This window comes from Hymenobacter bucti, from assembly GCF_042681145.1.
Classification (GTDB): Bacteria; Bacteroidota; Bacteroidia; order Cytophagales; family Hymenobacteraceae; genus Hymenobacter; species Hymenobacter bucti.
Genome location: NZ_JBHUFD010000006.1, coordinates 308,221 through 365,891 on the forward strand (window position 1 = coordinate 308,221; position 57,671 = coordinate 365,891).

Annotated in this window: 46 protein-coding genes and 1 CRISPR repeat array (2 of these 47 only partly in view); of the genes, 29 read left to right on the forward strand and 17 right to left on the reverse strand. The window is 54.1% G+C overall.

Annotated features, from left to right (window positions below; genetic code table 11):
• The 5 genes from ACFSDX_RS17700 to ACFSDX_RS17720 all read left to right on the forward strand — a co-directional run.
• Nucleotides 1-1,115 carry the 3' portion of a site-specific integrase gene (locus ACFSDX_RS17700; RefSeq protein WP_382315946.1) on the forward strand. 112 nt of this gene lie to the left of the window's left edge, so 1,115 of the gene's 1,227 nt are visible here — the last part of the coding sequence; the start codon falls outside the window, past its left edge; it ends in the stop codon at nt 1,113-1,115.
• A gap of 37 nt (nt 1,116-1,152) precedes the next feature.
• On the forward strand, nt 1,153-1,953 hold the full coding sequence (locus tag ACFSDX_RS17705) for a hypothetical protein (RefSeq protein WP_382315947.1): 801 nt from the start codon (nt 1,153-1,155) through the stop codon (nt 1,951-1,953).
• Between the two features lie 69 nt (nt 1,954-2,022).
• On the forward strand, nt 2,023-2,379 hold the full coding sequence (locus tag ACFSDX_RS17710) for a helix-turn-helix domain-containing protein (protein WP_382315949.1): 357 nt from the start codon (nt 2,023-2,025) through the stop codon (nt 2,377-2,379).
• Between the two features lie 47 nt (nt 2,380-2,426).
• On the forward strand, nt 2,427-3,221 hold the full coding sequence (locus ACFSDX_RS17715) for a hypothetical protein (RefSeq protein ID WP_382315951.1): 795 nt from the start codon (nt 2,427-2,429) through the stop codon (nt 3,219-3,221).
• Nucleotides 3,218-4,594, forward strand: coding sequence for a replicative DNA helicase (locus tag ACFSDX_RS17720; RefSeq protein WP_382315953.1), 1,377 nt, complete (start codon nt 3,218-3,220; stop codon nt 4,592-4,594). The genes ACFSDX_RS17715 and ACFSDX_RS17720 overlap by 4 nt, the downstream gene beginning before the upstream one ends.
• A 26-nt stretch (nt 4,595-4,620) precedes the next feature.
• On the opposite strand, the gene ACFSDX_RS17725 is transcribed toward ACFSDX_RS17720, so the two are convergent.
• Both ACFSDX_RS17725 and ACFSDX_RS17730 read right to left on the reverse strand, forming a co-directional pair.
• Entirely contained in the window at nt 4,621-5,667 is a 1,047-nt protein-coding gene (locus tag ACFSDX_RS17725) for a hypothetical protein (RefSeq protein ID WP_382315955.1), read from the reverse strand.
• A gap of 214 nt (nt 5,668-5,881) precedes the next feature.
• The gene (locus tag ACFSDX_RS17730) at nt 5,882-6,220 is read right to left on the reverse strand and encodes a hypothetical protein (protein ID WP_382315956.1); all 339 of its coding nucleotides are present in this window, start codon (nt 6,218-6,220) and stop codon (nt 5,882-5,884) included.
• A 106-nt stretch (nt 6,221-6,326) separates the two neighbouring features.
• Between ACFSDX_RS17730 and ACFSDX_RS17735 the strand changes: the two genes are divergently transcribed.
• The 15 genes from ACFSDX_RS17735 to ACFSDX_RS17805 all read left to right on the forward strand — a co-directional run bounded on the left by ACFSDX_RS17735 (nt 6,327) and on the right by ACFSDX_RS17805 (nt 24,071).
• The gene (locus ACFSDX_RS17735; RefSeq protein WP_382315958.1) at nt 6,327-6,563 is read left to right on the forward strand and encodes a helix-turn-helix domain-containing protein; all 237 of its coding nucleotides are present in this window, start codon (nt 6,327-6,329) and stop codon (nt 6,561-6,563) included.
• Nucleotides 6,564-7,040: 477 nt separating this feature from the next.
• A complete protein-coding gene (locus tag ACFSDX_RS17740; protein ID WP_382316169.1) occupies nt 7,041-7,535 on the forward strand; it encodes a type IV toxin-antitoxin system AbiEi family antitoxin in 495 nt (164 codons plus the stop codon).
• 521 nt (nt 7,536-8,056) lie between these two features.
• The gene (locus tag ACFSDX_RS17745) at nt 8,057-9,961 is read left to right on the forward strand and encodes a hypothetical protein (protein WP_382315960.1); all 1,905 of its coding nucleotides are present in this window, start codon (nt 8,057-8,059) and stop codon (nt 9,959-9,961) included.
• 210 nt (nt 9,962-10,171) lie between these two features.
• The gene (locus ACFSDX_RS17750; protein WP_382315962.1) at nt 10,172-12,904 is read left to right on the forward strand and encodes an N-acetylmuramoyl-L-alanine amidase; all 2,733 of its coding nucleotides are present in this window, start codon (nt 10,172-10,174) and stop codon (nt 12,902-12,904) included.
• Between the two features lie 205 nt (nt 12,905-13,109).
• Nucleotides 13,110-13,652, forward strand: a complete 543-nt coding sequence (locus ACFSDX_RS17755; protein WP_382315964.1) for a hypothetical protein — start codon at nt 13,110-13,112, stop codon at nt 13,650-13,652.
• A 492-nt stretch (nt 13,653-14,144) separates the two neighbouring features.
• Complete coding sequence (locus ACFSDX_RS17760; protein ID WP_382315965.1) at nt 14,145-15,008, forward strand: ion transporter; 864 nt, start codon at nt 14,145-14,147, stop codon at nt 15,006-15,008.
• A 121-nt stretch (nt 15,009-15,129) separates the two neighbouring features.
• The gene (locus tag ACFSDX_RS17765) at nt 15,130-15,609 is read left to right on the forward strand and encodes a hypothetical protein (protein WP_382315967.1); all 480 of its coding nucleotides are present in this window, start codon (nt 15,130-15,132) and stop codon (nt 15,607-15,609) included.
• A gap of 359 nt (nt 15,610-15,968) precedes the next feature.
• Nucleotides 15,969-16,169, forward strand: a complete 201-nt coding sequence (locus tag ACFSDX_RS17770; RefSeq protein WP_382315969.1) for a hypothetical protein — start codon at nt 15,969-15,971, stop codon at nt 16,167-16,169.
• Between the two features lie 199 nt (nt 16,170-16,368).
• Nucleotides 16,369-16,956, forward strand: coding sequence for a DUF4468 domain-containing protein (locus tag ACFSDX_RS17775; protein ID WP_382315971.1), 588 nt, complete (start codon nt 16,369-16,371; stop codon nt 16,954-16,956).
• 410 nt (nt 16,957-17,366) lie between these two features.
• A complete protein-coding gene (locus ACFSDX_RS17780) occupies nt 17,367-21,368 on the forward strand; it encodes a beta strand repeat-containing protein (protein WP_382315973.1) in 4,002 nt (1,333 codons plus the stop codon).
• Between the two features lie 123 nt (nt 21,369-21,491).
• A complete protein-coding gene (locus ACFSDX_RS17785) occupies nt 21,492-21,683 on the forward strand; it encodes a hypothetical protein (protein WP_382315975.1) in 192 nt (63 codons plus the stop codon).
• Between the two features lie 10 nt (nt 21,684-21,693).
• Nucleotides 21,694-22,005, forward strand: a complete 312-nt coding sequence (locus ACFSDX_RS17790; RefSeq protein ID WP_382315976.1) for a hypothetical protein — start codon at nt 21,694-21,696, stop codon at nt 22,003-22,005.
• A gap of 631 nt (nt 22,006-22,636) precedes the next feature.
• A complete protein-coding gene (locus ACFSDX_RS17795) occupies nt 22,637-23,164 on the forward strand; it encodes a hypothetical protein (protein WP_382315978.1) in 528 nt (175 codons plus the stop codon).
• Nucleotides 23,165-23,302: 138 nt separating this feature from the next.
• A complete protein-coding gene (locus ACFSDX_RS17800; protein ID WP_382315980.1) occupies nt 23,303-23,689 on the forward strand; it encodes a hypothetical protein in 387 nt (128 codons plus the stop codon).
• A 76-nt stretch (nt 23,690-23,765) separates the two neighbouring features.
• Nucleotides 23,766-24,071, forward strand: coding sequence for a porin family protein (locus ACFSDX_RS17805; RefSeq protein ID WP_382315982.1), 306 nt, complete (start codon nt 23,766-23,768; stop codon nt 24,069-24,071).
• 550 nt (nt 24,072-24,621) lie between these two features.
• Here ACFSDX_RS17805 and ACFSDX_RS17810 read toward each other — a convergent pair.
• Nucleotides 24,622-25,170, reverse strand: coding sequence for a hypothetical protein (locus ACFSDX_RS17810; protein ID WP_382315984.1), 549 nt, complete (start codon nt 25,168-25,170; stop codon nt 24,622-24,624).
• A gap of 1,278 nt (nt 25,171-26,448) precedes the next feature.
• Nucleotides 26,449-26,799, reverse strand: coding sequence for a hypothetical protein (locus ACFSDX_RS17815; RefSeq protein WP_382315986.1), 351 nt, complete (start codon nt 26,797-26,799; stop codon nt 26,449-26,451).
• Between the two features lie 255 nt (nt 26,800-27,054).
• On the opposite strand from ACFSDX_RS17815, the gene ACFSDX_RS17820 reads away from it, so the two are divergent.
• A complete protein-coding gene (locus ACFSDX_RS17820) occupies nt 27,055-28,020 on the forward strand; it encodes a hypothetical protein (RefSeq protein ID WP_382315988.1) in 966 nt (321 codons plus the stop codon).
• A gap of 158 nt (nt 28,021-28,178) precedes the next feature.
• On the opposite strand, the gene ACFSDX_RS17825 is transcribed toward ACFSDX_RS17820, so the two are convergent.
• On the reverse strand, nt 28,179-28,610 hold the full coding sequence (locus tag ACFSDX_RS17825) for a hypothetical protein (RefSeq protein WP_382315990.1): 432 nt from the start codon (nt 28,608-28,610) through the stop codon (nt 28,179-28,181).
• A gap of 1,045 nt (nt 28,611-29,655) precedes the next feature.
• Here ACFSDX_RS17825 and ACFSDX_RS17830 point away from each other — a divergent pair.
• Complete coding sequence (locus ACFSDX_RS17830) at nt 29,656-29,973, forward strand: hypothetical protein (protein ID WP_382315992.1); 318 nt, start codon at nt 29,656-29,658, stop codon at nt 29,971-29,973.
• Nucleotides 29,974-30,649: 676 nt separating this feature from the next.
• Nucleotides 30,650-38,929: direct repeats of the CRISPR family, unit length 29 nt; unit sequence ATTTCAATTCCAGCTAGTCCGATTGAGGG.
• A gap of 193 nt (nt 38,930-39,122) precedes the next feature.
• Here the strand turns inward: ACFSDX_RS17830 and cas2 are convergent.
• The 7 genes from cas2 to cas8a1 form a co-directional block, all read right to left on the reverse strand.
• Entirely contained in the window at nt 39,123-39,386 is a 264-nt protein-coding gene (gene cas2, locus ACFSDX_RS17835; protein WP_382315994.1) for a CRISPR-associated endonuclease Cas2, read from the reverse strand.
• Complete coding sequence (gene cas1b / locus ACFSDX_RS17840; protein ID WP_382315996.1) at nt 39,386-40,396, reverse strand: type I-B CRISPR-associated endonuclease Cas1b; 1,011 nt, start codon at nt 40,394-40,396, stop codon at nt 39,386-39,388. Before cas1b ends, cas2 begins: the two co-directional genes overlap by 1 nt.
• Nucleotides 40,397-40,474: 78 nt before the next feature.
• Nucleotides 40,475-40,984, reverse strand: coding sequence for a CRISPR-associated protein Cas4 (gene cas4 / locus ACFSDX_RS17845; protein ID WP_382315998.1), 510 nt, complete (start codon nt 40,982-40,984; stop codon nt 40,475-40,477).
• A gap of 11 nt (nt 40,985-40,995) precedes the next feature.
• Nucleotides 40,996-43,365: a CRISPR-associated helicase Cas3' gene (cas3, locus tag ACFSDX_RS17850; protein ID WP_382316000.1), complete on the reverse strand. Its 2,370-nt coding sequence runs from the start codon at nt 43,363-43,365 to the stop codon at nt 40,996-40,998.
• Nucleotides 43,349-44,134, reverse strand: a complete 786-nt coding sequence (gene cas5b / locus ACFSDX_RS17855) for a type I-B CRISPR-associated protein Cas5b (RefSeq protein WP_382316002.1) — start codon at nt 44,132-44,134, stop codon at nt 43,349-43,351. Before cas5b ends, cas3 begins: the two co-directional genes overlap by 17 nt.
• On the reverse strand, nt 44,122-45,210 hold the full coding sequence (gene cas7i, locus ACFSDX_RS17860) for a type I-B CRISPR-associated protein Cas7/Cst2/DevR (RefSeq protein WP_382316004.1): 1,089 nt from the start codon (nt 45,208-45,210) through the stop codon (nt 44,122-44,124). Before cas7i ends, cas5b begins: the two co-directional genes overlap by 13 nt.
• A gap of 26 nt (nt 45,211-45,236) precedes the next feature.
• Entirely contained in the window at nt 45,237-46,646 is a 1,410-nt protein-coding gene (cas8a1, locus tag ACFSDX_RS17865) for a type I-B CRISPR-associated protein Cas8b1/Cst1 (protein WP_382316006.1), read from the reverse strand.
• Nucleotides 46,647-46,935: 289 nt separating this feature from the next.
• Here cas8a1 and ACFSDX_RS17870 point away from each other — a divergent pair, with 289 nt between their 5' ends.
• Nucleotides 46,936-47,253: a hypothetical protein gene (locus ACFSDX_RS17870; protein ID WP_382316008.1), complete on the forward strand. Its 318-nt coding sequence runs from the start codon at nt 46,936-46,938 to the stop codon at nt 47,251-47,253.
• A 3-nt stretch (nt 47,254-47,256) separates the two neighbouring features.
• Here the strand turns inward: ACFSDX_RS17870 and cas6 are convergent, their stop codons facing one another.
• The 3 genes from cas6 to ACFSDX_RS17885 all read right to left on the reverse strand — a co-directional run bounded on the left by cas6 (nt 47,257) and on the right by ACFSDX_RS17885 (nt 48,855).
• Nucleotides 47,257-47,925 carry a CRISPR-associated endoribonuclease Cas6 gene (gene cas6, locus ACFSDX_RS17875; RefSeq protein WP_382316010.1) on the reverse strand — a complete coding sequence of 223 codons (669 nt, stop codon included), beginning with the start codon at nt 47,923-47,925 and terminating at the stop codon, nt 47,257-47,259.
• Nucleotides 47,926-48,168: 243 nt separating this feature from the next.
• Nucleotides 48,169-48,516, reverse strand: a complete 348-nt coding sequence (locus ACFSDX_RS17880; protein WP_382316012.1) for a hypothetical protein — start codon at nt 48,514-48,516, stop codon at nt 48,169-48,171.
• Between the two features lie 180 nt (nt 48,517-48,696).
• Nucleotides 48,697-48,855, reverse strand: coding sequence for a plasmid mobilization protein (locus tag ACFSDX_RS17885; RefSeq protein ID WP_382316013.1), 159 nt, complete (start codon nt 48,853-48,855; stop codon nt 48,697-48,699).
• A 1,017-nt stretch (nt 48,856-49,872) separates the two neighbouring features.
• On the opposite strand from ACFSDX_RS17885, the gene ACFSDX_RS17890 reads away from it, so the two are divergent.
• From ACFSDX_RS17890 to ACFSDX_RS17915, 6 genes are all read left to right on the forward strand, one after another.
• Entirely contained in the window at nt 49,873-50,163 is a 291-nt protein-coding gene (locus ACFSDX_RS17890; RefSeq protein ID WP_382316015.1) for a hypothetical protein, read from the forward strand.
• A complete protein-coding gene (locus tag ACFSDX_RS17895; protein WP_382316018.1) occupies nt 50,160-50,519 on the forward strand; it encodes a GIY-YIG nuclease family protein in 360 nt (119 codons plus the stop codon). Before ACFSDX_RS17890 ends, ACFSDX_RS17895 begins: the two co-directional genes overlap by 4 nt.
• 331 nt (nt 50,520-50,850) lie before the next feature.
• Complete coding sequence (locus tag ACFSDX_RS17900; protein ID WP_382316020.1) at nt 50,851-50,982, forward strand: hypothetical protein; 132 nt, start codon at nt 50,851-50,853, stop codon at nt 50,980-50,982.
• Between the two features lie 3 nt (nt 50,983-50,985).
• Entirely contained in the window at nt 50,986-52,068 is a 1,083-nt protein-coding gene (locus ACFSDX_RS17905) for a hypothetical protein (RefSeq protein ID WP_382316022.1), read from the forward strand.
• Nucleotides 52,061-52,798 (forward strand): gliding motility-associated C-terminal domain-containing protein, encoded by a 738-nt coding sequence (locus ACFSDX_RS17910; protein ID WP_382316024.1) that lies wholly within the window; start codon nt 52,061-52,063, stop codon nt 52,796-52,798. Before ACFSDX_RS17905 ends, ACFSDX_RS17910 begins: the two co-directional genes overlap by 8 nt.
• Before the next feature lie 192 nt (nt 52,799-52,990).
• Nucleotides 52,991-53,266, forward strand: coding sequence for a GIY-YIG nuclease family protein (locus ACFSDX_RS17915; protein ID WP_382316026.1), 276 nt, complete (start codon nt 52,991-52,993; stop codon nt 53,264-53,266).
• 214 nt (nt 53,267-53,480) lie between these two features.
• Here the strand turns inward: ACFSDX_RS17915 and brxL are convergent, their stop codons facing one another.
• Nucleotides 53,481-55,490, reverse strand: coding sequence for a BREX system Lon protease-like protein BrxL (brxL, locus tag ACFSDX_RS17920; protein WP_382316028.1), 2,010 nt, complete (start codon nt 55,488-55,490; stop codon nt 53,481-53,483).
• A 3-nt stretch (nt 55,491-55,493) separates the two neighbouring features.
• Nucleotides 55,494-57,671, reverse strand: partial view of a BREX-1 system phosphatase PglZ type A gene (gene pglZ / locus ACFSDX_RS17925; RefSeq protein WP_382316030.1) — the 3' portion only. The gene runs 315 nt beyond the window's last position; only the last 2,178 of its 2,493 coding nucleotides appear in the window; its start codon lies beyond the right edge, outside the window; it ends in the stop codon at nt 55,494-55,496.

The window sequence follows — 57,671 nt, forward strand, 5'->3', positions numbered from 1 at the left end:
TTCTTCCTAGTAAGTGGCTGAAAGCCGACCAGCGGGCCCAAGTACGCGGCCGGGGCAATGAGTTGAATGGGAATATAAATGACGCGCTCGAGGTCGCCGAAGCGGCGCTACTGGCCTGCTACAGCCAGCACCGCGCGACTGGCATGCTACCTACTGCCGCCCACCTCAAGGAAGCCATAACCCCTGCCCCACTCGAGCCGGAGGTTATCCCCACTACCACCAAGCTTGACTTTCTCGGCATCTTCACCGAGTGGATAGCTGGCCGCGCCCTGACGCATACGCCGAACACGCTACGCACCTACCGCACCACGCTACGGCACCTGCGCGACTTCCAAACCCTGAGTAAACAGCCCGTCGCCTTCGACACGGTAGGCAGTGCCTTCTCCCAGCGCTTGGCGGAATACCTCCTCACCAAGCGCCAGCTGCGTGACACTGCAGTACGCAAAAACCTGGTTATCCTGAAGTGCTTTCTTGCCTGGGCGTTGGAGCAGGGCCATCCCGTACGGCCCGACTTCAAGAAGATAAGCTGGCAGCGCCGGGAGCCCGATATCTTAACCCTCACCCGCGGCGAGGTCCATGCGCTTGCTTCACTCGACCTAAGCCAACGAAACACGCTTGATAATGCGCGCGCCTTATTCATGCTAGGAGTGTATACCGGCCTACGCTTTTCAGATGTGGCTGCTTTACGACCGGAGCACATCCAAGCCGACCGTCTGCGCCTTACCACGCAAAAAACGCGTGATACGCTTACCCTACCCATCCGGCCTGAAGCTCGTCCGCTGCTGGCTCGGGTGACGGCTGGCACATTACGACCTCTACCTAATCAGACCTTGAATCGCTACTTAAAGGAGCTAGCCGCCCTAGCAGGCATTGATACGCTCACCGAACGTACGCACTATGCCGGCGGCAAACGCCATACCCAGACGGCCCCGAAGTACGAGTTTGTAACGACGCACACAGCTCGGCGCACTTTTGTCACCTTAGCCCTAGAGGACGGGCTACGGCCAGAATTGCTCATGAAAATAACTGGCCACAAGGATTTGAAAACATTTAGCCGCTACGTCAACGTAACGGAGGATACCGTTCTTAATGAATTTGCGCGGGTCTACCAATAAACTCACGGTAATTTAGAAAAGTAATCCTTTCCTAAGTATGCAAGAAAAACAACGCAATCTTATTTATTTAGAACGCTGTGAGGAAGCGCTCCTACAAGTCGCTCGTAAGGTGGCGCGGGCAATGGGCATTCAAAGCGATGTTCATGCCATGAGCACGCAATCGATTCATTGTGCTTTGTTAGATAAGAGTACTGCGCTTTTTGAGCAGGGTGGGGATGACACTAAATTTCAGCAGCGTCTGGCAGAACGCAATCATCACTATGGAAGCTTAACTCCTTATCATCCTGATTTCTCAGAAGCATTACGAGCGCAGGTCTTGCAATGTCCACTACAAGAGGTGGGACTTTACATGAACGAATTGCTCAAAGTCAATCCGCCACTACGAGATGCATTTGGACTGAATTATCTACTAGATACTCTGCAAGACACTACGCAACTCTCTAAGAGGCTAGAAAGAGCTATTTTCTGGCTCAGTAAGCAGAAAGCGGAAGAGATAACTCACGTGGCCGATTTACCCATAATTGAGCTTCAGCCCTATGAGTTTTCCATTTCAGAGGAAACACTAAGCAAAATAGATATTCTCGCAGAGAATATGGGATTGATTAGCGAGGGAGCATTCATATTAGGAGAACGCAAGAAATCCGCGCTAGTGGGCTTTCACCAAGCGCTCAAAGAGGCTGGATGGATAGGAGGTACTTATGATGAAAGGAATGCTTTTTTTGGCAACCGATATAGTATCTCGCTTATACAAAATACTTATAGAGGCACTAAGACTGGTGAAGCCTATCATCGAAAAACGAACAAAATACTCAAACAGACGAGTAGCGTCACATTATAGCCAGTTTTATCGCCAGTATAGCCAATTTTTGATACAAGCAATCAAAACTGGTTATAATTTTTCTCAGGTTTGCATCGCTCCACCAAATCAGGGAGCATGCAAGCCATGCAACAACTTATTCTCTCGGGTGTACCATACGCCCAACTGCTCGACGATCTACGCGCTCTTATTCGCAGCGAAGTCCAGCAGACGCCTGCTGGCGTCGCTCCTTTAGCCACAGAGCAGGACCAACTCCTGAGCGTCCGAGAGGCCGCGCAGCTGCTTGATGTGTGTCCACAAACCATCCACGAATGGAAACGACGTGGGCTACTCAAATTTCACAAGCTTTCTGGGCGTACCTACTTAAAGCGCACCGACGTGCTGGAGGCCTTACAAGGGCAGCAACGCACTATTAAAACGGGAAAAAGAGCTAAGATGAGTTCGTAGCCATGGCCTACAGTTCATTTTCACTCCCACCTTCTCATTACCGTTTTATGGATTACTTCAAATTGATGAGCCGCTTCTGGCAGCTTAATACCCAGGTGCACTTTACCCCTTCTGAGACAACTCTCTACCACTTTTTACTGGCTGAATGCAATAGACTAGGCTGGAAGAATCCTTTTGGCTATACCAATGGAGCTCTCTGCGCCGGCATTGGCATTTCCGAGAAAACGCTCATCTCGGCCCGAACGAAGTTGCAGCAGCATGGCCTCTTATTTTTCAAGTCTGGCCACAAAAATTGCCCAACTGTATACCAGCTTACGCCACATGATGAGCTTACTACTACCCTGAACAATACAGCCTCTACTTTCCAGCCTATTGTAAAGCCAATGGAGCAATCTAAGTCAAATAGCCTGGAAAATGTTCGCTCATCGTTACACAGTACTAGAGTAGCTATACCACAAGAAACAAGAAGACCGTACGAACGAACGATGGCTGAAGCATGGACTGGCCAAACTAGTCAGCAGCTACCTGGAGCAAGTCCACCTACTAGTCTGACGGAGTATAATGCCGACCAGAGCCCACTAGTTGATAAAGAAGCGTTCGCTCAAATTTTACGGACGAATAATTATGGCCACGTGGATATTGAGACATATCGCCAGCAGATGCTAGACACCGCTCGCACTAGGCAAGTAAGACGTTCATTACCTGCTTGGTCCAAATGGATTACCACCTACCTCAACAACGATAACAAACGGGGGGCTTTACTACTACCACAAGCCTTATCAACCCCCACATCACAGGGAAATCTGCGTGCAAAGGCCAACACGCATTCTTATATTCTATGAGCGCAAACTCAACCCTTGCCCCAGATCTAAAATCGCGGAAGTTAGAAGCCGCTATCCTCGGGGCAGCACTACAAGAGTCATCTGCCTTGCGCGTGTTAATGGATACCTTGGGTACGAACCCAGATATTTTTCATAACCCCACGCATCAAATTGTCTACCACGCCATGTGCGCCCTAAGTCAGGAGGGCCATGCCGTAGACATGCTAACAGTTATTGAGAAACTTGATGCAATCGGCAAGCTCCAGACGGCTGGCGGCCAAGGTGCCGTATGTGCTTTAACACAAGATATTAGCGGGGCGGCACATATAATAACTCACTGCAGGTTCTTACAAGAGCAGTACGTGCGCCGAAGAGCTCTGGCAACTTTTCAGCAAGGTCTAGTACGAGCTGCTGATAAGCAGAGCGATGTATTTGACCTCGTCGCAGCGTTGCAGCAAGCAGCGGATAGTCTACAACGCGTTCTACAGGAAAAGCGTCCGCGTTACGTAGGTCATTACTTAGATGCTGAAGTGCAGGCAATCATTAAAGCCGCTGCAACTCCTCAAGGCCTCACCGGCGTAGCTACTGGCTTAACAGCACTAGATAAAGTCACGGGTGGCTGGCAAAAATCAGATTTGATTATTGTCGCCGGACGCCCAGGCATGGGTAAAACCAGCTTTTTATTAGCCGTGGGTAAACACGCTGCATGCACCGGAAAAAAGGGCGCCATTTTCACATTGGAAGTCAGTTCCCGACAATTAATTACCAAATTGATCGCTACCGAAGCTGGTTACAGTACCTCCCAGCTGAAACGTGGCTTATTTGATGGCAAACTCGATGAGGCATATGCCATTGCTGAGAAAGTCGAATCTTTACGGACGCTGGGGCTCTTATTGGATGACCCCACTGAATTAACTATCAGTGCCCTACGCGCAAAGGCTATTCAACTTAAGGCCGAAGAAAATATTGAGTGGCTGGCAGTAGACTATCTCCAGCTTATGAAAGGAGATAAGATAAGCAGCAAAGCCGCTATTCGTGAGCAAGAAATTAGCTCCATTAGCCGAGGCTTAAAGCAATTAGCTAAGGAGTTAGAAATCCCTATTATTGCCTTATCACAGCTATCTCGGGAAGTAGAAAAGCGTGATAAGACGAAACGCCCTCAACTCTCCGACCTACGTGAGTCAGGCGCACTGGAGCAGGATGCCGACATTGTCATTTTCCTCTATCGTCCCGAATACTATCATATTATGAACGACGAAGAGGGCAACTCGACCATCGATGTCACAGAAGTTCTCATTGCGAAGCACCGAAACGGCAGTACCGCAGATGTTGCCGTGCGTTCCGTAATGAAATACGGTCGCTATGAGGACCTAACAACTCCGCAGTGGGAATGAGCTGAGCCGTTCTCTACTACCCCTTGCTAACTACTACTTAGTGCTTCTCTCACTTCAGCCAGTGCCTTATTAGCATTTGTCTTTCTCTGCTGCTCCACTGCTGACTCCCATGCCTGCAATTCATGCCATAAACTAGCTACCAATCCCTTCTCTTCTACTTCTAACTTGCTAGCCAGTTGCTTTATCTCTGCGAGAGTTAACTCCCACGGATGGCGCTCAAGCTGTAAAAGCTTTTCTAACGTCCAACCTAGTCCTTGCGTCAGCTGCCAACGAGAAGGTTTTGCTGCATCAATAATTTCCTTAAGCGTTGGAATACGCTCGGTTAAAGGGGCTTCCATTTCGGCCACTTCAAAAGAAAGTAGTTGTCGGGTGAAGGGGAGACTCGGATAAGGAACTGCCTTATTTTGCCACAGGGTGGTTCCATACTCGAAGGATATGTACTTTTCACCCAGTTGGTCCCATACTGGCTCCCGACCGGGCCAGCTTACTCCATAGCCCCACATAGCAGTCATTGTCCTACTTTTTTGCACCTGCCAATTGCTTTCGGGTAGACACTGAAAAACTCCTAGAGCCTCCTCAGCCATCGGATGCAGACTCAACCAGTGCATGAAACCTGGTTCAGCAGGATATATCCAGACGCCGTAATATAATTGATTGCAGGTGACAGCTACTTGCTGACCTAATTCGGCTAGAACTTCGCTCGCCAAGCTAATATCCGTCACATACCAGCCAGGCCAAGTTCCTTCCAGTCCTATTTCTTGCCCATGAAGTAGCAGCCCTGCCCGGGCTCGCAGAACGGCGAATATTTGTTCTTCAGCGGCAGCATCTAACTGGTAATACGTAGTTCCTGTAAGCCAGCAGGTGTACGGAATAAATGGGACCTCATCTGCTTGTAAAGGGACTAGAGGTGGAGCTGTCACCGTATACCCATGCGTATTATTTTCCCAACGCAGGCAGAGAGACGCGTACGTAGGATGAGAAAAAATTTGCCCAGGATGAGCTGCACTCCAGTTCATAATGGCTGTTATATCCAACCCAGCGGCTTGCACCGCATTAGGATTGAGATAGGGCACAAGTAAGGGAATGGCCAACTCGCGATAGATATGTAAGGAGCCCTCATAGCCTGCTCCTCCGCTATAAGTGCGGTTGCCACTTCCTACGTAGCGGCGCTGTACCAAAAAACCGCCGTGCCGCCTAGCTTGCGGTACATACCATATCGCTCCGGTAGGAGCTTGCACCTGAGCCAAGAGCGGGATGGCTGATACTGGTGGTTGTGGCATCATCTTCTTATTTCCGCAAAATGCACGTTCCCTCCATCCCCATATTCCCTTGATTACTAATCACCCCCAGCCCATCAATTGTGAAGTAGAACTGACTCGGCTGGCTGCCCACGTAAATTCGGCCGTCTTCCACGGCATACTCGGAAGCTAGCGCGCCGGCGCCGGGCAGGTGCAGGATGAACCGGTCTCGGGTAATCTCAATTTGCTGCAAGCCGGGAGTTGGCTCCCCTGTTCGGTAGTAGGTGCCTTGCAGGCGAATACGCGGTACTTGCTGATAGGCTACCACTACGCCACCTACCAACACCACGCAGATAAGAATCAGCAACCAGCGTTTTTGGTTTGTCATGTTGTAAAAGGGGCCGGGTTTTGCCCCTCAACAAAGATAATCGGACACCCCAATTTATATCGTATCCGATAGGATAAGTTTTTGTCTTTGCCACCTCCTTGCCAGGGTGAAAAACCCGGCCCTTTTGCTTTCTTTCGGCGCGCACCTGCGCACCTTGCGTAAGCAACGAGGACTTAGCCAACAGGCGCTGGCCGACGAGGCTGACCTGAGCTGGCCTACCATCCAACGCGTGGAAGCCGGTAATCAAAGTGCTACACTAGAAGTTCTGGCCGCTCTGGCCGAAGCCCTGGGCCTATCATTATCTGACTTACTGCGCTTTACTGCGGCGGAAGACCAGAAGTAAAGAGCTCCCCGCTGCCCTGTTGCGGCTCTCTCATCGCCCCTACCAGCCTGCTGTTCAGCGGGCTAACTGCGTCCTCATTTCGTGAACACTTCTCACCTACTCGCCAGTCAGACAGCGGCATTGTCCGCGCGCACTTGCCTCCCCATCACCTGGCTTGGTAATGGCCATCTCCGTATCGACTCACACACGTTCGCCACTTGTGAGTGCTTGCCTACTTCGCCAACTACTATTCTCCTCACGCCCTACCTACCTCCTGCGCAAGCTCTAGCACTCCGGCAGCGGGGTATCAACTACTTAGATACGGCCGGCAATGCCTTTATCCGGGCAACAGGCCTTTACCTATGCATCGAGGGCCAAACCCCGGTGCCCGCCTCCCCGACCTATCCGCCCCCCGTTGGGCTACGCCTGCTGTATCACCTACTCAGCGAGCCTCAGCTGCTGCAGGCTCCCTATCGCACCCTAGGCGAGCGAGCCGGCGTGGCGCTGGGCTCCGTTAGCACTTTTTTCGCTGAGCTACGCCAGCAAGGGCTTGTAAGGGAAGAGCAAAACGGCCGCGTACTAGATACCGAAGGCTTGCTGGCCCGCTGGGTTCAAGAGTATGGCCAGGCGCTACGCCCCCAGCGCTACCGCTGGGCTACCCCGCCCGGTATCCGGTGGCGGCAGTTGCCGATGGTAACGGGCGCCTACTGGAGCGGTGAGCCAGCGGCCCGGCTGCTGCTACAGGAAAAGCGCTCCTCCCCCACCTCCTTTACCCTCTACAGTCCTTGCCTACCTGACTGGGGATTGATACCCGACCCGGTAACCGGTTTGGTGATAATTTTAGCTCCACCCTTTCTACTTCATAAAATAGCGAGCACGAGTGGGTTAGCGTCACCTTTACTAGTGTACACCGATTTGCTGCTCTCCGGCCGGGACGTAGACCAGGGACTGGCCCAGCAGATACGGAATAGGTATTTAGCTCATCTGCTGTAGCAGTCCTAAATAGATTGCTAAGTAGTACTCGCTAAGTAGCAACTTGAACTTGTTAACACGAGGGTTTACGCGCGGCGTTTTGGGCTACGACTTTGCTATTTCCGCGCACCCTGTTCTAGTTTTTAGCGTGTTTTCGCAGGCACTTGCTTCACATGGACCTAGAAGCGGGAAAGCAAGAGAAACTACTGCTACAAGAGCTTGGCAACTCAAGGGGTGTGGTGAGTTCTGCGAGCAAGTCGGAAGCAATCAGCGGTACTCACACAACTGCGCTTGAGTTGGCCGCCTGAGGCAGCACCCATTTGGTATACTCACTTATACTCTAACATAGCTTCGCCTACCTAATTATACCCACTATTAGGTATTTTATTAGTTCGGTAGAAGTCCCAATTTTGACTTCTCATTCCGCAAAGACTTCCCTGAAGAAATCCCCCACTCCCAAGCAAGCTTCCCCACTTAGTAAGGCATCTAGTCATTGTAAGCTTACAACCGATAATTACCAGCATATCCTGTCCACCGCTCCCATGATTAGCCATCGTATGAGTTTTGAGCAGGTTTGTCACCTGCAGCCGGGCGACGCATTGCTGGAGATAGAGGGTCAGCTGTCCGCAACGGGCGCGGTAACATCTGCTCCCGTCGTTACGATCGACGAGACGACTAGCGAGCGCTGCGTCACGTTTGAAGCGCTGATGCAGCGCAGCACCGAGGAATTGCCCGAGCAAGTTGACTACCGGCTCTGCGAGTGGGCCATCGCATACGGCCCGCGGCTGTTTTGTCCCCCGGCCGAGCCCACTGCCCCCTCACCTCCGTCGGTGCCCGCAGAGCCGCCTCGACCAACCTTAGGGGAACTTGATATTCCGTCTAATCTGGACGCGCTCTTTTTGCTAGGCGAGTTACTCGCCACCCTTAATCATAGCGAGTGCTTGGCTTGGCCAGGCTTTTACGGCGACGTCGTCCTGCACCCACGCACGGGAAAATGGGTAGTGGTCAACGCGGGGGGACTCGCGTTTGGGTCGTTCACTTCTACTCAGGCGGCTGCGCAATTTGATGACTTTACCGGCGACTCGCTGCGGGCCGTACTCGCCGGCTACGCGCGCAAGGCCCGGCAAGTACTCGAACCTGTCTATCCCAGTTTTGTCGACACGCTGCTGGCAGAGTTATTACCCACTCCCGTACCACAGGCACCACAGCTGCGCCCTTTCTTCTTCGATCTACCCCGTGTGCTGCAGGCCTACGGGACGAGCTTAGAACTAGTGGGCTCTACGCGACAGCTGGGTTGGGTAGCCCCAGCGCCCCCGCCCAACCCGCCCACTGATAAAGAATTGCTATTGGCTTGCGTAACCGTATTTGTTGCCCGCCTCAACCTAACGGAGTGGCTTACGCACGTGGCCGCTTGTGAGCCCACCCGCGAGCTCACGCAAATACTAGGAGCGTTAGCCCGCGGTGACTTGTTCGAGCCCACGTGGGGTGGATTCATTCCCAAGTTGCTAGGTCACTATCGACCGCAGCGTGCGTTGCGACTGCGGGTGCTGACCAATCTGAAGATGGGCGATGGGCTCCTGCTCTTGATTGCCAATTTGTACGATGTCCCCCACCGGCTGGCAGAGTTAGTTGATAAACACGCCGTCTTCGCTTTCCTGCGCCGCACCTTGGCCGAAACAGTAGTCATCAGCGCAGACACACCAGCGGAGCGGTTAGCCCAGCACCAGCTGGTACTCGGGAGTCTTATAGACGCACTCGATGACCTTGCGCTGCTGGCTGACGCACAAGGCCAAACGCACTCCTCCTTAATCTTCGCCCAAGCCTCTCTCCTGGCGCTGCAGCAGCTACCTCCTCTGCAAGAGCCAACGCAGGCAGAGGAGTGGTTAGCGCGCCTGCAGGCCCAGCAGTGGCGCTATTCCTGGTACCACCAGCCCGAAGAGGGAGTCCCTCTGCCCACAAACGTGGTCTGGCAATACGCAGCCTACGCCGGCTCATTACGTTTGGCCGTACTGCCCTTCTGCCAGCAGGCAGGAGAATGGTACGCGCAGGGAAGCGTAACCAACCAACTCTGGACGATGGCGTGGTGGGTCCTGGACCAGCTGCGCCAAGGTGAGCGGCTCGCCTACGCCTGGAGTCAAGCCCAGCTGGAGGCCGACGACCAGCTCGCCTCAGTAGAACTGACGCTGTACAACCTACTCACTCATCATCAGAAAGCGCTGCGGGACCTGGTCGCTATGCTGCAGCGTTCCGGGCAGCCAGGTAGGCGGCTTTCTGCCTGGGCTACCCTGGGGGTGTCAACAGGAGCGGCGTGGGACAGTACGCTGATGCGGCACTTGGTAGAAGAACAGGAACGGCTGGTAGTTGCGTACGACGCGCTCGCAACTCACGGCTATGGATCGCAAGTCCACGCGAGCCTTGGTCAGTTGGTGACCGAGTTGGCTACCTAGCTGGGCGCAGCCCGCATTCAGGGGCAAGCAATTCAAGCTGAGTGGTCCTGCACTAGTTTCGACTGCCGCGCAACGGCTATTCATCCCTCCTCATATCATGTAAGCCCCCAATAAGCAGCAAAAGTTTTTGCTTAATAATATATAATATTATATATTTACATTAAACAGTTTAAAGACACCCTCCCCACCCTTACTTCTCTCCTTAAGCTAATGTCTCTCTCCTTGCATGAGCGCCTAAATCTCGCGCGCGACATTATCCAAGAAGGTGCTCGCAATCGGTCTGGGCGGCCCCTCACCCCCTCCTTTATTACGATTCATAACACGGCCAATGCTGACCGGGGGGCTAACGCAAAGATGCACGCGCGTTACTTGCACGGAACAGATGCGCAGCAACGGCTCGTCTCCTGGCACTTCAGCGTCGATGACCAGCAGTGCGTGCAGCACCTACCCCTTTACGAGCAGGGTATGCATGCTGGCACGAGCCTAGGTAATGCCCGCAGTATAGGTATCGAGATTTGTGAGAATAAGGGTATTGACCAGCCCGCCGCGAATCAGCGCGCGGCGCTGCTGACCGCTGCCCTGCTACGTTTACTTGGGCTGGACCTCTCCCGCGTCGTCCCCCACAAGCACTGGTCGGGTAAGCAGTGCCCGCATCTGCTGCTTGACGCTACCGGTGGAATTGATAAATTCCTACAGCTAGTGAAGAAAGAGTTAGCTACGCTACCAGCAACAGTATCCCCAACTGCCTTTACCACAACGGGCAAGCCCCCTAAACCAGCTGCTACGCGGCCAGTAACAGCTTCTCAGCCTGAAGCCTCCCCCATTGACCAGTTGTTTGCGCTCGATGCCGAAGGCACCAGTCGGGATACCGTTCGCACGACCTACTGCATTAGCGTACATACCTCGTCAACGGCCAAAGGCACATCGGACTATGTACTGGATGCGCGTCCCGATTCGCTGGATTTTCGGGATACGTTGTTCATTCCTACCCTGCGAGAAGTTCCCGCTACCCGGTCGCTGGTCGACTATCAGAAGTTGGCCAAGCACTACGGCGTACCCGTGCTTGACCAAGGACGGGAAGGAGCCTGCACTGGCTTTGCGCTGGCCACCGTAGCTAATTATCTACTAGGGCAACGCGCCCAGCCCTGCCAACCCGTCTCGGCGCATATGCTCTACGCCATGGCCCGTCGCTACGATGAGTGGGAGGGCGAGGGGTACGAAGGCTCCAGTGCCCGCGGGGCCATCAAAGGCTGGCACAAGCATGGCGTCTGTACGGAGCAGGAGTGGGGAGGCAATGATGTACCTCGCTTGACCGGGACACTAGCGCAAGCAGCTGGCCGCTGCCCCCTCGGCGCCTACTTTCGTGTGAACCACAAGGACTTAGTGAGCATGCATAACGCCTTGGCCGAGGTTGGTGTGCTCTACGCCACCTGTATCGTACACAATGGGTGGCAGCAAATAGGGACGGATGGCCTTATCAAAGCGGGTACTACCCGGCTGGGAGGCCATGCCGTTGCCATTGTCGGCTATGACGAGCGGGGGTTTTGGTTGCAGAACTCCTGGGGACCTGCCTGGGGGCATCGGGGATTCGCCCACCTCACCTATGACGATTGGCTGGCCAACGGCACCGACGTGTGGGTAGTGCGGCTGGGCGTACCAGTGCAACTGCAAACTGCCCAAGGCGTCGCCGCTGTTCGCTGGAATGGAGCTGTTAAAGCTAACGCCTACAGCTTTAGCGACCTACGTCCTCACATCATCAGCATCGGCAACGATGGGAGGCTGCGCGAAACGGGCACTTTTGGCAACGATGAGGACGAGCTGCGTCAACTACTGCTGGAAGACTTTCCAGCCCTAACTAAAACATGGAAGCGTAAACGGCTGCTTATCTATGCCCACGGCGGCTTGGTAAGCGAAGACGATGCTCTGCAGCGCGTAGCCGAGTACCGGGTCGAATTGCTCAAGCACGAGGTTTATCCACTGGCGATAATCTGGAAAAGTGATGTTTGGACTACTCTCACGAATCTGCTACAGGATGCGCAGCGCCGCCGCCGACCCGAAGGCGTACTGGACGGGGCGCTGGACTTTGTGCTCGACCGACTCGATGACTTCCTCGAGCCGGTGGCCCGCACCGTGGGCGGCCGCTCCCTCTGGCAGGAAATGAAGGAAAACGGCCGGATGGCGACCGAAAGTCCACTGGGTGGCTTGCGCTTAATGCTGGGCTATCTTATGGATTTGCTGCACCAGCAGGATGTCGAGTTGCACTTGGTTAGCCACAGCGCAGGCTCCATTGTACTCGCCCCCTTTGCCCAGCTCCTGACGACGAAGGGACGCCTACCGGCGGACAGTCCCATGGCCGGGCAGCAGGGATACGGCCGCCAGGTCGCCAGCTGCACATTTTGGGCGCCAGCCATAACGGCTGAGCTGTTTCTGCAAACGTATGCCCCAGCGATAAAGGCGGGACAGATTACGCGCGCAGCTGTTTTTGCCCTACACGATACCGTGGAGCAGGACGATGACTGCGCCAACATCTACCATAAGTCTTTACTCTACCTCGTGTCCAATGCCTTCGAGACGGCAACCATCCGGCAGCCTTTCCTGCGCGACCGGGGCATGCCCTTGCTCGGTATGGCTAAGTTTCTGCAGGCCGAGAGCAAGTTCGCCGATGCGCAGGTGTTAAAGCTGATTGCAGACAAGCACTTAGAGCTCGTGCTGGCCCCGAATATCGACCACCGCATCCCATTTACAGAGCAGTCAGCTAGTCGCCACCATGGGGACTTTGATGACGATGAATTAACGGTAAAAGCCACCCTGGCTCGTATTCTGGGGTCAGCGCACGCGCCGGCAGTAGCGACCATAGCGGAGCAGAACATCTTCCGAAGCAATGAGGGGCACTTGCGGCAGATTCGGCAGGATTTGCCCGCCGCCGTGCGGAATGAGCGGTAAAGCCGGGCATAGCACGAGCCTTATGTACGCTCCTTCCCTAGGTAACTCCCGATGCTGACTTTTCCTATCAGTGGCAGAAACGCGGACGCAGCCGAAAGTATACGAAGTATAGTTCACAAGGCTAGTTAGAAATAGCTTCTGGAATTCCTCCCTTAATACAACAATCCATTTTACTAAAAGCAATGCTTAATGCATTGAAAACAACATGAATAAGAACTTCATAATCACTACAATTGTAACGATATCCCTCGCTATTCTTAGCTACCTCGCCACATATAGAAATGATATTAAAATTATGAACCGGAAGGAAAAATTAGAAAGAATAAATAGGCAATTAAAGGAATTATACGGTCCTTTATACGGCATAACATCAGCTAATACTGAAGTTTGGAATAAATTTAGAGGCGGCTTTAGGCCAGGAAAACCTGCCACGGGCCCTGATATGAGTCAGAAGGAAAAGGAAATATGGATTGCTTGGATGAAAACAGTCTTTGTCCCGATGAATAATAAAATATATGACACGATTATAAATAATACGGATTTAATAATCGAAAATAAGTTTCCTAAACCTTTAGGAGAGTTTTGTGCTCACGAAGAGTCATATCGACTAGTAATTAGTAAATGGGAGAAAGGAGACTACTCGGACCTCTCTGCTATCATAGATTATCCTACATCCATTACTACGTATGTTGACAGTTCATATAATTCACTGAAGAAATCACAGGTAGAATTACTAAATAGTTATTAACAGAAACCGATTTGACTTATTTGCGCATCACTAGCTTCATCAGTCCCCATTGCGTCACGGTGGGAGGCTAGCGTGCGGGCCCCAACACGCGCTACCGCCATTAGGTTAGGCGTTTCGCGCGCAAGGCAGTGCTGCGCAGACCTTACCAGCGCGTGAGCCGACCACGCACTAGCTGCATGGGCACCTTGACCAGCGAACGGTCATGGTAGGGGGTAAAGCAGCCTGTGGCGCGGGCAGTGGCCTGGGCCGTTTGGTCGAAGCGCTGGGAAAGCAGGTTGTAAACTACCTGCTAGCCGCAGCAGCTTAGCCTTGACTTAGGGCCATTAGGTAGGCGATATGAAGGGTGGAAAGTAGGCGTAAAAGCAGCTATTCTTGACCTTGGGGCAACGGGTGGGCCAGCATTGGTGCTTTTCACTTCGTTGTGTAACGAAAGATGCCAATAGATTCCTCGTAATTTGGCCCCATATACCACCCTCTTCTCCACGCGCCCGTGTGTACGACCTACTCAATTCCTACGATGGGGGGCAGACCACGCTGGAGCGGGTGATTGATTGGACCTTGATCGGGCTGGTGCTACTGAATACGGCCACCGTGGTACTGGATTCCGTGAAGGGAATTGATGCCCAGTACCACCCCTTGTTTGCGGGTATTGAGCTGGCGTCGATCTATGTCTTTACTATCGAATACGGGTTGCGCGTGTGGTCCTGCGTGGAAGCCCCTCGCTACCGCCACCCCTGGTGGGGCCGCGTACACTTTGTATTGAGTCCGTTAGCTATTATCGACCTACTAGCCGTGCTCCCCTTCTACTTGTCGATGGGATTGTTGGACTTGCGGTTTTTACGCCTGGTGCGGCTGCTGCGCCTGCTCAAAGTGACGCGCTACGTGCGGGCGCTGCACGTGATTGGGCAGGTCGTGCGGCGCAAGCGAGCGGAGTTACTCGTGACGCTGGGTATGATTGGGTTGATTTTGCTCTTGGTGTCCAGCGTGATGTACTCGATTGAGAGCGTGGCCCAGCCTGACAAGTTTGGCAGCATTCCCGATACGATGTGGTGGGGGATGGCGACGCTTACCACCGTGGGGTACGGGGATGTGTACCCGATTACGCCGGCGGGAAAAGCGTTTAGCAGCATCATTGCGGTGCTTGGGTTGGGGCTGTTTGCCATTCCCACGGGTATTCTGGCCTCGGGATTTAATGAGCAGCTGCAGGAGCGGCGGGGGGAGGCGGATGTGTGCTCGAGGTGTGGGGAACTGCGGCGGGAGGTAGAGAAGCTGCAGACGCAGGTCAAGCTGCAGGAGACAGTGTTGGCCGCGAAAGAAGAGACAATAACGCTACTGCGAGCTAGCTTTAACTCATGACCGCTACTCAATAGCACCGTTACGAGGTAGGGGCCTGCAGCATGCTCTACTTTGCTTTTGCTGGGGGCTGGCCTCCTTATTGAGTCCTCTAAAGCCATCATCCTTAACTAGCTTCTCTGCTATGCGACCCTACTTCCGCCTGCTACCTAGCCTGCTAGCGCCCGTGCTGCTGGTAAGCCTGAGCGCTTGCTCCAAAAAAGACGTGGTCGAGGTGCAAAACCTTGCGAGCTATTCCCTTGATGGGCACTTTAGAACTTGCTCGCTAACGCAAACGACCACTACCCAGGCGGAATTCGACTACTTAACCCTTCGCCTCACGACTACTCCGCAGCCGAGCAGTGGGCCCGAAGTGCTCGATATCAAGCTGTGGAAGCTAACTGGCCAGCCTACCAGCACTTATAGCTTCCTCTACAATGGCAGTGCTGATGGGGTAACGTACACGGCTACCCCATTGCCGCCCGTCGGCTACTATTTGACCAGCGCCACCAGAACCTTTACTAGCACCACCGGCTTCTCCGGGTCCTTTACTAGCGAGGCACGCACCGCCACGGGGCCTGACACCCGCGTTTTGACGGGCACACTTACGAACGTGCAGCTTTAGAATTGGCCATGAAAGTGCTCCTTGTCCTTACGCTCGTGCTTCCGACGGTAAGTTGGGCGCAAGCTACCCTGGCCCCTCGTACCGTAAAACCAGCAGTGCCTCCTGTTCAAGAAACGCTAACGGGGTCTGTCAACCCCCGTTACCTCAACTTAGCTACTGGCCGGTTTCTATATCGCCACTTGCGTGATACCGTAGGCAACCACTATGCGCACCCCCTTCCGGCGGGAAATTGGGAGCTAGACATCGTTCGCTTCGTTTCCCCGCATTGGCTAGCTGTTCGCTGGCGCGGGGCGGATACGACCACCTACTACCTCCCCAGGGCCGGCGCCCGCACTATCATCCTGCTTTGACCCATCTTTATGTACGGATTCATTGAAGTCTATGAAGAATCAGATAAGGCCCTCGTGCTCGTCAACATTGCGACGCTTATCAAAGTCGTTCCGCGGAAAGAAGGCGCTTATCTACACTTAGCCGTGCAAAATGCCCGCGGCCTACCCTACGTCGTCTCCACCTCCGACTCTTACGAGGAAGTGAAAGCAAAAATTCAGGCGGCGCAGTAATAAGAGGCAGCGCGCTTCCCATTTTCCTACTTGCCTATGTGGCTGTGCCAATTCCTCCATCTACCTAGGAAATACTAAGCAGCGCCTTGCAGCGTGCATTATATCCGCTAAAGCCTGACCTCTTTAGTGTCTCGAAAAGCAACGTTGGCCCTGTACGACACTACTTTTGCTTCTTATTCTCTCACCTTTCTTTCTGCCCTTGAAACCACTCCTACTCGGCTGCGCGCTGCTACTTGCTACGTCCGTTACGCACGCTCAAAAGGCCCCTAAAGTAAAAGACAACGATACCCAACCCACCCTACCCACTGACCCGGAAATTCACTTAGTGGCTTACACGGGCGTAGTAGAAGTTGCGGGCGCCACCCAGGACCAGCTCTACACGCGCGCTTATGACTGGATAGCTAGAACCCACGCGGCCACTGCTTCCTCCGCCCTGCAAGACAAAGAAAAGGGTTGGCTAACGGTGCAGGGTACTACTCACCCGCACTACCGGGGCAATGAGTTCGGCAGCGTGACGCACACGGTTAGCCTCTACGTCAAAGACGGCAAGTACAAGTACGACTTCACTAATTTCCGCCACGGCTACGTGGGTGCTGGCCAGCACGGCGGCGATGCCTCCCTGGGCCCTTTTGAAAACGAAGAGCCTAAGAAAATGTTGATGATGGCCGGCCTCATGCACCGCGTTTGGAACAGCCTCCGCAACGAAACGGATGTGCAGGTCAAAGCGCTCATTGCCGACTTGGAAACCTCTATGCAAGGGAAGGCTAAGGATAAGAGTGACTTTTAGCGCCTATTCCGTGGCGCACCTCTTCTTCTACACTTGGTCCTAGCAGATTGCTCGTGGTGGCTTTAGCAGCTAGCTGGGTCTAAACTCAACTGCTGCCTTGTTCCGAAAGCACCCGGCGCTCGGTGCCCTCATAAGCCCACCTCATCTGCCCCCCCTATAGCTACCCCTACCTACGGGGAATTAGGAGCCGTCTATCATCTGGTTTGTTTCTCAGCACTACAGAAGTAGGGGCTCGGCCGGGGCTGTACTTCAGCGAGTCGCGTGCGCTCATTCTACTTCTTGTTCACTATTCACTACCCCTTTCGCCCTACATGCCTTTACTCTACCAACTCATACTTAGGTGGGTTAGCCCTGGCCTCCCCCGCTGCCTACGTTTACTCGCACTCTTTTTAGTACTACTGCCCACCCGCTTGTGGGCTCAAAGCCCTTCGTGGCAAGCTGCCCTAGCCAATGCCACCACGGCACTGGGTACTATTACGCCTCGCAACGTGGCCAGCGATGGTGCCGGCAATGTGTACGTGGCGGGCAGCTACGTGGGGACCATACAGCTAGGCTCGACAACGCTCAGTTCCACTGCGGGCACCAATCGCTTGCCGAGCACCGATGCCTTTGTGGCGAAGTGGAGCACTGCCACCAATACCTGGGGATGGGCGCTGGGCGGCGGCACTGGCGACTACGATCAGGCCACCAACGTAGCCGTGGGCAGCACCGGCAGCGTGTACGTGAGCGGCTACTTAGGCAGCAGCGCTAACGCCACTTTCGGCAGCCTGACGTTTCCGGCGACCTTCGAACTCAACCTGTTTGTGTTGAAAGTGAGTGATGCCGGCTCCACTGTCACCCCCAACTGGGGGCTCACTGGCCAAACCACTTCCAACTACAGTGCGGAAATGGTACCGAGCACTACTGCGCTAGCCGTGAGCGGCTCGCACGTGTACGTGGCCGGGCAGTTTAGCGGGCCTACCCTTAAACTAGGCACCTTGCAGCTAGCCAATGCGGGGGGTACCGCGTCGACCAACGACGCCTTTGTAGCTAGCCTAACTGATGGCGGGCTAGCCGCTACCTGGCAATGGGTACGGCAAGGAGGCGGCCTAAGCCATGATGGTGCTCAAGCCCTTACTACTAGCGGCAATAAGGTATACTGGGCCGGTTATTTTCAGGGTACGGCAGCCTTTGGCCCCACTTCCCTGACCAGTCGGGGAGCAGCGGGCACTAGCGATATCTTTCTGGCCCGGCTCAGCGAAGCAGGCGGCATCGACTGGGCGCTACGGGCGGGCGGCGACGGCGACGACCGGGCGGCCGCGCTGGTCGCGAGCGGAAGTACCGTGTACGTGGCAGGCAATGCGGCTAGCCTTACCCCCGACTTCGCGCCCCTGCAGCTTACCTCGCCGCCCAATACGGGCGTGCTGGACCTATTCGTAGCCAAGCTCACCGATGCGGGTCCGGCGCCGGCCTTCACGTGGGTAGAGCGCGCGGGGGGCGCCTCTACCGAGCACCTCACGGGCCTCGCCCTAGGAGGCGCGGGGGCGCTCTACGTCACGGGCGACTTTCTCTTTGCTTCGGCGCTGCGCTTTGGCACAACTACCCTCGCCAATCCCGGGACGCTTACCGACGTATTCGTGGCCCGACTCAATGATGCTGGCGCGAGTGCCAGCTACGCCTGGGCTACCCAACTCGGAAGCGAAGCCACCGATGCGGCAGCGGGTATTGCGGCGGATGCCAACCAGGTATACGTTGGGGCCGCGGTTGTGGGCAGCGTTACCACCCTCGGCCGACCGGCCCAGCAGCAGCAGCTGACGGGCGGGCGGGCGAACGTTGTGGTAGGGCAAGTATCGGCTGCCGGTAGCTGGCAACAAGCGCAGCAGGGCTTTATTGGGGGCAGCTTTCAGCCAGTAGCTTCGGTAGTTGATAACTGCGGCTTCGTGTACGTCGCTGGTCGCCTAAGCGGGCAAACCCGATTGGGCGCTACCCTCTTGAGTAGCGTCGGAAGTTCCGACATCGTGGTGGCTAAGTGGAACCCGGCAGGTAACAGCTGGACCTGGGCCCAGACGGCGGGGGGAATAGGCGCGGACCAAGTCACCGGCATTGCCGTCAATAACCGCGGGCAAGTATACATCTGCGGCTCTTTCGCGAATGGAACAGGCATAAATCCTACCACAATTGCTTTTGGCAGCATCGTGCTCCCCCACATGGGCACGAGCAACCTCGATGCGTTCGTAGCCAAGCTCACGGACACTGGCTTTACCGCTCGTTTCGACTGGGCGTGCCCCGTGGCTAGTAACAGCGACGAGGTATTCACGTCCCTCGTGGCCAGCGGCAGCAGTGTCTACGTAGCGGGCTACTATAGCGGCACCGGCTTGTCGTTCGGCCCGGCTACGCTGCCCCTCACGCAAGGCATTTCGGACATGATGCTGGGCCGCTTAACGGATCTAGGCACGAGCTACCGCATCGACTGGGGCATGGCCGCGGGCGGCTACAGCGAGGACAAGCCCACGAGCTTAGCGCTGAGCGACAACCGGCTGTACCTAGCCGGCCGCTACTCCTCGCTCAGCAGCTCGCAGCCCGATGCGTTTGTGGCGCGTCTCACCGACACGGGCAGCGCCCCGAGCGCGTTCGACTGGCTGCTGCTAGCCCCCGGCAACACGCGCGAGGAAGCCACGGCCGTGGCGGTGCAGGGCCCCTACGTGTACATCGCGGGCTACTTCTACAGCACCTCCATTTCCTTCGGCAATACGCAGCTCTATAACAGCACGCTTACTAATAATCAGAGCAATGACGGGTTTGTGGCGGGCCTTCTAGATAGTGGTCCCTCGGCCCGCTTCGTCTGGGCGCAACGCATCGCCGGCACTGCGGGCACGACCGAGTACTGCAACAGCATAGCCGTAGCTGGTAAATTTGTGTACGTGAGCGGCAGCTACGGCGGGATGCCCTCCTACTTTGGCCCGATAAGCCTAGCCGCGCCGACCGGCACCGCCGAAGGGTTTGTGGCCCGGCTGCAAGAAGTAGGCGCCACGACCACGTTCGACCGCGCGCAGCGCGTGAGCAGCTCCGGTAGCGATGACGTGCTGAGCCTGGGCGCGCTCGACCAGCAGGTATACGCCCTGGGCGTACTCGGTGGCATCGGCCCGGCTGAGTTGGGCACCACTACCCTCTCCGGCCCCGGTACATTTCTGGCGCGTCTTACCGACAGCGACATTGGTGGAAATGCCCGGAGTCTGGATTACGGCAATACGCTCTTTTGCCGCGCCGCCACCACTATTCAGCCCACCCTGATCGGGGTGCCAGCCGGGGGGGGCTACGTGGCTACGCCAGCCGGGCTGGCCCTGGATGCGCAGACCGGCCGCATCAACTTAGCCGCCTCCGCGGCGGGCCAATACACCGTAACTTACGTTTCCCCCGGCCAGTGCGGCCTGCAAGCTAGCCAAACCCTGACGCTACGCGATAGCTTCACCGCCAACTTTACGTATCCCCCTGGGCCGGCTTGCAGCGGCACGCTAGCGCCGGTGCTCGCAACGGGCGCCACCGCCGGCAGATTTAGCTCTACTGCGGGACTCGCCCTGGATGCCGCGACGGGCCTCGTGACCCTCACTAGCTCGCAGCCGGGCACCTACGTGGTTACGAACACCGTGGCCGAGGGTGGCGGGTGCGCGGCGGTCAGCAGTACGGCTACGCTGGTCGTGGCCGTGCCGGCCGTGGCCAGCTTTACGTACGCAAGCGGCGGCCGCTACTGCGCCGGCGGCCCTAGCCAACTACCCACGGTGAGCGGCACGGCAGGGGGGCGCTTCAGCATTGCCCCCGCCAGCGGCTTAGCGCTTGATGCCACTACCGGGACCCTGACGTTAGCGGGGAGTACGCCGGGCACCTACCTCGTGACCTACACGGTGGGGACTACGTGCCCGGTTAGTGCCACCCAGTCTATCGTCGTCGTGGCCGCGCCCGCCGCGCCGACGCTTACCGTTAGCGGCATTCCGGCCACCGGCCTGACGCTGACGGCGAGCCCCGGCAGCAGCTACCAATTCTACCGGGATGGAGTCGCCATTCCAGGAGCCACCACCGCCACCTTTTTTGTCAACTCCGGCTCTTTTAATGGGAGCTACACCGTGGTAGTGACCAACGCCAGCGGCTGCGCTTCCCCGCCCTCGGCGCCGGTCGCCGTCGCCGTAACGGCCGTGCAGTTACCGACTCGAACGCCTGGTCTGGTTGTATACCCTACTCCTACGCTTACGCGCCAGGTGCAGGTGCTGCTGCCACCCGCCGCTACTAGCCTGCAGCTGCTCGATGGGGTTGGTCGGGAGGTGCGGCACCTGGGCCTAGCCCCCGGTGCTACTACCGTGACGCTACCCTTGGATGGGCTCGCCGCTGGCCCCTACGTGCTGCGGTGCGGTAGCGCCGCGGCGCGGGTGGTGATTGAGTAAAACCTTTATCATAAAAAAGGCTCCAGCAACGCAGGTTACTGGGGCCTTTTTTATACAGCTACACTCTATTTTTAGGACCTGCGCCTACCCATTCCTTAACTTGCAACGCACTCGCTACCACCTATGAAGACGTTACTTACCCTCGCCCTCTCCGCGCTGCTGTTCGCTGCCCACGGGCAAACGCCCGCCACCTCGCCCGATAAGCTCACCCCGGCTGCGCCAAGGGCGAAGCCGGCCAAAACCCTTGGGCAAAAGATGGTGCAGCAAAGCAAGCCGACGGATACGGTTCTGCCGCACAAGGTTATTAAGAAGTAGGGATGATGCCATGCATCTGCTCATCGCTTTTGCGGCCTTTCTGCTGCCTGTAGCGGCGTGGTCGCAGCCCTCTTTTACTACTCGCTTTATACACAGCACGACTATCAAGCTGAGCAACTCCGCCCTGCTTTATGAGCGCTTAGCCGATTCGGCGGCTGCGCGCCCGGCGCTGCAGCTGCGCCCTGGCGAGCACGTCGTGCTACTAGGTATGGGCGCCCCGCACTGGCTTCTTGTCAACCGCAGCTACCGCGACACGCCTAACACTAGCATTACCTACTACCTGCGGGAGCGAGAGGCTCGTGGGGTAGAAATTACTCGTTAAGCAACATCCTGCTGCGCGCCTGCCTTACCTAGTTGATATGCCTCTATATCTACTTTCCAAATCCCTGCTAGCTGCCGGACTGCTATTCAGTATGCTGGGGTGCTCCAGAAAAGACGGTCCCCTACCTACCGACGGTACAGGCAGCTTTACGCGCGATGGCGTGGTCATTAAGGTACGGCTCGCGCCGCTCTCGGCTCCGTTCACCAAAATGGCCAGACACTACAGGAACTGTACATCACCATCACGGAAGCAACACCCTCGCTAGGTGACCCTCGTTCCGTTATCCTTAATTTTCAGAAGACCTCTGTAGACGCCTACCACCTGTACACCATTGTTTATAGACAAGGACAAGCCACTTACGACGTTGCTTCCTCGTATCCCTCTACCAGTAGTATCGCGACGGTGAAGGCCGCGGGTCCCACTTCCTTTTCTGGCACCTTCTCTGGCATTGGCCGTGTCAACCTCACTAGCGGGCAGAGCATTCTCACCGATGGCGTATTCACTGCCGCTCCCCTGCCTTAGCTATTCTATACACCCGGCTAACCAGCCAGACTCCTCGCCCCAACTAATTTTCTCTCAGTAACTTGCTCTAAAAATCACCTCCCTAAAGCAGCTAAACCGCTTGTGAGCTATGACCATCGAGGACAAGGACATCCCGTCGTTACTGGTATCGGTAGTTGCATTTGTAGTTGCCTCACTAGGCACCGTCTACAGCATCTACTATTCGGCCAAATCGCACAAGTCGAAAGTGCTATTCGAGGTATTTACTGAATTTAGACAGGCCAAATTCATTGAAGCCAGAACCTTGCTTACCACCTTGGGTACTGGTAGCTCCACGATGAATTTTGAGCCATTCAGAGAGTATACCTTTTTGCTAAATCATATCGGCATGCTCTTGCACAAGGGCTATATCGATGTAGACGAAATCTACCAAATGGCTGGGAGAAGTATCATAGATGCTTGGCGCATACTCAGTCCTAAGATTCTAGCATTACGCCAGGAGTCAGACAAACGCAAATATTACCAATTTCACTTTCAATACTTGGTCGCCCAGCTACTGGAGCACCAAAAGTTCGGAGAGGAAAATGTAGCCTTATTCATAGCCGACTCAGCTGAAAAAATCAGAATATACTCCTTGCCTGAACGCAGAACATTATAGCAGCAATTTCTTGCTGCCTACTTATCCTCGCGCTAGCCGCAGCGCTTAGCACGTGCCACTAGGCGCTTACGGCGGCAAAAGGTAAAATTTCGTCTGTTGCACAGTGGACATAATTGCCCGACCCAATCCTTCTCCTTTATGCCCACCTTCCTGCGTTTACCCATCAGCCTATTAGTTATGGCTAGCTGCTTGGGTTTTGTCCCTCCTCCGGCCACCGACCAGCAGCTTATTCTCGGCACTTGGGTTTGTGAAACAGATAAGAACTGGAAGCTCGTGTTTACCAAGGCTATCTGCACGCAGTACTATAGCGGGCAGGCTTCCGAGGTAGACCGTTACACCTTATCCAATACATCACCTCAGTGTGGCGAGCAGGTACCTGTGGAGGAGAGCACCAGCTATTTGCAGCTCACGCAGCTTAGCAACAAGGAAGTCACCTGCTACGAGTTGAATGGCGTGACTGCTAAGACGCTATCGCTGCGGCCTATCCACAAGGGGGGTGCACTGGTCTTTATCAAGCAGAAGTGACCGCTTTGCGTACCCCATCAGGTCAAGGACATTGCGTCTGCTGCGCGGGGGAATATATAACTGGCCTAACACACCTATGAATAAACATCTTACCACCTACCTAGCCATCGGCAGTCTGTTGGGACTAGCCTTGCGCGCTCACGCGCAAGTCACCTTTCGGGTTGGGCCGAAAGCGGGCCTCAACGTCACGACCGCGCGCTTTGCTCCCGATGAGCAGTTACTTAACCAAGGTGTTACGATTACCACCAACACGAGCTACCGGCCAGGGCTTGAGGTTGGCGTAGGAGGAGCCATCGGCTTCGGTCATTTTCTCGTGCAGCCCGCGGTACTCTACTCGCAGCAGGCAATTAACGACCAAATTAGACTCTCAAACCAGCAGTAATGCTGCCTTGTGCAGATTTGCGTGCCAATTGGGCTCGCTGCTCGAACTAGCGTGCAGTTCTACAACAGCCACGGTCCTTTTTTGGAGAGTGCCTGTCCATAAGCAGTAACAGAAAAACAAAGTCGGGAAAATAAGCTCCCACAAATGCTGCTAAGCCTTCGCTTCAGTCTTTGTGTAAAAATTACCTCTTCGAGTTCGCACTAGGGTTGGCATCAAAAATGAATGCGCAACCCCACTCGAAAGGCAAGTAATACAATTGTGTCCACCTACGAATAAACTGCATCTGGGTGCGACTTTCTCCTGGCTCCTCTCCTTGACAGTTACTTTGAGCTCATAAAAACCACTACCGCTAGGATGAGGCCAGAGACCAAGCCAAGGGTAGAAAGAATAAATAGCACAACAGCTATTAAAGTGCTGTGGCCGGAAAAAGCTTCTATAAATCCCTTGACGCTACCCGCTAGTAATCCGAGGGAAATTAATAACGCCAGTAACCAGCTTTTACCGGATAATTCAAAGCCAAACCCTCCACCAGACATAGCACAGCAGTTGATTAGTTGAAAAATAAGTCGCACGTTAAGCGGTAGCGCAGGTATAAGCCGCCGAGTTGATGGCTGACCGTGACGAACCGAACCTGATAAGTACTTTCAGCAGGAAGCTGGGAACGATCCAGCGAACAGAGATATTTTACTTTTTCGTTACCCACTTGAAACTGCTCTTTATAAAAGAAAGGCAACGGCATAACAATGATTCCAGCTTGGGTGCTTAGGACAACAGCCTCTTCATCCGCTTCTAATGCTTTAAGCAGTTGAATAATCGTTTTATTAGCGCCTGCTACTTGCAGCACCGAGGCGAGCGCCGTGTGTAAGGGACATAATTCAGGCGAGATTAGTAAAAAAGCGTAGTCAATTTTTTTAGCGACAACGCCTTTATTTTCAACTGTTAGAGTAAATACCAATGGTTTAACTCGCTCCTCGTCACTGGTTAGCGTAACATCGAGTTGTAAATGGGACAGCATATTGGCCCAGACAAACGAAAAGAAGCCTAGCAGGCTACCAATTAAGGCCAGCCCTTTTGTCAAGTTTTCTAATGACCAGTCCACATTTAGAGGCGTATTTGGAAAGACAATATAGTATATTAAAACACTTATACTTTATTCAGAGAGCAAAAAGAAAGCAAAATAAGATGGCCCAGCTACGGTGACAATTGAGATTCGAACTTGAACCAGGAAGGCGCATCCTCTGGGGGCTCAGAAAGTCCGCCACAAGTGCGCTTCTGGCTTGCGGAGGGGGGGCAGGAAGTCAAAAAAGGGTGCCTCCGTAAGGTGCAGTGGCTGTTGCAGAACTATCAAACTAAGTCAATAAGCGGTCGCGACTAGTCTAGGAACCTATAAAAAGGAGCGTTATAGCTAGTAAGCAGGCTTCCTTTAGTTACCAGTGGCCTCCTATTAGCTCCTCGACTGAGTTCTGCAACAGACACTGCACCTTGTTGAGCTAGTCTACCCCTAAACAGCTAATTTCTCACTTTACTGATTTCTGCTAATAAGGTGGAGTGCACGCAGATGAGATGCCGACGGTTCTGGCGTTCTAACTGGATAGTCGTAGGCTGGCTAGGGAGCTTAGTCTTAGTGGGCCTGAGCATCTTCACACCTGTGGAATTGGTCCCCTTGCCTTTAGAGAACGTGCCACGGTGGGGACTCTATGCCTTGGTCTTTCCGGCCTGTGGGCTACTGCAAGCACGCTGGCCTCGCGCGCGCTTCCTTTGGCAGACAGTGCCGTGGCTCGCTTGGGGACCGCTGCTAGCCGTGCTCTTTTTCTGGCTGCCAACAACAGTGGCTCAAACACCGGCCAAGTCCTGGTCAGACATCTTAGCACCCCTGACGTGGCTATTTGCTCGTCCCGAGGAATGGCGTACCTCCCAGATATTATTTCGCCGAGGCAGCCAAGTCGTCGTACAGCAACGCTATGTTCCCTGGGACCAGCCGCTACCTCGTTTCCCGGTCCGAGGGTCGTGGCGGACGGCCCTGGTGATGCCGCTGGTGCCTGGCGTACAATGGGCCGCGCCGCTGCCGGGTTCTGGTTCGCTGGATGCCTCTTGGCACGCACAGCAACCGACCAACTTAACTAAGTTTCACCGCTTGTCTATGCTGGAGGCGCAGTTAAAGCTGAGTGGCGACTCTACCTTGCATCGACGCCTTCTGACACAGTTACCAACCTGGGCAGCTGAGTTGTGGCAAGAACGAAGGCAAGCTCAGCAGAAGCCATAATCAGCTATTTATTAAAATGCCAGCCCTAGTCAGTTGTCAAGGTTGGTTTAAGAAATGTGACAAGCTGGGCTGCTAGAAGCAATGACGAGTGCTTGATAGTAGGCCCTTATAATCTCACTGGTTATGCACTCGATTGTAAGCCGGGTTTTTCGGTGCGTAATCCACCAAAATGCTATCTCCAATGTGTAACGCTGGATCATGAGAATCACCCTCATAGTTTTTCCCCTCTAAAGTGAACTGATAGGAGTAAGCAAATTGGCGCGATACCGGGCTATTACCCAAGTAGTTCTTCTTATCAATTACCACTGCTTTCGTTGTGAAAACTCCTTGTGATAAGGCCACTGCCTCTTGATGCCAACGAGTGCAGGTTCGGAGGAAGTAGGCTGATAAAAGTATTAAGATGACTATGCCTAGCCAATCTTGGATATCAAAACTTGCTTTTTTTGCCTGTTTACTCTTTGCCAAAATTGCACTTATCTAAATTTTTATGATTTCAAATCTAAAAGATAATTCTTTAAATAGTTGATTAACATAATGTTGCTTACCGGATAACTCCCGGAATAAGTACGGGTTTTGGTCTTCTACTTGGATACGGCCAGTATAGTATTTTTCAAATAATACCAGGCTGCTTCCCCTGCGCCAGTGATACAAGCTGGCTGAATAAGGAACGGCTCGTCTGAAAATACTTCGCTTACCTTGCTGCACTACTATTTTTTCTGCATGTCATTTTCTTTTCGACCACTACTCCTAGCCGTTTCCGTGCTGCTCAGTGCCTGCGCGGTGCCCCGTTCTTCTACCCGGCTTCCCGCCTCCTATTCCTGGTTTCCTTTTACGTGGTATACGGCAAAGCTAAAAGGCAAAAAGTATCAATTTGCTATCTTAATACCGGTTAAAATCAAGGACTTACAGGCCAACTTTGTCACGCAATTTGACTTGGGTAGTGACGCCACGGTCCTGTATGAGAACGCGCTGAGAAACTACTTCCCCACCCGTTCGCAACTCTATGCGCAGGTAGATACTACCCACCGAGGCACGACCGACACCGGAATTAGACACTACCACACGACGGGCCTACCGGTGACATTTGGTGGAGCCCAAGTAGCGCATCCCTTGCTCTATGCCAAGTATGGCGATGCGGTTCCCCTGGATTCGTTGCACACTACTTCGCAGAAGTTGGTGGGGACCATCGGCGGCGATTTTCTGGCCGGTAAAGTGCTCATTATCGACTATCCGCAGCAACGGATGTGCGTACTTGATTCAGTGGACGCCTACTGGCGGGCCAAAACCAGCTTTGTCAGCAGTCGGGTCAAGAACAACCGCATGCAGATTCCGCTGACCATCAAGCAACACACCTACTGGGTCTTATTCGACACTGGCGCGAGCTTGTTTCCCTTCACGACGGATGAACAGACGTGGCAAGGGCTCGTCCAACCAGGCCCGCCGACCGATACACTCGTCGTGGGCTCTTGGGGCAAGCAAGTGCCTTTCTACGCGGCCCCGGTGCAGGCTCCGGTCTACTTAGGAGCGTATCAGCTACCAGTTGCGCAAGCCTGGTTCACCCGTGACCAACGCCATTTAGACTTTATGAAAGCCGAGCAGATTGAAGCCTCTACCGGCAATGCGTTCTTCCAAAAGAGCGTCGTTGTGCTTGATTTTAAGCAGAATAGATTCGGGGTAGCAAAATAGAAAATATCTTTTTTACATATTGGAAACGACCAATCACAGCATATAAAAAGACGGGCGAAAGCGCTCCTCCCTGTTGGGAGCGCTGACTTGTCAGTCGACAAGTCCCGCGTTTTATCTTTTACGCTGGACCGATTCGGTTGCCGATAGTGGTGGGTAAGCTACGTTTTAGGGGGTGCGTTGACGGGCTCCCTGTTAGCCCCGTAGTACAGCAGGATTTGCCGAGACCCAGCTAGCGAAAGCAACAAGAGCAAGAAAATATGGCTGATCATGTTTTGCCGAAAGGGCATGAAGAACTCAAAGAAGGCCCACAGCGTGCCCGCAGCCAGCCAGACAACGAGCAAGATGAGCAAGTTGTAGCCCACTAGCGCCCACGTGAGGAGGACCTTGGCGTCCTGTTGTCGAGCCGCGCCTAAGTTGACTAAGCGCATCAGCAACAAAAAGCTCCCTAAGCCATACCCCCAGCTTTGAAAAATGCGAGGCGTAATAGGCGTATACTGGTAAAAGAAGTAGAGGTAAGGGGAATACAGCAGCGCGAAGAAGCCCACCGGGAGCAACGCAGCGAGCCAGCGAAAGACGAGCGAATGTCTCATGGTAACAGGTGCAGGGTACGTCGGAACGAGACGCTACCCTTACGCAACCTAACATAACTTTCGTTCTCGGACTGGCCTTAACGGCAGATTTCTACTCCCGCTGGAGGAGCAAGCGCTAACGTGCCGAAGGGCCGCTTGAGGGGACCCCAGTACACTTTTTCCGTGGCGATCCATTGCGCAAAGTTGGCCGAATTAAGGGTGTACACCCGTACCCGCTTGGTATGGCCCGGCACGAGCGCAGTAGCGCCTATCTCGACAAACAGGATGGCGGCCGCATAGCCTTTACTACCCCACATGCTAGTGCGGAACCCGTTGTGCAGGTCCGCCTTCAGGCGCTAGGTCATACGTTACCCACACATCGAGTTCATCGGCTTCCAGCGGCTGGTCATGGAGTTGTGTCATAGACAAAGGTTATACACTGCCTGCTACTTCCGGGGGCGTCGCTTATCTTTTGCGCATGGTTTCCTTTTTCACGCAAGCGGTGCTGGCCGCAGACAACCGCCACGAACTGTATGTCTACTTCTGAGGGCGCTTACTCTACAAAGCGTGGTATAGCGCCGGGCAGAAGCAACACGGTCGCGTGTTTCATGTCGGAGAAGGGCTAAGCCAAGGGGCCAAAGCAAGTCGTACCGAAGAGGAAAGAAAGCCATGAACGCGCGTTGGCTACTAGTTGAACGTTTACTGCAATAGGACAGCAGCTAGCCCCTCCAGTTTCACAGTCGTTGAATGAACCTTCAAAGCCCGTGAATGTCCGCTCGTAGTGCTAGCGTAAGGGTACCGACTCTACCCGCTCCACCCTACTCGCTTACATTCACGAGACAGCACCGGCGAGGCGGTCGCTTCCCCTACTAAACAAGGAGTACATTATTACTCCCTCGCCCCAATCCTCAGCCGCCACGCCTCATCGGGTGCTGGCAGGGCCCTGGAGCAGAGCCAGCAGCTCGTGGCGGCCAAGGATACTATCATTGCTTCCAAAAACGCCTCTACTGCCTCGCAGGCCGAAACGCTAAGTCTGCTGCGTGGTGGGTATAATCCCCCATAACTAATGCGTTATTTCCTATTTACCGCTATTCTGCATGCTCCGGTCGTTGCGCTGGCCCAGCAGCCGCTGCTAAATATGCACGGCTTTATCCTGGCGCACCGTGCTGCCCTCTACCGGCACCCCGCCGATACCCTCGCACTACCTGGTCACCGCACACTTTCCTTGAAGCCCGGCGACGATGTAGTCGTGCTGCAGGAGCAGCTTCATTGGCTTACAGTAAGGCGGGGCAACAGAAGAGGCACTGGCTTCTCGACCGATACGACCACTTATTACTTGCCAGTGGAGGCACTGACGGATGCCAAGCGGTTCATTTTGATTTAGCAACAGCATGTAAGCTCTACTGCCTCGAAGGGAAAATCATCAACCTGCGACGCGGCGGGTATACTAGGCTGAACTAACTCCCTATGAAACGACACTTACTGATTTCCTCCCTAGCTACTGGCCTACTACTGTTCGGCACGTTGGGCTGCTCCAAAAAGCAGGGCGACCCCACGCCAGCACTAAATACGGGTAGCTATAGCATGGCTGGCCAGTCCAAAACTTGCCAGGTCGCCGCTTCCCTCACCTCTACTGCGGGCCAGGATTATCTAGCGCTACAGCTGACCACGACGCCTCAGCCCGCGAGTGGCCCAGAGGTGCTTCGCCTTGCGTTTGTAAAGCCTACTAGTCAGCCGACTTCCGCTTATCAGCTCCAGTAACTCTATTTCTTTGTCAATAACCGGCTCAGCATCCTGTTTCCCGATGCCGTTGCCACGGTGAGCAGCACGGGTAACGGGGTGGTATCGGGTACCTTTTCCGCGGCGGGCTATGATCCCATCTATGGCGGGTATTTCATTGACCTTCAACAAGGCGTATTTACGAACGTGCCGTTTTGAGGATTGGACTGGTGGTAGGAGGCAGGCATGACGCTACTTCCCCTCCTTGCCCTGGACGACGTGCAGCGCAAGGAGAGGAAGTAGACGGTGGCATGATGCTACTTTCCTTCTTTTATAGTGGTATTTCAATTCCAGCTAGTCCGATTGAGGGGCGGTTATGATACGCTGGCCTTATTCGGCAAAATGAATTTCAATTCCAGCTAGTCCGATTGAAGGGTGGGCGCGGGCACTGCGGCCGGCCCCGTGAAGCTCATTTCAATTCCAGCTAGTCCGATTGAGGGGCGATACAATAACCGCGTATTGTTTTTTGTTTATTCAATTTCAATTCCAGCTAGTCCGATTGAGGGTACTACCCCGAGGTGTACGCCGGCGAGCGCGAGTACCGATTTCAATTCCAGCTAGTCCGATTGAGGGCGCCCTGCCCTCGCCCCCGAGCGGCGCCGGCGAGTATATTTCAATTCCAGCTAGTCCGATTGAGGGGGGTATTACTAAGCTCGTTAATCGCCTTGAACACGTATTTCAATTCCAGCTAGTCCGATTGAGGGCGCCATCGAAAGCCTGGGTTCAGTCCTGGAGCACTTATTTCAATTCCAGCTAGTCCGATTGAGGGCGGACCTGTTTGCTTCAGACAAGCTGGACCTCGTTAATTTCAATTCCAGCTAGTCCGATTGAGGGCCGCACCCACGCCTGCACGGGCGCCAGCAGCATCCCATTTCAATTCCAGCTAGTCCGATTAAGGGTGGGGCCGCTGGCCGCTACCACGAATCGATTGGCTAATTTCAATTCCAGCTAGTCCGATTGAGGGATCCACGAGCAGGGCCGGCGCCTCGGTGGGCAGGCATTTCAATTCCAGCTAGTCCGATTGAGGGCCTCCTTGCGCGCTTTCTCGCGGGCTTTTTGAGCATATTTCAATTCCAGCTAGTCCGATTGAGGGGGCCATGATGTCTTCGCGCTACTCGACCGGCGGCCAATTTCAATTCCAGCTAGTCCGATTGAGGGACAGCCACACCGTGCAGCTAGCCGAGCGCTACCGCATTTCAATTCCAGCTAGTCCGATTGAGGGCACCTTCCGGCTTACCAGCCTCAAAGCCGGCTACACATTTCAATTCCAGCTAGTCCGATTGAGGGAGCGGCGGGGGCCGGGTGCTCGGCACGCGCAACAAATTTCAATTCCAGCTAGTCCGATTGAGGGCCCCACTTACGAGGGTAGCGTGTGGATTAACAAAAAATTTCAATTCCAGCTAGTCCGATTGAGGGGGCCACCTGCTGGCCCTGGCCGCGAAGTCCGGCTAATTTCAATTCCAGCTAGTCCGATTGAGGGCGCGCAGCTCCGTCACGTCCACGGCCTCGTAGCCATATTTCAATTCCAGCTAGTCCGATTGAGGGGCTGATTCACGCCTACGTGGACCAGCTGCGTATCGAATTTCAATTCCAGCTAGTCCGATTGAGGGGCACGCGGCTGGCCGTAACCGAGAAGTTTTTACCATATTTCAATTCCAGCTAGTCCGATTGAGGGGGGTGGGCCTGGCACCCCAGGGTCCCGTTCGCCTGAATTTCAATTCCAGCTAGTCCGATTGAGGGTGCGCCGCTTGCAGCTGGTGCAGGGCTACTACGTCATTTCAATTCCAGCTAGTCCGATTGAGGGTGGGTGCCGGCGACGTGCAGACGAGTAACGTGTTTAATTTCAATTCCAGCTAGTCCGATTGAGGGCCCGTTCCGCATTGGCTACGACGTGATGGTGCCCACATTTCAATTCCAGCTAGTCCGATTGAGGGCGTAACGCCGAGCTTCTGCTTGAAATACGCGACCTATTTCAATTCCAGCTAGTCCGATTGAGGGAGCGGGGAGCAGTACCTGGTGGCGCAGCCGCAAGCGGATTTCAATTCCAGCTAGTCCGATTGAGGGGCGGCAGGGCAACCGCCCCCGGGGCGCCTGGTGCATATTTCAATTCCAGCTAGTCCGATTGAGGGAGGAAACCCGCACCGGCGGCTGCCAGGCGCAGGCCAATTTCAATTCCAGCTAGTCCGATTGAGGGGGTTGTCGTCCGCCTGGTCGTCCGTGCGGTCCACGTATTTCAATTCCAGCTAGTCCGATTGAGGGAGTTTTTTCGATTCCATCACCTAGGCTATTTTACTTATTTCAATTCCAGCTAGTCCGATTGAGGGACGTGGCCTTTGAAGTGGTGAGCAGCGCGCCCATCAATTTCAATTCCAGCTAGTCCGATTGAGGGGAGCGGGTGCGGTATCCGCTCCAGCCATTCCTCCCAATTTCAATTCCAGCTAGTCCGATTGAGGGCCTGGTCGCCCGATGGCACCTTCTACGTGCTCGACAATTTCAATTCCAGCTAGTCCGATTGAGGGTCGGGGCCTGGCTGCTGCTGGCCGAGCTCATTCCCAATTTCAATTCCAGCTAGTCCGATTGAGGGTATGGTCAGCGTACTACCAGATTATCTCACAACCCTATTTCAATTCCAGCTAGTCCGATTGAGGGCCGGCGGGTTATGCCGGCAACAACGTGGATATGTAATTTCAATTCCAGCTAGTCCGATTGAGGGAAATTCGTGGCCGCCAAGCTCAACAAATACATAGTTATTTCAATTCCAGCTAGTCCGATTGAGGGTTTTCCATTCCCAACCCCGGATAAAGTCTGTCGCTTATTTCAATTCCAGCTAGTCCGATTGAGGGCCCGCGCCCAGGTGCTGGGCCTACCCGTCCTCTACTAATTTCAATTCCAGCTAGTCCGATTGAGGGTGCTCTTTCTATGGTGGCTGTCACGGTAATTGTCAATTTCAATTCCAGCTAGTCCGATTGAGGGTCGTGGCTATCGCCGAGCCCGCGGGCCTGGCGCTGCTATTTCAATTCCAGCTAGTCCGATTGAGGGCAGCCTTGCCGGTCCCCTGATTGAACTTTGCAAACTATTTCAATTCCAGCTAGTCCGATTGAGGGCCTTTTCCACGTCCGGGCGGCTGTACACCGTTTCGCATTTCAATTCCAGCTAGTCCGATTGAGGGCACCAACGGCGCGAAGCTCGGCGGCACGGCGCAGAAATTTCAATTCCAGCTAGTCCGATTGAGGGGCATAAAAACGGGTCTGTCCTGTTCGTGCAGACGACATTTCAATTCCAGCTAGTCCGATTGAGGGTTCACTGACCGAGGGCATCCGGCTCCTAAAGCAGAAATTTCAATTCCAGCTAGTCCGATTGAGGGGCACCATCGTGCGACGCCCCTTGGTTGGCATCGATAATTTCAATTCCAGCTAGTCCGATTGAGGGAGTACTCCCGGAACCTGGCCGAGGTGCGCAAAACCAATTTCAATTCCAGCGAGTCCGATTGAGGGATGTTGTTAATCGAGTAGTAGAGCTGCAAGTAGGTCATTTCAATTCCAGCTAGTCCGATTGAGGGCGCCAACACCGCCCTGGAGAGTGGCTTGGTGGACGAAATATTTCAATTCCAGCTAGTCCGATTGAGGGGAGCAGGAGGCTCGCTTTTTCGGCGCCGTGACCCTATTTCAATTCCAGCTAGTCCGATTGAGGGTTACGAATCTAGAAAAGTAGACGTAAACAAGTTAAATTTCAATTCCAGCTAGTCCGATTGAGGGTGCTTACTCGGATGGTAGTAGCCAGCCACTAACCAGATTTCAATTCCAGCTAGTCCGATTGAGGGGCGGAAAGGCTATTGAGGGGCGTTTTCCAGACTATGAATTTCAATTCCAGCTAGTCCGATTGAGGGCCCCCTCGACACCTGGCCCCCGCCGGGCATGACGCAATTTCAATTCCAGCTAGTCCGATTGAGGGTCGCCGGGCTGAGGTGCAGGCTGGCCAGGCACTTGCATTTCAATTCCAGCTAGTCCGATTGAGGGCATCGTGAGCACGCGGCGCAGCAACCAATACACGTATTTCAATTCCAGCTAGTCCGATTGAGGGGCCCCAGCGGGCTATTCAGCACCCAGGCTTTCATCGATTTCAATTCCAGCTAGTCCGATTGAGGGTGGTCCGTGGTGGGGCAGCGTAGCGGCCTCGACTAATTTCAATTCCAGCTAGTCCGATTGAGGGCCTGTTGAGTGGAGAGGAGGTCAACACTAATGCGGCATTTCAATTCCAGCTAGTCCGATTGAGGGTTACCAGCGATAACGGCGCGGCTGGCATCGCCATTAATTTCAATTCCAGCTAGTCCGATTGAGGGGTTCCGGCGGAGGCGTCGAACTCGACCGTCGTGTAGTGGTATTTCAATTCCAGCTAGTCCGATTGAGGGGGTGAAGGCCAACCGGCCCCAGCTGGACAGCAAAGAATTTCAATTCCAGCTAGTCCGATTGAGGGCCTTGAGCGGCGCGTAGAAGTAGGCGGGGTAGGCGATTTCAATTCCAGCTAGTCCGATTGAGGGCAGCCCCACGTAGTTCAGATAGCCGCTGTAGTCCTTATTTCAATTCCAGCTAGTCCGATTGAGGGCGTAGGCGGCGCTTTCCTGGTCGAGGTTGGACAGTAATTTCAATTCCAGCTAGTCCGATTGAGGGTCCGGCCCAGCTCCTCGAGCAGGCCGTCACGTGCATATTTCAATTCCAGCTAGTCCGATTGAGGGGCGCACCGATGCTGGCCACGAGATTCGCTACTACGTATTTCAATTCCAGCTAGTCCGATTGAGGGTGTAAATGCCAGTGCAGCAGGTGGTGACGTGCAAAAATTTCAATTCCAGCTAGTCCGATTGAGGGCCGAGTGGGACGGGCAGCGCCGCGAAAAATACAAATTTCAATTCCAGCTAGTCCGATTGAGGGTGTAAATAGTTATACGGCCAAAATCCGCTTTCTAAAATTTCAATTCCAGCTAGTCCGATTGAGGGGCTGCCACGCCTCCTTCGACGGCACGGGCCTCAACAAATTTCAATTCCAGCTAGTCCGATTGAGGGGCCCCGGGCGGGCAGTCGGTGGCCCTCGCTACCCCTATTTCAATTCCAGCTAGTCCGATTGAGGGGCTGGCGTCCTTATCGACTACGAACGTGGCGTCCTGATTTCAATTCCAGCTAGTCCGATTGAGGGCACGCCGTGCGGCCTGGGCGAACTCTGCCTACGCTTATTTCAATTCCAGCTAGTCCGATTGAGGGGGTATTGCTGAGCGGCTCGAAAAAGGCGTAGTCATATTTCAATTCCAGCTAGTCCGATTGAGGGCTGCTCCTCCTCCTCGGCAGTCGGGGCCGCCGTGAGCAATTTCAATTCCAGCTAGTCCGATTGAGGGGCCGCAAATTCGTGCTTTACTTCGCTGCTTATTACTAATTTCAATTCCAGCTAGTCCGATTGAGGGGGACGTGCCGTAGCTGTTGTAGCGGATGCTATCCCATTTCAATTCCAGCTAGTCCGATTGAGGGGGGCGTAGCTGTCTACTTGGCTGTGGTTTTTAATCATTTCAATTCCAGCTAGTCCGATTGAGGGGTTGAAAAACGTACTGAAAATCTACCGCGTTTCAACATTTCAATTCCAGCTAGTCCGATTGAGGGATACGGAATATTGGCAGTCAGACCGGGAACACTTAAATTTCAATTCCAGCTAGTCCGATTGAGGGGACGGGCAACTTGCTCAAAGGCCTGGCTGAAAACGCATTTCAATTCCAGCTAGTCCGATTGAGGGGGTATTGCTGAGCGGCTCGAAAAAGGCGTAGTCATATTTCAATTCCAGCTAGTCCGATTGAGGGGGCGAACACCTTGAGCGCGATGGGCCGGTTTTGCATATTTCAATTCCAGCTAGTCCGATTGAGGGATGAGCAGAGTCGCACCAAAAGCGGGCTACTCAAGTATTTCAATTCCAGCTAGTCCGATTGAGGGGCTCCAGGGCCGCGATGCGGTTCTGGCGGGTCTCCTATTTCAATTCCAGCTAGTCCGATTGAGGGTTCCAGTAAGGCACCAGTAGCAAGCCCGCAGCGCATTTCAATTCCAGCTAGTCCGATTGAGGGGTCGCCACCGCCGGGCTCGAACACGCTGATGTAGCGCATTTCAATTCCAGCTAGTCCGATTGAGGGTAACCTTATCAGTAGGGTCAGTCGTGGTTGCAGCCAATTTCAATTCCAGCTAGTCCGATTGAGGGCTCAGCACGTGGTCACCATCGGTAGCGGCATTGCCATATTTCAATTCCAGCTAGTCCGATTGAGGGGGGCCGCAGCGGGCGCGAGTAGAGCAGCGTGCCATATTTCAATTCCAGCTAGTCCGATTGAGGGAGGTAGTGGAGGCCAAGGTCGTGGTGCACGACTACAATTTCAATTCCAGCTAGTCCGATTGAGGGGTATGAAGCCGACTGCATTGTGGCTGAGGTCAACAAATTTCAATTCCAGCTAGTCCGATTGAGGGGGTACTCCTTGCGGCCGATGGTGAGTAGCTCCCATTATTTCAATTCCAGCTAGTCCGATTGAGGGGCAAGACCCGGAAGCCCGTAGCACCAAGCCGCACGTATTTCAATTCCAGCTAGTCCGATTGAGGGTGCCACGGAGTCCCACGGCCCGTAGCGGGCATCTGAATTTCAATTCCAGCTAGTCCGATTGAGGGCACCGACCTTGCCAACGACGCCAAAGTCTACCATGAATTTCAATTCCAGCTAGTCCGATTGAGGGGGAGGTGCTGGAGCATGGCGCGGGCCTGCTCAATGAATTTCAATTCCAGCTAGTCCGATTGAGGGTCTGCTGCTCGTAGGCGTCGTTTTCGCGCTGAATGTATTTCAATTCCAGCTAGTCCGATTGAGGGGCGCAGGTGGGCATTGGCTATTACCTGCTGCATAGATTTCAATTCCAGCTAGTCCGATTGAGGGCCGCGAGCTGGGCCACTCCGCACACACTTTCACCCAATTTCAATTCCAGCTAGTCCGATTGAGGGGAGGCGCAGCAGCACCTGCTCGGCCAGCTCATTGGCATTTCAATTCCAGCTAGTCCGATTGAGGGTTCGGGAATGAGCTGCTTCGGGCGCTGGCCTTCCTCATTTCAATTCCAGCTAGTCCGATTGAGGGCCTGTACCGGGACCTCAACCAGCCCACGGTCACCTAATTTCAATTCCAGCTAGTCCGATTGAGGGGTTCTCGTAGGCCACCACGTCCCAGCCAATCTCGAATTTCAATTCCAGCTAGTCCGATTGAGGGCGCGGTCGATGCGGGCGTCGATGCGCTCCTGCACCTATTTCAATTCCAGCTAGTCCGATTGAGGGGTGAGGGGGTGAGAGAAGATTCTAATTCGGGCTCGTATTTCAATTCCAGCTAGTCCGATTGAGGGTCTTTTTCAACGCGGCAGTATTGGCGGCTAGGTTCTATTTCAATTCCAGCTAGTCCGATTGAGGGGCGCTCGTAGGCGCTGCTGGTCCGTCAGGTTCTTTTATTTCAATTCCAGCTAGTCCGATTGAGGGCAACCGCCCCACAAGCATGAACAACCGCCCTACTCCATTTCAATTCCAGCTAGTCCGATTGAGGGGCCGTCTGCCATATGGGCTGAGCCCTAGTAGGCTAATTTCAATTCCAGCTAGTCCGATTGAGGGGCGGTCATCGTAGAGCGTGAGTATCAGCTTACCCCAATTTCAATTCCAGCTAGTCCGATTGAGGGGATTTGGAAGTGTTTGCCGCGGCCTGCGAGTTCTTAATTTCAATTCCAGCTAGTCCGATTGAGGGAGGCGGGCGTGGGCAGGGTCAGCCGGTGGCTTATCTATTTCAATTCCAGCTAGTCCGATTGAGGGTAAGTCGGCCAGCATCCGGGCGCAGGCCCAGCGCAATTTCAATTCCAGCTAGTCCGATTGAGGGCCAGTCGGCCAGGGCTTGGGTGATGTTTCCGACATATTTCAATTCCAGCTAGTCCGATTGAGGGGTTATTGTTTGCAGGTAAGCCAGGGCCTCTTTCTTTTATTTCAATTCCAGCTAGTCCGATTGAGGGACACGGCGCTCAGCGTCACCTCGTCGGGCTTCTCGTATTTCAATTCCAGCTAGTCCGATTGAGGGCGGTACCAGCTGCTGAGCTAGGCTCTACTGAGACGTATTTCAATTCCAGCTAGTCCGATTGAGGGGGCGCGGGGCTTAGCAGTGGTGAGTGATTTTGACGAATTTCAATTCCAGCTAGTCCGATTGAGGGTACTGGCTGCTGCGGGAGCACGGTGACTTTGGGCGCATTTCAATTCCAGCTAGTCCGATTGAGGGGCCAGCCGTCGCGCTGGGCGTCGCGCTTGGTGACGCATTTCAATTCCAGCTAGTCCGATTGAGGGAGCCCGGTCCAGGCCGCGACTGAGGCAGCCCGGTAGTATTTCAATTCCAGCTAGTCCGATTGAGGGCTACATCGGTCAGAAAACCATCATCAACGATACCAAATTTCAATTCCAGCTAGTCCGATTGAGGGTGGTGAGCGCGGCCACGCCCAACCCCGAGGTGACCAATTTCAATTCCAGCTAGTCCGATTGAGGGCCGTCCATTTAGGTCTAAAAATACCCTGAAACAGACAGGAATTGGCCTTTCTTAATTCACCCAAGTCGTCGATGGCCAAAAACACGATTTAGCCGGGTTTTAGACGACGCTACTAATCAATAAGTTGAGAGAATACGTTAGCGTATGGCCAAAAGAATACTCCCTTCACAAAACGAACGACGACTACTGAACCCTACAAAATAGTATCCAGTGCACTACGCTCTCGACCCACTACTTGCTTCTCTAACCACTGTTGGGTGCGACTTTTAAAGAGAATAAGACTATCTTCTTCCTCTTCCATAATGGTGCGGGCTTTTGCCAACAACTCCGCAAGCTTCACCTCGCTGATTTCCCCTTCAAAAACGGAATTTTGAATCCAATGTAGGTAGCGGCGACACAGTTTCAACATCTTGCCCACCCGCTGCTGTTTCATATCATAGACCAGAATAATATACATTACCACCAAGCTTTAAAAGGTTGATAATCTTCCATACTAAGCAAGTGTTTGGTGAGCTTGTAGCACTCCAGTTTGATGAGGTGTTGGTAACTCACAGCCCGGTTGAGACGGCGGTGCTGAATCGTTTCTTTTAGGCGTTCCTCGAACACCCGCACGAATGTTTTGCGTCCAGCCTCCTTAAGCAGGCAGCCATCAAGTTCGCGCACGAAATCGCGAGGCTGAATCTCTTTTTTGTTGAGCAACCGGAAGATGGTGCGGTCTACGAGTAGGGGTTTAAAAATCTCAGCCATATCCAAGGCCAGCGAAAAGCGCCGGGTACCGGGTTCGTGCAAGAAGGAAATAGTTGGGTTAAGTTGGGTGTGGTAAATCTGTGAGAGACAAGCCGCGTAGCAGAGCATGTTGCCAAAGGAAATCAATGCGTTCAACTCATTTTGCGGCGGCTGGGTGCTTCTAGTACCGAAGGTGAAGCCTGGCACGCTCACCAGCTGCTCGAAGCAGCGGTAATACGTCTGGCGGATGTTGCCCTCGTAACCCATGATTTCGGCCACGCTGGTTGTATGGGGAAGGGCCGATACATACAGCTCAATCTGCGCGATTTCCTCGCCCACCACCCGGCCCCGGCTTTGGTAGTAACGCAGGTTCTTGAGTATGTTGAAGGCCGCGCCCTCTACTAGCTTGCGCGCCAGCACGAGGCGCTTTTTGAGGCTGGTGTAGTGGCCAGTTTGGGCTACTTGCAGGCGGCCAGCCAGTAGGTACTCCTTGGCCATGAACGAGCCCGTGTAGTGCTCGTAATAGTCAAAGAAGTGTACCGATACTCCGTGCTTGCCCAGAAAATTATACAACGCCGAATTGGCATCGAGCGAGCCAAACACGTAGAGATCGGCCACGTCTTCGATGGGGAGAAAGCGCGTTTGTCCCTCAGCCCCAGCCTCGTCGTAGGCGGTGTATTTGAGCGTGTTATCCTGGCGGCTGAGGCGGCCAGGATTGAACAGGTAGAACGTTTTTTTCACCGCAGATTCAAACGGATTAAACGGATTTTGCAGATACGCCCACCTGCGGCAGGCAAGGCACTTGGTATCGACGCTTGGTTACTCGGCCACGTAACAGAATTCGTAGTAGGCGCACTGCTTGCAGAAAGGTTTATTGATGACAGGCGGGCAGGGTATATCATCGGCTAGCAGCACTTTCATGACTCCTAATTCCAGCGGGATGCGGGCGCGGTCTTCATCCGTAAGGTCCACGGGCTGGGTCTGACGCAACTTGGGGTATTCGAGAATGCCAGTGGGGTTTTCTACGCCGTGCTGCTCTAGTAGCCAGAGGTAGTACTTCACCTGCGCGATGTTAGAATCGGCCATCTTAGCCGACTTCTTCATCTCGTGTACCACCTTGCGCTGCGGATCGTAGAAGTCGATTTTGCTACTGCCGATGCTGATTTCGCGGTAGCGCTCGGCCCGCTGGGGGTAGGCCGTCTGGTGCAGCAGCTCGCCCGCCGCCACCGCCTCCGAAGTATGCTCCATCCACACGTCGCGGTCAAATAGCCATAGCTTGCGGTGGCACAAGTGGTAGTACTTGACGTGGGTAGCGGTGAGGGTTTTCATGGTTGGTTACCTTACCACTGTGAGTTTGACGCATCGTATTTCCCGGTGCCGTAAAACGTTGTCTGTTCTTCCGCCTTGCGGGATATTTGCAAACCTAGCTCGAGAGAGTAAGGATGATGAATAACATAGTAAGGCATTGTTTTTAAGCTACTTGATTCGCCCGACTTATCAGCGCCGAATGCTGCCACGAAGCTTTGCGTTATCCAGCCTTCTTCTTTACCCCCAGCAAAGGTGCCAGCTCGAACACTAACCGTCAGCGCTTCAGCTTCAATAAAATCAAACTGCTCCAGATACCGCTGGTATTCAGCTTCCAAACCCTGCGGCACTACCGCCACGCCGTCAAATTTTTTGTAAAAATCCTCTTCCCGGGTTGGGTCTGCCGAGAAAGGTTGTAGAATGTGCGCCAGGTTGTAGCGCAAGTGCCCTAGGTGCTGCTCATAGCTTTCCTGCGCTTTAAGCTGCCAACCATCATACACAAAGTTGAGATATTCCTGTAACTGTCTCTCTTCCAAGACTCCGCCAGCGGCGGCCACTTCGGCCAGTTTTTCTAGCGTGCGCCCGACCACCTCCCGGTCTTTATAGATAAAACGGTCGTCGGCGTTGGCCTCCTCAAAAATGAAACAGTCGGACAACCCTTTTTGGCGCTGGCGGTTCACGCGCCCCAGCCGCTGAATAAGCGCATCTAGTGGGGCTGGCTCGGAGTAAATGACATCAAAATCAATGTCCAAGCTGACTTCAATGGCCTGCGTGCCCACGAGGAGTTGAATATTTTCCGCAGTTTCTAGCTCTGTTTCTTTGGCCGAACGGTCCCGCGCATTGAAGCGCCCGTGCAGCAGAAGCGCCGCCGACTTACCCGGCGCGTAGTCAGGGACGAGCGAGCGAAGCTCTCGGAAAACTTCTTGGGCCTGCGCCACTGTGTTGGTTACCACGAGTACCCTGCAAGGCTTGCTGTCGGCCTTAAGGGTAGTCAGGCGGTGCGCAATCAGGGGCAAGTTGTCGGCCAGGCGACCATTCAGTACGTGTACCCGGTGCCGATTAAAGGTCGGATATAATGATGGGGCAGCCGCGATAGCCGTGTGTAGGCCAAGCGCCTTCATCAGCCGCGCCCGCAAATGGTCGGGTAGGGTGGCTGTCATGACCAATACTCGTGCCCCTAACTGTTGCGTCAAGACTTCAATTAGCAGAATGATTTCGGCAAAAACCTTTGGTTCATAAGCGTGAATCTCATCGAACACGAAGCACGAGCCAACCCACTCAAACCAACCCTTTTCAAAGCCCTGCAAACCGTATAGGTGCTTAATGGCCTGAAAAGGCGTCATGGTTTTGACAGGTCGGGCCAGCGTGCGAAACTGCTCGCGCAGTTTCCGCGTTGCACTTAGCCGCCTGACCCGGCTGTCGGCCAGATTAGTAGCGGTGCGGTATAGAAAGTCGCTCAGCTTGCCGTGCAGTACGGCTGGCAATTCTTTGCCAAAATTAGCCTCCATGCGCCTGTGCATGGCATTGATAGAGGCACGATTGGGCAGCACGTAAAACAGCCGCGTGGCCCCTAAATCCTGCGTTTGTTGTTTGAGCCACAGCAGCGCCGTTTCGGTTTTGCCCGCGCCAGTGGGGGCCGTGAGTAGCACGTTGCCGCTGGTACGGGCGGCGTCGGCCTGGTGCTGGTGCAGTGTCCAACCTTTGAGCTTCTCATCAAAGGCTTTAAATCGAGTCTGGTTCAACGTCAGCAGCTTTGTGACGCGAGCTGAACCCAGATGGTCGCAGTGCTGAAAAGCGCCCGCCAGCAGCGTAAGGGCGCAGCCATCAGGGTCGGCGACGTGGTAGCCGGTTGCAGGCAATTGCACTACGTCAAGCGGGTCGATTTCCGTCAGGGTCTTGGGTATGGCGACATTCCAGATGCCCAGTACCCCCCGCACGTCGGCCAGCGCTACATTCTCCTTAAAATCGGTAGCAAATGCTAGCTGCTTTACCTTTCGCAATAGCGGATCTTTGGTAAGATACCGCTCATCCAGAAAGGCGCGCAGCCGCTTAAAATCCCGGTGGTGGCCAGCTACGGCCCACAAAATGCGTTGGCGACGAGTATCATCCTTTATCAGTGTCGCCACTAGCGGCAGCGAGAACAACTCATGCCGCTGGTGCTGCCACTGGTGGGGCTGGTCGGCCAGCAGCTTCTGAAATTCCCGATGCACCTTGCCGATGTCGTGCAGCAGTAGGCTCCACCACAAGTCGTCCCAAAAGCCGCTGCCCGCCACCGCAGTTGCCTTGGGAAACTGCAGACGCAGTAGCTGCCGCACCAGTAGCACATCCATAATGTGTTGCGGTAGCGACACGGCTTCGTCATCGCCCTGAGCCGATTTGGCGAGCAGGCTACCCGGCTGTGGCATGCGTAAGGGCGAAGCTGAGGGTATGCAGAAAAATATCGGACGCCTCGGCGCGGCTGCCTACCACCGTGCGGCGCTGGGCAGCGGCGGCCTCGCGGGCCTCCGCATCGTACCAGGCCGGCACGGCCGCGTCTACCATCGCCTCGCGCGGGCTAAGCACGGAGTAGGCCTGCGTACCCAGGTTTTGTCGAGGCAGGGTGTCGGTGAAGTACTGTGGCAGGGCCTGAATCTGGCCTGGCAAGAAGTGCGGCTGCAACGGGACCAGCTGCCCGCGTAGCCGCGCCGTCCCCGCTACAGGGTACAGCATCACCTCCCGGATTTCATCGACCGTGGCCAGGTCACCGGAGCGGCCGAGTAGCAGTTGATAAGCCGGCTGCCGAAAGCAATCAGCGAGCTCTTTGTCGAAGAGATAGAGCGTCAAGCTGCCTTCGTACAGAAATTCGCGCCGTACCGGATTCGATTTTACATTGTTGGAAGCTACGATAACGTCTTCTCGCTGCGCGTTTTTGCGCTTAGCTCCGGCCACCATCCAGATGGTTTCCACATCTACCGCCTGCCCGGCAAAGTCGAACACGTAGCCTAGCTCTGAGTGGGTGTGGGGCAAATAGCGGCCCGCCGCCGCATTCAGCAGGCCCAGCACTGTGCTCAGCGGCGGCACGTGCAGCGTGGGCTGAAAGCCGCTGATGAGGTTGGGGTAGCGGAAGCTGCACGTCCAGCTGCTCAGCCGCACCCGAAAGGCTGGGCGCGGCGCGGGGTGGGCTACGGCATCCATTGTTCCAACTCCTGGCAATAGCCCTCAATTGCTTCGACCACCGAGCCGAGCCGCACGTTCGGGAAGTCTTTGGCCCACTCCGTGAGGTCGACAAAGGCTTCTTCCATAAAGCCGCGCCGCCGCCCGATAAATACGGTGCCCGTCAACTGGTCAGCGTAGTCGCGCAGGGCTTCGGCCAGCGATTCCTTGTCAAACGTGACTTCGCCCCCAAACAGCCCGCCACTGCGCACGATGTGGCCAAAGGGGTGGTTGCCACTCTGCAGCGTGACCAGCACGATGAACTTGGGCGTTACGTCGGTGTAGTTATTGGTTTGCATAGCCCCACCGCTCATCGTTTTCAGGGCGCGCAGCGTGTCCTGCACCCGGTGCAAGCGCGTTGCGCGAGGCAGGCGTACCAATTGCTGCGGTTCGCCTTTGGGGTTACGCATGCCTTCGTCGGGCACTAGCTCGCCGCCTTCCTGCAATGCTTTGGCCTGCAGGCCGGCGGTCAGGTTTTTGTAGCCGGTGCGGTTGTAGGTGGCAAAGGTGCCCACCTGCTGCAAGTCGATAGAAAACATGCCTTTCAGCACCGTGCCGTATTCTTCCTTCACGTAGGGCACCGGGTTGCCATCCATGCGCGACATCACCGACCACGAGTGCGCCGTTTGCACCGAGACCACGGAAATCAGGGCAGAGTTCTTGAGCGGCGACACCCGCGTCACGGTAGCGTCCTGCATTTCGGGCTTGCCCTTTTTCATCAGGATGTTACCGTCCTCGTCCGTTTTCTCCTCTTTAGTAGCCCGCATGTAGCCAAACACGTCGTCGTCGGCGTATTTCAACGGGTTAGCCTCCGTGAAGGCCACGTCTTTCGTACGCTCCACCGGTGACATATTCCACTCGTGGTCCTTTTGCAGCGTTTGCCGCCACCAATAGCGCCACGCCTGCCCCGACACGTAGACGTGCGAGCTGCGGCCCTTCATGATTTTTTTGGTGGCAACGGCATTGTCGTAGTTACTCTGCGTGTCCTTGCCCGAGTTGTTGAGCGCGGCCACGTCAGTATCGAGCAGCACGAAGCCCTGGGTTTTTAAGTTTTTCATAAGGGGTTGAGAAAGTAAAAAGCAGTTTATTCTTGGTCAGTATCAGTGTCCTCGTCGCCGGCGGCTACTTCTTCCAGCCCCTCTTCCAACTCCACGTGGCGGTTGTTTTCGTGCAGCTGCTCATAGAGCGAAATCAGCAAAAGGTCGCGGATTTCGCGCCAGCTGCTGCCATCGGGAAAGAGGTAGCGCACGTAGTCGTCCAGCCGCAGCAAGGGCTCGGTCGCATCGGTTTCGTAGTTGCGGCGCTGCAAGCCCACCAGTAGCAGGCGCACCTCGCTGCCCGTGCGGGCCGTGCTCAAGCGCGTGAGGGTGCGCTTGATAGCTGAGTCATCAGTTTGCGTAGCCACGTAGCGGGCCACACGAGAAATGAGTTCAAAAGTTCTCTGGTCCATGTGGAGGATTTTTTCGCAGTAATAGGTAGTCAAATCAAAAGGAAAGCGCTGGTAGCGGCACCACTTTTTTATCATTTCCAACAAGCTCCGGCCCGCCAGCAAGTAGTTGTACACCGGGTTGTACCAGGCCCGGTAAGTAGTGGGCTCCACTATCGTCAGGGCTTCGTGGGCCTTGCCAGGCACAAACAAGGCCGTGGTATCGGGCTGGGCGCGGGCGCCCTTAAATTTGCTGCTGCGGTAATGCGCCCGCACAAACCACGTCCAGGGCTCCTTGTATTCGCTCATCACCTGCTGGTAGAAGTCGAATACCGTGGCTGACAGGTGGTGCAGCACCACATCCGGCTTCGCCCCAAAATTGGTGAAGTTGTATAGCGTCAGCGCCGGAGCCGAGCCGTCAGTCAGTTTACTCGACTCCCGCTTCACCTCCTTCAAAATATCATCCACATAGCCAAACAGGGCATTGGCCGCGTTACCCCGGCTGGACTTTGCCAGTCCCGGCTTCAACTCAGTCGCCGCTGGCCGCAGGTTTTCTTTCAGGTTACTGGCTGCCAAAAACACCGTAACCTCAGGCCGGCTGCTGTGAATCAGCGCCGGATTACCGCCTACTTCTAGGCAGCCCAGCGGGGCAAAATATATGTTAAGTAAGGCACTGCGTCCTAGCTGCAAGCCCTGCTCCAAGCCGTGATTAAAATTCAAGAACGTTCCCGACCCGGCCAGCACCTGATTCTCCCGCCCCGCCGGAAAAAGCGGCTCGTACTGCCCCGACACGCGGCACCAGCCCTTTGCCTGCTTGGGGTCATCTGCCAGTAAGGCCCCGTAGTACTCCAACGTCCGCTCCACCTCCTTGCCCTTATTAGCCGGGTTAGTGATACCGGAATTAAGGAAAAAGGCGTGGAGCTTGCTTTGCCAGCTTTGCACGTACACATCAGTAGCAAACTTCAGGGCATCCTGTTCCTGCCAGTTGGGATGCTGCGCTAGTAGCGTCTGTAATACGGCCGCACCTACATCAGTGAAAGGGTCACCAGATAATCCTGCTTGATTCATGATTGTGAAGGGATTATAATTTGCCGCCGATGCGCAGCGGATATTACTCTGTTTTCGTGCGAAGTAAATATCTGAGGAAAATTTGGAATCCTGAACTGCATCTCGGTACTTTGTTGCGCTTCCAGGCACAGTTACCCTACTGTCCGCATCCTTCAGGAGCACTCAAGGTTATTGAAAAATGCGAAGCGGGTTTTAATCGGAACCGAGTGCAGGCAAGTAGCTGGGTCATTCCAACTACTTGCTTCTCGGCTTAATAAGTACCAAACTTTCACAACTCAATCGTACCGCAATGGATACACCGCTTTCATTTGTGTATGCTTATTCCTTAAATGCTGCTCGCCTGCAGGAAGAGCAAGGCATCTTCCCTCGTGAGCTTATGTCGTGCGTGGCAAAAATTCGAGCGAACTTTAATCCACTTGTCCACGGCTTCCACGGTCACTTCATTTGCTCCTCTTGCAAGCACCGCAAGCTGTTTATCTCGTTCACAAGAACTGGTAACCGGGTGGTTATTACCGAGGCAAAGCTGATTCAAGCAATAGGTAGTCAAATGCCCATGTTACTTCCCCCGGATTGGTATCTTCCAACAGATTATAAGAAAGTCGCTTAGCCCCTATACCAGTGCTCCGCACCCTATCCCCGTCGAGTGCCCTACGCCGACCTCCCAGGCAAACTGAATTTGCGCCGCTGACCCTGACACCAGCACCGGGCAGATACTGCCGCGGCACTGCACCTGCTTGTACTGGAAGAGCTTGCTCTTGGCAGTAGCGATGTGGGCTGGGTCGAAGCGCACGGCGGCGCCCACATCATCTAGCCCGGCTTGGCGTAGTTTGTGGCGCAGGGTGGCGGTGAGTAGTTCGTCGGCGAGTTCGTGGCCGGGTGGGAGGTGGTCGGCAGGCTTGCCTTTCTCTACTTCGTGTTTGATAAAAACCGGACTGGCCACCCGGAAAGGCTGCTCACCTGCCGCGAACTCGGGTGATCGCTGCATTCGTACGTCGCGCACAGTCAGGCATAAATCCAGCGTGGGGGCCCGTACTACACCGCCCACTAGCTCGTGAATTAGTGTGTCATCAGGAGCGGAGATAAACCAACTGGCGCCTTCTGCAAAGCGGATGCCTCCTCGCCCGGCTCGCCCGCCGTGTAGCCAACTATATGAGTAGAGCGATAAGCCTGTGTGTAACGCTTCGTTGTGGCCCGTCCAGCGATGAAACGCACTTTTTAAGGCCGGTAAGTAGTCAAAGGGAATCGATTGAGACGCGCTTAGATATAGATGGAGTCGCAAAGTAAGTTAGTTGGCTAATATGGGTGGGAAAGGAAGGCGCAAGTCGTGCCAATTATATTGGCACAAGGTTACAGTCAATTCCTCGGATTTCCTATACTATCCTTTAAAAACTTCTTCCTTCAATCATATCAGTGCTGCGGTACTTGTAAGTGAGGGTGATGTAATGCCGAATGCCCAGCGTGTAGTAAAAACCCCTTTGTGGCTACCACTCAAGCATCAGCCCCTCTCCTACTGCACGTATACCTATCCCTTCGCTCCAATACCCAGGCGCCATGCCTCATCATAAAGCAGGGTACGCAGTAGGGTACTGACATTGCGCATCCCCCGCGCCTGAGCTACAGCCTGAGCCAGCGCCTTGTCGTTGCCGCCCGGGGCCAACCGCTGCCCCCGGTAGCATTCCTGCAGCAGCAACTGGCGCACTAAGTCTGGTAAGCTCATGTGTCGATTCTTGGCTAAGGCTTCGAAGCGGCCTGCCTCTCCAGCGGGTAGCTGCAGGCTCACCAGCGCCCCATTACGCTGGGCCTGTTGCACCGCGTCCACGAGTAAGGTGCGTAGGAGCGTTAGGCGGCTGCTGGCTAGAAGGGCTTCCACTTGCTGGGCGAGTTCGGCGGAGAGGAGAATGGTTACTTTTTGATCTATATCGATCAGATAGCTGCAGCTGCCCTAGGCGGTGAGGGCGTTGTTGAAGTTCTGGGCATGCTCGGAGGGGCAATGGCGGTCGAAGTGGTGCTGCCCTAGCTCGCGCAAGTCCTCGCCGGGTGACTATAAAACTTACTTTATTCTTAACCGGCGAGCTTCCTCAAGTGCTAGCGTGCGCAATAGGGTTGCGGCACGCATCCCTCTTTCTTTTGCCACCTTCTCTATAAGAGCTTTTTCCTCTGGGGTCACTTCAACACCTATTTGAGGCTTGCGTAGCTTTTTCTCTTCCATTACACAAAAGTAGGGCACAAGGCAGACTACATGGATGTCAAAATATATCATGTAAAACACTTGTGTTTTACATGATATTCACTAAGTTTGTATTGAACAATAACACCCCCACTGCGAAGATGACTGCGAATGAAATTATAATATGTGCTCGTTGCACTATTCTAAAAGAACTCCCTGATTTCGGTAGACTTTTACCTGGCCGCATAGCCGATATATGTAGTAGCTGCAAGTGTCGTAATCGTCGAGCAAGCGAAAGGCTATCAACGGACCTACGTCGGGCACTACATGGTACGCTCTCAGCTGAGAAAACAGAAGCATTAGTTGGCTGCTCAACAGAGTCCCTACGAGCGCACCTTCAAGTTCAGTTTTTAACTACTATGTCATGGGAAAATTATGGCCGCAGCGGCTGGCATATGGACCACATAGCGCCCTGTGCGGCTTTCAATTTGGCTGACTCAGCACAAATTAGATTGTGCTATCACTACACTAACATACGCCCCATTTGGGCGGTGGATAATCATAAAAAGAGCGGCAAAATCACTCCAGAAGCTATGCATTTATTGAAAGCCGCCGGCTTAGTTACCTAAACTGTCCTTGCATAAAAAGAGGCTATCCGCGCCAACGGATAGCCTCTTGAGCTAAAAACCAGGTCGCCAAACCTAATCCATAACCTTCATCTCAAAATTACATGCAAACCCATGTATTCAGACAGGATGCTGCGCCAACAGCATTCGCAACACTTTTCGCCCTACGCACCCACCTAACCACCCTCACCTTCCACTCCCCCTACCTCAGCGACGCCGAGAAACTGCGCGCCAACCACCGCATCCACGACTGCGAGCAACTGGCACAACTGGAGCTATGGATACAAACCGTACCGGCCGAATTAGCCTGGCGCGAGGCTATTTACTGTGGCTTGTACGAGCCATGTTCAGCCAACGGCGGACAGTGCCCTTCACTGAACACACCTCTCTTACACTCCTAAGGGCGATGTGGTACAAGCAGCAACTTAAGCGCGTGCGCCAAGCACGTAAGCTGGTCAAGCACCAGCAGGACCAGCTACTCATCCTAGAATTGGAAGGAGTGGTAGCTGTCCAACTGCATACTCTCACGAATACGCTAGCCCTACCCATCTCCCGAGAGGTCGCCTCGCAGCTAGCTGATGTGCTGCGCGAGGCGCTCAGCGACCGACGCACGCAGTTGAAAGGAGAAGCTAAGCAACTCACCCACGACCAGCGAGAGAGTCAGGAATTGCGGGCAGCCGATAAAGCCCTGTTGAAAGCCGCTAAGAAGAAGTTGTCGCAATGAAACGGGCAGCTTGGTTAGCACAACAGCGCGGTCGTAAAGCCGTGCTGTACGTGATACGTGTGTACAGCAAGGAAGAGGAAGCGTTTTATAAGGTGGGCATCACCTACAACCTGGCGGCTCGGTTTCGGCGGATACGAGCTGACTACCACTGGCGGACGCTGGCGCGCTACAGCAGCTATCGGGCGGAACACATCTGGAATTTAGAACAGGCCATTCATCGAGACTTTGCCCACCTCTCCTACTCGCCTGCGGCCTCCTTCTCCGGTCATACCGAATGCTACGCCGAGGTTAAGGCCATTCTGGCGGCGTTGCCGGCGGGGACTTTTTTCTTGAAACCCGTCAACTGTGATATTTAGAGAAGGTGAGCCCACAACTATTCAAGTGGCCCGTAACGACACTGACGGAGGCAGCGCGGAAGGTGAGGCAAGCCCACTGCATCAAGTAACAAGTGGCTGTCACCAACTTCCTGCAAAGTCTCACCTAGTGATGCCGGCATAGAGCATATACACTTAATAAACAACATACTACACTTCCACAAACAAATTACGCGTCCATCCCTAAAGTCTGATATAGTCCAAAGTAAGGTTGCGTTTACTCCTCCGCCCTGCGTGCTTTTGGAAAAATAGATTTTCAGCGATGGCAACCCGCATCATTTACCGTACCAACAGATGCCTGTTCAAGCGCGGCATGGCACTCCTTTTCGGGTGCCTACTGCTAACCGCTGGACACCATGCCCATGCTCAAAGCTGGGAGCTGCTAGCCCGTACCCTAGGGGTGCAGCATACGCACATCATCGCCTCGGCCGTCACCGCCAACTAGGATGTGGTCGTGGTCGGGGGCTACATCAGCTCGATGCAGTTGCAGCCAGCCGCCTCCTGGACGGCCCTACCCACCTACAATAATGGCTTTGTGGCCCGACTGGCGGCCGACGGCCGCAGCTGGCGCTGGGTAGCTGACATTGCCAGTACGCTCGGGGCAGGTGCTTCTATGGTAACTATGCTACCTGATGGCGATGTGCTGGTAGCTGGCACGGTAGTGGGTGGGGCCCAGTTCGGACCTTTTAGCTCGGGCGTCGTCAATGCTGCGTACGAAGGTTTTGTCGCCCGCCTCAACGGGACCACTGGCCAGTGGCGCTGGCTGGCCCGCCTCAATACCCCTTACGCTGGCTATAACCTGGTGCGGCCCGGCGGCCTGACCCTGCGCGACAACGGCGAGGTAGTGGTGGTCGGCACCTTTAGCGGAACGCTACAACTGAGCAGCCTGCCCAACCTTACCTCGTTGCCCCCCGGCTCGCTGTTGCAAAACTGGAATTTCTTCGTCGCCCGGCTCGACGTGGCGACTGGGCAGTGGCTCCAGGCCTTCGGCGTAGGTGGGGCTGGCTCCGATGCCGCCTCGGGCATAGTGGCCCTACCGGGCGGCGACATTGCGCTGGCCGGTACGCTCCAGGCACCCTATACGCTCAGCGGCCTACCGCCACTGACTAGTCCCACCGTACAGCAGGCATTCGTGGGTCGCCTCGACCCCGTGAGTGCGCAGTGGCGCTGGGTACAGTTGGTTCAGCCTACCGGGTGGGCGGAGGCCCAGCAGCTCATTGCCCTGCCCAATGGCAACTTGGTGGTTAGTGGGCGCTACCAGGGTGGAGCAGCCCAGATAGCGGCGGTAGCCTTACCTAATGGTCCTGGTCCAACCAGTACGTTTGTAGCGTGCTTCACCGCCGGGCCGGGGCAGTGCCTGTGGGCTTCGGCCGGAGCTGGTACTAGCCGCCCGATGGGCTCGGGTGGGCTGTGCGCTACGCCGGCCGGTAACGTCGTCGTTACGGCCAGCTACTCGGGGCCAGGCCGGTTTGTCACCCTGCCGCCCGTACTCCAGCGTAAGCCAAGACGGACCGGATATTTTTGTGGGTGAACTGGCCGGCACCACGGGCCGCTGGAACTGGGTAGAGCTGGCCGGTGGCAATGGCGGTGCGGTGCTCAGTACGTACCCCTTCGCGGGTGATGACTTCGCAGGCTCAGTGCAAGCGCTGTCCAATCAGCAGTTTATCGTGAGTGGCACGTTTAGCAACCAGGCCCGACTAGGGTCAGCTGTCGGGCCCCTGGCATCGGCCCTCAGCGATGGGTTTGTAGCCCGTCTCACTGTGCCAGCCCCCTGCACGGCCAGCGCGCCCCCAGCAACGTTGCGCATTGTGCCTGGCTCAGCTACCTGTGGGGACGGCCGCATGCTACAAGCCACCGGGGTGCCTCAGGGCAGTACCCTAATCTGGAGTACGGGCTCAGCCGCCGACAGCATTATAGTAGCTGCCCCCGGCACCTACTACCTCACGGTTAGTACGCTGGCCGGCTGCGACTACCAGCTAGCCAGTACCGTAACAGCTGACGAGCTACGCCCCAGCATTCCGCCTAACATCATTACCCCTAACGGCGACCATCTTAATGACCAGTGGGTAATTCCCAATTTAGCCGACAACACCCATGCCTGGCTTTACAACCGCTGGGGCCGGCTCGTCTATGAGGCGCCAGTCTACGACAACAGTTGGGCAGCTAAAGATTTGCCGGCTGGCGTCTATTACTACGTGCTACGCCGGCCAGGCCTTTGCCCTGCTGCCTCGCTCAAAGGCTGGGTCGAAGTAGTGCGTTAGCCAGTAGTAGTTGAGGCGTAGAGGCAAGCACGCCGCCCTAGCGGTGCAGGACCGGCGTGCGAGCCGAGTGCAGGCTGCCCCGAACGCGGCGCTGCTGCGAACCACACAACCTGCTTTAGATGAAACGGGCTGCTTGGCTAGCCCAACAGCGCGGGCGCAAGGCCGTGCTGTTGGGCTAGCCAAGCAGGGGAGGTGTTCTATAAGGTAGGCATCACTTACAATCTAGCGGCCCGATTTCGGCGTCTACGCTCGGACTACCGCTGGCGGACGCTGGCGCGCTATAGCAGCTACCAAGCGGGGCAGGTCTGGGATTTGGAGCATACGATTCACCGAGACTTTGCGCACCTCTCCTACTCGCCGGCAACGGCCTTTTCTGGTCATACAGAGTGCTACGGTGAGGTAGAGACTATTCTAGCCGCGCTACCGGCGGGGACATTTTTCTTAAAACCTGTTGGGTATGATATTTAGGAAGAGCAGTAAATACAATTGGTTTCACAGCTAGAATCTATCCTGGCCGCAACCTGCTGCTGAGCTATCCAATGTATTTTGCAACAGCAACGTGAACAATCGAGCAATTTTGAACTGATAGAACGAGCCTTTTAGAAGCACCAGTCAAACCTATTATCTATTTCCAACCGGGCCACCCTTTGGTAAAGCTTGCATTACTAGCCCAATTGCGTAATCATTTATACAAGTAGGTAATCTCACAAGCTTTGCATAACCTTTTTTCCTGATAATACTCGGCAACATCACACCGACCATTAGTTTTCTGAAAAATATCTAGGCCACGTCCAAGCAAAATCTTCCAATTGTTATTTAAATCGATAGACCGATCGTGAATGTTCTCGTCAAATTCATAGGAAAAAAAAATGCCGATAGGTTCTAAAGAATCAGTGATCTCTTTAAATGCTTCTTTGGCTTTTTCTAGGTAGTCTTCGTTGTTATTGGTAACTAAGTGCAGCTTCACTTCTTGTCCTTCCTCTTTAACCTTGGCTATTAAGGCGGTAAGTTCCATTAAGTTTCTCAACTGGTAAGGAAGACGTATATAGGGATCATTAACCGTTATATTCGTCGCACCAGCTAAGTAAGGGCCAAAAAGTTTTTCGTATGAAATGGCGGTTTGATTGTCTCGAATAATTTTCTGACCAGCTTCGAGTTTGATTGGCAACAGCTCCACAGTGGGGCTTGGATTTTTAGGGACAGTATCAAGGAGTACATCTTCATTTGAGAAGGCAGGACCAAACTCAATCTCTTCAAGGGTTGTGACAATGGTTTTGATACCGGTACTCTTACATGTGTAGCTAAAATCCACTTGCTCAAACGTCTCATCCATAAGGCGCAATTGACCCTGCACGCGCCTTCTGCACTCAATGGCGAACTCCAGCATTTCTTGAGCATCATCCCGATCAAAGTTTCCATCGGGAAAAATGACTTTCACTAAGCCAGAAAAAGTCTTAGAGATAGCCGTCTTATCCCGAGTCGTAATGCTGTTTGACAAAGTGAAATAGGGAGTATAAGCATGGGTGTGGTCCTCTTTGCGTAGCTCTTTTAACACCTCCGCTAAGTAGTCAACGATGAAGCCGTAGTCGGAAGTAAACATTTCATTACGCAATTTCTGCACCTCCCATCCCGGCAAATAGGCATGGATTCTATCCAGGAAAGCCGTGTCGTAATAGTCTTTGGGTAGCGCTTCGAACAGGTTCGAGTGCTTTAGCATATAAGGCACGGAATGGTCGGTGTTGCCGACAAAGACCATGGAAGCCGAAGCGCCATAAACCTGCGTCCCGCGAGAGAAGGACTTATTGGCCATATAGTTCTTCAATATGTCAACCAGGCCACGGTCAGCTTTTTTATCCTTGCCAGCAAACTCGTCGTAAGTCACCACATCCCAGTAGCCTACTAGGCCTATATCGCCGGTTGTGTTATTGACAAACAACTTCGCTTTCGAAACCTCGCCCCCTGAGATGAGCATGCCGTGCGGAGACATCTCCGAGTATATATGCGACTTGCCAGTACCCTTAGGACCGAGCTCAATTAGGTTGTAGTTATTCTCCGCAAAGGGAATGAGACGGGATAGTTGCAGCAGTTTTGAGCGAAAGGAAAACGCCTCGGGGTTTAAGCCGATAGACTGCACGAGGGCGTCAATCCACTCGGTCTTGGTAAACTGTTTTCGGATGACTTTGTACTCCTCAACATCGATGTTGGCAATCTGAATAGGCTTCAAGTTGTCAATAATCCAAGGGGAAGCATCTCGTTCATCGGAAGGCATATAGCCCATGGTCACAATACACCAAACCCCGCTCGAGAGAAGCTTCTTGTGCTGTTTAACAATCTGATCGTCGATGACGACTTTGTTCAGCCCGAGATTGGCAAAGTCGGCCTCGTAGACGTCTTTGCGGTCGTTTAAGCGAACAGAGACTTTATCGATGATCCGGTGTGAGCCCTTCTCCCGAATGGTTGACTTGATTATCTGGGCCTCATCGCGGTGCACAAAATGCTGGGCGATGATGTTGCGGACGTTCTCTACACCCTCTGCAATGGTATCCTCCACGTCGGTGGCGCAGTACTGACCCAGTAGGTATTCAAGCACATAGGTTGGAACAATAGCATTGCCCTTCACCAGCTTGGTCAGGTCCTTCCGAACGACTTTGCCCGAAAAGTGGGTATTCAATAAGTGGTTAATGGACACCATAAATTAGAAATCATCAAAGTCACTAGAGAAGGAAATATTGAGCGTGTAGGTGTACTCCTTGTACGACCGCCACTTCGAAGATCCCTCTACTGGCTCTTCCAGTACCAACTTCACGCTTTGGTTCTTGTATTTGCCGCTGGCTTTGCTACTCAGCTGGAAGCGGTGTTTTACCTCGCGCTGTCGCTCACTACCCTCTTGAATATCAAAGTTGAAGTTAAATTGGTCGCTGATAAGTTCGTCGTCAGCATAAAGCCCTGCTTTGATCGTGCGGGTTAGGACGCTATCCGTGACTAATTCAGTTTGCAGGAAAGAGACGGACAAGATGTTGGTTGTAATCTTGTTTGTTTGCTGGATGACATCGATGCCAACCTGCTTAGTGGTGTCTTGGCGCTTCTTGGTGATTTTGATCAAGGGAATGACAACCTCTTGTAGTGAGGCGCCTCCATGTACAAAGCGAGAACCCGCACCCATTACCCGGTGCCGGCTGATAGACTTGGGTAATAGCACTTCGAAATCGCCGCTAAGATTTAGTGCTTGCGCGCTAAACCTCTTGACCTTAGTGGTGCCAGTCAGGTTTTTGCCGATGATGAACCTCCTATTCTCTTTCCAGGCATCTCCCTCCACTTTGAGCAAAGCAAAGTCCGATTCATCCAGAGCGGTGTGCTGGTAAAGGAAGCCATGATCTGTAGTCACCAGCATGTTGGTGCCATTCATGTTGGCTATTCGTTTTACCACGTCCATGAGGAAACTCAGCTCACGTTCTACCGCTTCAAAAACGTTGTCCTCAGTTGTTTTGTCGTCGCCCGTTTTGTCGATCTGGTTGTGGAAGATATAAATCAGCTCGTACTGCTTTACGAAGTCCCTTCCTCCTGTTGAGGAGTTCATCTTCATAAAGTCATCCGCCTGAATGGCAGTAGCTTTGCGCGCTTCAAGCGTTGCCAACACTTTCTGCCGGCCCTGTATCCCTTGGCACGGAACTCCGTCAACGCTCACCTTGTCGGAGCCAGCGATGATAGATAAGGATTGATGTGGCAGAAGAGAAGCCATGCCCAGCTGAGTGTACGAAGGAAGCCCCGTGATCATGTGGTGCAACTCGCCTTCGTACCGATTTTCCGCATTTACCTTCTGCAGGTATTCATACCCGCACTCGTAGCGTAGCGCATCGGACACTATCACAAATACGCGCTGCCCTTTGTTAAGCACCGGCTCAACGTGGTCCTTGTAAAACCGTGACTGGGACAGGAGCGGGACATAAGGCCATTCCTCTCGGGCATCAATCAAAGACTGCCATTTGTTGTTGAGCAGTAACAGCCAATCATTGGAGTACACTCTTTCAACCTTTTCGAAGAGAAGCTCAAGGGACTTGTCCTGATTCTTGTTGCGGTAGTGCCAAATAAATTTCCGGTAGTGAAAATCAACCAGAAATAAGGTCTGGCTGTACAGCTTAGCCGTATATTCTAAATCAGAGAATGACTGGGAGGCATACTTACGGGTAAGTGAAATGACTTCAATGGCATGTGCAATAGCCGAATAGAAGTCCTGAAAGTCTTTGTACCAATACTTGTTTTCCCTGCTTTTGATAACCTGGCTGGCTCTGTCATTGCTGATCGATTCGGATTCAACCAGGTTGATGAGCTCGTGGATGATTTTGTAATCCACGATGCGGAACAAGTCATCATCCAGAACGTCGTCTAGTGAAGCATCGTCCAGCAGCGCCTGAATGTTCAGACCCGTCGCTATTTTACCTGATAGCTTTTGGAAGGCTTCCTGATAAGCGATGCTGTCCTTCCACAAGGATAACAGCAGGTTCGCGTCTCGCGTGAGGCCACTGCTCGTCGTAAGGGAAAAAACGTTGGCGAAGACCTCTAGCAGGAAGTCATAAATTTGGGGGGAGCTGTTGAAGTACTTATAGGTGTCCGCAATTTGCTGCCAGTAAAAGGACTTCAGGTTGTAGCGGGTAAGCTCACGATCCAGCCGGTCAGTGCCGTCGCTGAAGGCATTGGCGTGTGCCTGGATAAACGCCGGTAGCGAGATGGTGGACGAGTTGAACACAACAGCCAGCATCTTATAGCAAATATCCTTGAATGCATCTTCTTTGCCAAGGAGCCCTTTCAGCTTTTGCCTTCGGTCTTTGCTCTTGAAGAACTCAATATGCTCGCTGACTAGGTCCTTGAAGTCATA

Excerpts from the sequence above, each read along its gene's own strand:
- cas7i (WP_382316004.1), bottom strand. The coding sequence starts at position 45,210 with ATGAAAAACTTAAAAACCCAGGGCTTCGTGCTGCTCGATACTGACGTG.
- ACFSDX_RS17800 (WP_382315980.1), top strand. The coding sequence starts at position 23,303 with ATGCCCACCTTCCTGCGTTTACCCATCAGCCTATTAGTTATGGCTAGC.
- ACFSDX_RS17805 (WP_382315982.1), top strand. The coding sequence starts at position 23,766 with ATGAATAAACATCTTACCACCTACCTAGCCATCGGCAGTCTGTTGGGA.
- ACFSDX_RS17785 (WP_382315975.1), top strand. The coding sequence starts at position 21,492 with ATGAAGACGTTACTTACCCTCGCCCTCTCCGCGCTGCTGTTCGCTGCC.
- ACFSDX_RS17730 (WP_382315956.1), bottom strand. The coding sequence starts at position 6,220 with ATGACAAACCAAAAACGCTGGTTGCTGATTCTTATCTGCGTGGTGTTG.
- ACFSDX_RS17770 (WP_382315969.1), top strand. The coding sequence starts at position 15,969 with ATGTACGGATTCATTGAAGTCTATGAAGAATCAGATAAGGCCCTCGTG.
- ACFSDX_RS17885 (WP_382316013.1), bottom strand. The coding sequence starts at position 48,855 with ATGGAAGAGAAAAAGCTACGCAAGCCTCAAATAGGTGTTGAAGTGACC.
- cas3 (WP_382316000.1), bottom strand. The coding sequence starts at position 43,365 with ATGCCACAGCCGGGTAGCCTGCTCGCCAAATCGGCTCAGGGCGATGAC.
- ACFSDX_RS17705 (WP_382315947.1), top strand. The coding sequence starts at position 1,153 with ATGCAAGAAAAACAACGCAATCTTATTTATTTAGAACGCTGTGAGGAA.
- cas8a1 (WP_382316006.1), bottom strand. The coding sequence starts at position 46,646 with ATGAATCAAGCAGGATTATCTGGTGACCCTTTCACTGATGTAGGTGCG.
- ACFSDX_RS17870 (WP_382316008.1), top strand. The coding sequence starts at position 46,936 with ATGGATACACCGCTTTCATTTGTGTATGCTTATTCCTTAAATGCTGCT.
- cas2 (WP_382315994.1), bottom strand. The coding sequence starts at position 39,386 with ATGTATATTATTCTGGTCTATGATATGAAACAGCAGCGGGTGGGCAAG.
- ACFSDX_RS17745 (WP_382315960.1), top strand. The coding sequence starts at position 8,057 with ATGATTAGCCATCGTATGAGTTTTGAGCAGGTTTGTCACCTGCAGCCG.
- ACFSDX_RS17795 (WP_382315978.1), top strand. The coding sequence starts at position 22,637 with ATGACCATCGAGGACAAGGACATCCCGTCGTTACTGGTATCGGTAGTT.
- ACFSDX_RS17755 (WP_382315964.1), top strand. The coding sequence starts at position 13,110 with ATGAATAAGAACTTCATAATCACTACAATTGTAACGATATCCCTCGCT.
- ACFSDX_RS17895 (WP_382316018.1), top strand. The coding sequence starts at position 50,160 with ATGAAACGGGCAGCTTGGTTAGCACAACAGCGCGGTCGTAAAGCCGTG.
- ACFSDX_RS17765 (WP_382315967.1), top strand. The coding sequence starts at position 15,130 with ATGCGACCCTACTTCCGCCTGCTACCTAGCCTGCTAGCGCCCGTGCTG.
- ACFSDX_RS17715 (WP_382315951.1), top strand. The coding sequence starts at position 2,427 with ATGGATTACTTCAAATTGATGAGCCGCTTCTGGCAGCTTAATACCCAG.
- cas4 (WP_382315998.1), bottom strand. The coding sequence starts at position 40,984 with ATGAAAACCCTCACCGCTACCCACGTCAAGTACTACCACTTGTGCCAC.
- ACFSDX_RS17900 (WP_382316020.1), top strand. The coding sequence starts at position 50,851 with ATGGCACTCCTTTTCGGGTGCCTACTGCTAACCGCTGGACACCATGCC.
- ACFSDX_RS17830 (WP_382315992.1), top strand. The coding sequence starts at position 29,656 with ATGCGTTATTTCCTATTTACCGCTATTCTGCATGCTCCGGTCGTTGCG.
- ACFSDX_RS17750 (WP_382315962.1), top strand. The coding sequence starts at position 10,172 with ATGTCTCTCTCCTTGCATGAGCGCCTAAATCTCGCGCGCGACATTATC.
- brxL (WP_382316028.1), bottom strand. The coding sequence starts at position 55,490 with ATGGTGTCCATTAACCACTTATTGAATACCCACTTTTCGGGCAAAGTC.
- ACFSDX_RS17820 (WP_382315988.1), top strand. The coding sequence starts at position 27,055 with ATGTCATTTTCTTTTCGACCACTACTCCTAGCCGTTTCCGTGCTGCTC.
- cas5b (WP_382316002.1), bottom strand. The coding sequence starts at position 44,134 with ATGGATGCCGTAGCCCACCCCGCGCCGCGCCCAGCCTTTCGGGTGCGG.
- ACFSDX_RS17825 (WP_382315990.1), bottom strand. The coding sequence starts at position 28,610 with ATGAGACATTCGCTCGTCTTTCGCTGGCTCGCTGCGTTGCTCCCGGTG.
- ACFSDX_RS17720 (WP_382315953.1), top strand. The coding sequence starts at position 3,218 with ATGAGCGCAAACTCAACCCTTGCCCCAGATCTAAAATCGCGGAAGTTA.
- ACFSDX_RS17790 (WP_382315976.1), top strand. The coding sequence starts at position 21,694 with ATGCATCTGCTCATCGCTTTTGCGGCCTTTCTGCTGCCTGTAGCGGCG.